Genomic DNA, 56478 nt, shown 5'->3' on the forward strand with positions numbered 1-56478 from the left:
ATATGCGCCCCGGCACCGACATGCAGGCACTGGCCTCGCTCAACCCTTCCTTCCAGATGCCCGGCGAGATGGGCGGCTTCGAGGCCGTCGGCATCCAGGCGCATCCGGAGATCGAGCGCATAAACTATGTCCACCACGCCGGCAATTCCTCCGGCATCGTCGATGGCGCCGCTGCCGTGCTCATCGGCTCCAAGGCCGGCGGCGAAGCCATGGGGCTCAAACCCCGCGCCCGCATCCGCGCCTTCGCCAATATCGGCTCCGACCCGGCCCTGATGCTGACCGGGCCGGTCGACGTCACCGAGAAGCTCCTGAAGCGGGCCGACATGAAGCTCTCCGACATCGACCTGTTCGAGCTCAATGAGGCCTTCGCGGCCGTCGTGCTGCGCTACTGCCAGGCTTTCGACATCCCGCACGATAAGATCAACGTCAATGGCGGCGCGATCGCCATGGGCCATCCGCTCGGCGCGACCGGGGCGATGATCCTCGGCACCGTGCTCGACGAGCTGGAGCGCCGCGACCTCAACACGGCGCTGGTGACGCTCTGCATCGGCGCCGGCATGGGCACCGCCACGATCATCGAACGCGTCTGATCCGATCCCGGGAGAGAGAATATGTCTTACACGAACTTCAAGATCGAAACCGACGCCGACGGCATTGCGCTGGTCACCTGGGACATGCCCGACAAGTCGATGAACGTCTTCACCGAAGAGGTGATGAAGGAACTCGACGCCATTATCGATCAGACGACCGCAGATCCTGCCGTCAAGGGCGTGGTCATCACCTCCGGCAAATCCTCCTTCTCCGGGGGTGCCGACCTTTCGATGATCAAGTCGATGTTCACCTTCCAGGCCGAGGAAAAGAAGAAGGACCCGGACAACGCGGCCCGGAAACTTTTCGACCTCGTGGGCCGGATGACGGGTCTCTTCCGCAAGCTCGAAACCTCGGGCAAGCCCTGGGTGTCGGCCATCAACGGCACCTGCATGGGCGGCGCCTTCGAGATGTCGCTCGCCTGCCACGGCCGTGTCGCCTCCAATGCGAAATCGGTGAAGATCGCGCTTCCCGAGGTCAAGGTCGGCATCTTCCCGGGCGCCGGCGGCACCCAGCGCGTTCCGCGGCTGACCAATACGCAGGACGCGCTGCAGATGATGACGACCGGCTCCTCGCTCACGCCGGCGCGGGCAAAGGCCATGGGGCTCGTCCACGAGGTGGTCGATCCGGACAAGCTGATCGAGGCTGCCAGGGCGATGATCAAGAACGGCCTGAAGCCGGTTCAGCCCTGGGACGAGAAGGGCTTCAAGCTGCCGGGCGGCGGCATCTGGACGCCCGCCTCCGCGCAGCTCTGGCCGGCCGCCTCCGGCATCCTGCGCCGCGAGACCTACGGCAATTACCCCGGCGCGATCGCGATCCTGAAATGCGTCTATGAGGGGCTGCAGGTTCCCTTCGATACGGCTTTGAAGATCGAGCAGCGCTATTTCACCGAAATCCTGCAGACGACCGAAGCCTTCTCGATGATCCGGTCGCTGTTCGTCTCGATGCAGGAACTCGGTAAGGGCGCGCGCCGGCCGGCCGGTGTACCGAAGACCGAGCTCAAGAAAGTCGGCGTCGTCGGCGCCGGTTTCATGGGCGCCTCGATCGCCTATGTAACCGCGGCAGGCGGCATCCCCGTCACCCTCATCGACCGCGACATGGAAGCTGCCGAAAAGGGCAAGACGCATTCGGAAGGCCTGGTCAAGGACGCGATCGGTAAGGGACGCTTGACCAAGGAGGATGGCGAAGCGCTGCTTTCGCGCATCACACCTTCGGCGGACTATGGCGATCTCAGGGATGCCGGCCTCGTCATCGAGGCGGTCTTCGAGGACCGGCAGGTCAAGAAGGACGTGATCGAGAAGGTCGAAGCGGTGATCGCCGAGGACGCGATCTTCGCCTCCAACACCTCGACGCTGCCGATCACCGGCCTCGCCAGGAATTCCAAACGCCCGGACCGGTTCATCGGCATTCATTTCTTCTCGCCGGTCGAGAAAATGATGCTGACCGAGGTGATCCTCGGCAAGGAGACCGGAGACCGTGCGCTCGCGGCCGCGCTCGACTATGTCGCGGCGATCAGGAAGACGCCGATCGTCGTCAACGACACGCGCGGCTTCTATGTCAATCGCTGCGTCTTCCGCTATATCCACGAAGCCTATGACATGCTGATCGAGGGCGTACCGCCGGCGATGATCGAGAACGCCGCCAAGATGGCCGGCATGCCGGTCGGACCGCTGTCGCTCAACGACGAGGTGGCGATCGACCTCAGCCAGAAGATCCTGAAGGCGGCCGTTGCCGATCTCGGCGACAAGGCCGTCGATCCCAGGCACATGGCGCTGATCGACAAGATGGTCGACGAACTCGACCGGCGCGGCCGCAAGAACGGCAAGGGTTTCTACGAGTATCCGGCAAAGCCGGCCAGGAAATATCTCTGGCCGGGCCTGAAGGAGCTCTACCCGCAGAAGGATGCCGGCGAGATCGAGGTCGGTGTGCTCAAGCAGCGCCTGCTCGTGACGATCGCACTCGAAGCCGCGCGTACGATCGAGGAGGGCATCGTCACCGACCCGCGCGAAGCCGATGTCGGCTCGATCCTCGGCTTCGGCTTTGCGCCCTACACCGGCGGCACGCTCTCCTACATCGACGGCATGGGTGCGAAAGCCTTCGTCGAGCTTTGCGAAAAGCTCGCCGCGGACCATGGCGACCACTTCCGGCCGACGCCGCTTTTGAAGGAGATGGCGGAAAAGGGCGAAACCTTCTACGGGCGCTTCGACCCGTATGGCGCGGGGCAGAAGGCGGCATAAGCCGCCAGGCCAGCCGCACGCCGCAAACATTGCCTCTTCCGGTCATTCTCGGCAGCCGCGAATGACCGGAAGAGGAACCTGTTCAAGGTTTCAGGCCGGTTCAGCCTTCTCACCGAGCTCGGCCGCCAGAAATCCGATCAGTTGCTCCCATCCCTCGCGGCGATATTCCACCTTGTCGAGCCCATCCAGGAACGCCCCCTGCTCCGTGAAGACGACGCGTGTGCCGGTGCCTTCCGGTATGAGGTCGACGGTCGCGATCGACGCGGAAAGCCGCTGCTCGTCCTTCGCCATGGTATAGGCCGAGACGATCCGCCGGTTCTCGACGATGTCGAGATAGACCGTTTCGTTGAAATAGAAAGTCTTCCCGTCCTGGCTGAACCGGCCGCTTTCCCGGCCGCCGATGCGGAAGTCGTGGCTATATTCGGCGACGGGCCAGTTGTCGGCCTTGACGAACCAGCGGTCGTGCGCGGCAGGGTCGGCAAAGGCCTCGAAGACCTGTTCCGGGGGTGAATTGAAAACGCGTTCAATGGTGAAGTCCGCATGTTCGACAGAAGCTTTGGTCATGATCTTCTCCTCCTTGTCAGTGCAACTGGTTGCTAAATGAAAGCAGTTGCAGATTAGCTCCACCGATGCAATAATGCAAGCAGTTTTAGAGCGGATGCTCCGCTCCCGTATTTCAGAGACCAGAATGACCGATGACCATCGCTCGGGTTGCCCGATCAATCTCTCGCTCGAAGTGTTCGGCGACAAATGGAGCCTCCTGATCATTCGCGACATGATTTTCGGCGGCAAACGCCACTTCCGCGAGCTCTTGCGCTCGCAGGAAGGGATTTCCACCAACATCCTCGCAGACCGGCTGAAAACACTTGTCGAGATCGGCATGCTGACGAAAGCGGACGATCCGAGCCACAAGCAGAAGGCGATCTACAGCCTGACGGAAATGGCGATCGCGCTGGTGCCGATCATGGCCCATCTCGGCGCCTGGGGCCGGCGCTACCTGCCGGTCACCGCGGAACTCAGCATTCGCGCGCAACTGATGGAGGAGGGCGGCCCCGAGCTCTGGGAGCGTTTCATGCGGGAATTGCGTGCCGAACACCTCGGCGATCCCCTGCCGGAAGGCCCGTCCGTGCGGCAAACGCTGCAAGCCGCCTATGACCGCGTGGTGGCGCGCAAGGCGATGGAAGAGCAGCCGGCCTGAGCATTAGAGCGGGAATGAGGAAAAGTGTGCGCGGTTTTCCGCCCGCATCCCGCGTCTCAACGTCTTGGAATCGATCACGGTCATGTTTTTAGGTCGACCAGACCTAAAAACATGACCGTGATCTAAAGTCCGAGGGCGGACAGCATGATGAAGGTCGCGAAGAGCACGAAATGCGTCATGCCTTCGATGGCATTGGTCTGGCCGTCATTGAGATTGATCGCGGCGGCGATGAGCGTCACCGCAACCATCACCGTCTGCACGGGCGACATGGCCATGATGAAGGGCTGGCCCGTATAAAGGGCAATCGCCTCCATGACGGGTACGGTCAGAATCACGGTCGAAAGCGAAGCGCCGAGCGCGATGTTCACCACTGCCTGCATGCGGTTGGCGAGCGCGGCGCGCATTGCCGTCATGACCTCGGGCGAAGCGGAGATCGCCGCGACGACGATCGCGGCCAGGGCCGGCGGCGCCGCCGTACCCTTGATCCCGGCCGACAGCAGCCCGGACATGATTTCGGCCAGAAAGCCGATCACCACCACGCCCAGGATGAGCACGACGACGGAAGGAAGCACCGGCTCGCCTTCCAGCCGGCTTGCCGCGGTTCCCGCTTTGGCGCGCGGATAGCTGTAACTGAAGAAGTAGCTGTGCACGCCAACCTGCATGCGCAGGAACAACGTATAGAGCACGATCATCGCGCCGATGGTGAAGGCGGAATAATAATGCCATTTCGACTGCGGCACGAATTCGGGAACGAGCATGGAAATGCCCATGGCCGTGAGGATCATGACGCTGTAAGTGCGGGCGGAATCGTCGTTATAGGGCTGCTCGCCATGTTTGAGGCCGCCGAGCAGCGCCGCAAGTCCCAGAATCCCGTTGATATCAAGCATCACTGCCGAATAGATCGTATCGCGCACCAGCGTCGGCGAAGTCTCGCCGGTCATCATGATGGCGAGGATGACGACCTCGACCAGCACCGCCGAAAGCGTCAGAATCATCGTGCCGTAGGGATCGCCCACCTTTGCGGCAAGCACCTCGGCATGATGGGCGACCCGCATGGAAGCAAGCACGATCGCCGCCACCATCAGGGCGGCACCGATAAGCGATGCGGCGCGACCGGCCTCGAGCAGATGATGCTCGACCGCGACGCCGGCAAGAGCAGCGAGAAAAGCGGCAACGAGATGCCGTTCCGATCTCAGTTTTGCAAGCAAGCACGCCTCTTGGCCCGGAGTGAAGCTGTTTTATTTAGCACAGCTGCGCAGGAGTTCACCCCTGAAGACCGCTGCGTCTGCCGTATGCCGTACTTTGACCGGATAGGAAGGACTATTTTCCTCGCTGTGCTTTACGGTCGCAAGGCGCTTGGCTAATGTATTCGCAGACGCGGAGCGGCTGGCTGTGCAGCCCGCATTCGCTTCTCCTTCCGAAGATGGGTCGACATGCTCTCACATGACAGCATCTGGCGCGCGATCGACGCATTGGCAGAGCGCCACCGGCTTTCGCCGTCGGGCCTTGCGCGGCGGGCCGGCCTGGACCCCACTTCCTTCAACAAGTCGAAGCGCCAGTCCACCGACGGGCGCGACCGGTGGCCCTCCACCGAGTCGATCGCGAAGATATTGCATGCGACGGGAGCGAGCGTCGATCAGTTCCTGGCGCTGATGGAGCCCAATGCCGCCGGCAGCGGAAGGGAAGATGCATCGGCAGCGCCGGGCATTCCGCTGATCGGTTTCGCGCAGGCCGGCGCCGGTGGTTTTTTCGACGACGGCGGCTTTCCGGTCGGCCAGGGCTGGGACACGATCGAATTCCCCACGCCCGAGCGGCGGCAGGGCGGTGCCTACGCTCTGGAGGTTCAGGGCGACAGCATGCTGCCGCTTTATCGCGACGGCGATGTCCTGATCGTCGACCCGAGCGCGCAGGTGCGCCGCAACGACCGCGTCGTGGTCAAGACGCGCGGGGGCGAGGTGATGGCGAAGGTGCTGGCCCGGCAGACGCCCCGCGGCATCGAGCTCGTTTCGCTCAACCCCGACCATCCCAACCGCAATTTCGAGATGAACGACGTGGAATGGATCGCCCGGATCATCTGGGCCAGCCAATAGGATCCTTCGATGCGGCCGAGGCTCTTCACCATCGCCGGCGGGCTTGCCGCCCTCGCCCTCTATGCCGGCATTCTGATGACCGGGGCCGCGGTCATCCGCAACCGCGACAGCGCCGCAGCGCCTGAGTTCGTGCTCGAAACGCCGGAAGCAGCGGTCGGCGAGCCGGTTTCGGAGGAGCCCCCCGCCGAGACCGAAGCCGCTCCCCCTGCCCCCGAACCGGATACCATCCCGGGCAAAGGCTCGCGCGTGGCGGTCAGGCCGGTCGAGCCGGGCCTCTTTGCCCAGCCGGAGGACGGAATCGCCAAACCGCTGGAACGGATCGCACCGAGGCCGCCGCTTTCGAAGACCGGGGAAAAGGAAAAACCCGCTTCCGCCGTCTTCCCGCGCCCGGTTGCGCTTGCCGCAGGGCTTGTCCGGTCCGGCGAGACGACCCTGCAGCTCAAGGATATCGAACCCGAAAAGGCGGAGAAGGTCTGCGAAGCGAACGGCAAGAGCTGGCCTTGCGGCATGGTCGCGCGTACGGCGTTCCGCAACTTCCTGCGGGGGCGCGCGCTCGTCTGCGATGGGGCGGATGGTTCCTCGCAAACCTTGAACGCGCGGTGCAGCGTCGGCGGCCAGGACGTGGCCGAATGGCTCGTCGGCAACGGCTGGGCGACGCCGCTGCCCGGCACGGCGCTCGAGCCGAAGGCCGAGGCCGCCCGGGGCGCCAGGCTCGGCTTCTTCGGGGACGACCCGCGCGATCTTGCCCGAGCGCCTCTCGCGCTCGACGATCCGGCTGCGAGCATCGCCCCGGAAGACGCCGCGCCGGACTTGTAAGGCTTGGAGCAAGTCCTTAACTGTCACCCACCATTGCAGGTCCGCCGAACCCGTTATGCACCCGTCGTGTATCGCGGCTCCAATGGGAACAACGAAAGGATCGAGAGGCAGGATGTCCGCAAGTCTCAGCCAGCACGAAGCCCTTGTCCACGTCATGGTCATGATGTCCGCCGTCGACCGGAACATGACCGACGACGAGATTGCACGCATCGGCGTGCTCGTGCGGTTCCTCCCGGCCTTCAACGGTTTCGACGAAGATCACCTGATCCATATCGGTCGCGAATGCGCCGCCCAGCTTGCGGCACCGGAGGGCCTCGACGTGGCGCTCGAAATGGTTCGCGAGGCGTTGCCGCAGCGGCTCTATGAGACGGCCTATGCCCTTGCGGTCGAGATCGCTGCCGCGGATCAGCGTATCCGCAACGAGGAAATCCGGTTGTTGCAGCTGCTGCGCGACCGTTTGGGCCTCGACAAGCTCGCCTGCGCAGCAATCGAGCGCGGAGCCATCGCGCGCTTCCGCAAGTAGGCTTCAGAAACAGGTCCTTGCCCGTTCCCGGCACGGAACAATATGCTGGGCCGGATTTGATGCAACGGGGATCGATGCATGCTCTATTTCGGTCTCGCCGAACCGGTCTGGCGGCTCGCGGCCTTTGCCGCCGCCTTCGCCGCACTGGCAGCGCTCGAACTTTTTCATCCGCGGCTGGAGAGGCCGGAGCTGATGCGGGCTCTGAAGGCACGCCGCTGGATCACCAACCTGTCTATTCTCGTCCTATCCTCCCTCCTGCTTCGCGTCGCCTTTCCCGCTGCCGCCACCGGCGTTGCTATCTGGGCTCAGGGACGCGGATACGGCGTGCTCCCGGCTCTCGGCGTCGCCCCGCCGCTTGCCGGCCTGATCGCCTTCATCGCGCTGGACTTCGCCATCTGGCTCGAACACGTCGTGTTTCACAAGATACCTGTCCTGTGGCGCATCCACCGCGTCCACCATGCCGATCCCGGGGTCGACGTCACCACAGCCCTTCGCTTTCATCCCCTCGAAATTCTGCTGTCGATGATCTGGAAGAGCGCGGTCATCATTCTGCTCGGCGCGCCCGCACTCGCCGTTCTCCTGTTCGAAATCGTGCTCAATGCCGGGGCGATGTTCAACCACGCCAATCTGCGTCTGCCGAAAGGCGCCGACGGGCTGTTGCGCCACGTCATCGTCACGCCCGACATGCACCGCATCCACCATTCCGTGGAAAAGCGGGAGACCGATTCAAACTACGGCTTCAATCTTTCGGTCTGGGATCGGTTGTTCTCGACCTACGTCGCCCATCCATCGCGCGGCGACGATGGGATCGAGACCGGGCTGAAAGCCTACGGGCGCATCGAGCCGATAAAGCTCCTGTGGTCGCTCGTGCTGCCGTTCCGGCGTGGGTAGAGCGAAATGACGGGATAGCCGCGAGTGGAGCCGCCTCAATAAATCCCGTCCGGGAAATAGCGAAGATAGATCTCCTCGAGCCTGCCGCTGCGTGAGAGCGCCAGCAAAGCGTGGTCGATCGCCTGGGTCAGGGCCGGCTCGGCCTTGCGGTTCATGATCGTCAGTCCCTCGCCAAGGAAGCGCTGGGAAAAATAGGAGCCCTCCAGCATGGCGCAGCATCCCCCGGCGAGGTTGCCGGAGACCCAGAAGGACAATTGCATGCCATCGGAGAACGCGGCCGCGACGGTGCCCCCGCGAAGCGCGGAGAGCAATGCATCCCGGTCCGGAAAGCCTTTGGCTTCGAGCTTCGGGAAAAATGCCTTCAGCATTGCCTCATGCGTGGTGCCGGAGACGACGCCGACGGGCTTTCCGGCAAGATCGGCAGGACCGGCGATCGCCCCGGCGGCCTTGGTGTTGACGACGAAGCGGGCGGGAAGTTGCATGAAGGCGCGGGAAAAGGCGAAACGCTGCCTCAGCTCCGAAGTCACGGCAATGCCGGCGGCAATCGCTTCCCCTTGCCCCTGTTCGAGGGCCGGCATGAGCTCCGGATAGGTCACTGCCTGGATCTGGCACTTGGCTTCGATCTCCAGCTCACGGCATATCTCGCGGGCGAGGTCGACATGGAATCCCGACAGCTTGCCCGACTGGTCGATGAAGTTGAAGGGCGGGAAGTCGACGGTGGTCAGGAAACGAAGCCTGGCAAGGCCGCTGAGGTCCGGCTTGGCAATCCGTTCGCGGGCATCGAACAGCCGGGGCAGTTCCTTCGGCTGCGCCAAAGCCAACCCCGGGGCGAGAACGGCCGACAGTACGAATATCCAGAGAATCCGCAGCGCTATGGCGCCTCTATGAAAGGAGGAATTGGAGCGGGTGATCGGGATCGAACCGACGACATCAAGCTTGGGAAGCTGGCGTTCTACCACTGAACTACACCCGCGACAGAACCGGAAATTTCCTCAACAGCCGCGATCTGTCAAGCACAATGCTCACTCGGCGCGAAAATGCTTGGAGAGCTTGAGCCCCTGCGCCTGATAATTGGAGCCGAGATCGAGGCCGTAAAGTCCCTCCGGACGTTCCAGCATGTGCTCGTAGACGAGACGGCCGACGATCTGCCCGTGCTCCAGAATGAACGGCACTTCGTGGCTGCGGACCTCGAGCACCGCCCGGCTGCCGCTGCCGCCGGCGGACGCATGGCCGAAGCCGGGGTCGAAGAAGCCGGCATAGTGGACGCGGAACTCGCCCACGAGCGGGTCGAAGGGCGTCATTTCGGCCGCATAGCGCGGCGGCACATGGACGGCTTCGCGGGACACGAGGATGTAGAACTCGTCCGGATCGAGCACGAGATCGTCGCGGCCGCGGCTGTAGAGCGGCTCCCAGAAGTCAAAAACGGCATGCTGGGCTTTCTTGTCCACATCGACCACCGATGTGTGATGCTTGCCGCGGTAGCCGATCAGGCCGTCCGGCCCGGTGCCCTTGAGGTCGATGGAAAGGGCGATGCCGCCGCCGGAAACGTTCGGCCGGTCGCTGGCGACGAGGACGTCGCTTTCGTGCAGAGCCAGCAGTTCCTGCTCGGAAAGAACCGAGTGGCCGATGCGGAAGCGTATCTGCGAAAGCCGCGAACCACGCCTGACTACGATCGGAAAGGTCCGCGGGCTGATTTCGAGATAGAGCGGTCCGCTGTAGCCCGCCGGAATCTTGTCGAACTCCTGCGCCCTGTCGGTAATCACGCGCGTGAAGATATCCAGTCGGCCGGTGGAGCTCTTCGGATTGGCGGAGGCCGACATGTCTGCCGGCAGCGAGAGGCTTTCCATCAGCGGCACGATGTAGACGCAGCCGGTCTCGAGCACGGCGCCTTCGCTCAGATCGACGACATGCAGCTTGAGCCGGTCGAGCTTGTCGGCGACCAAATGAGACGGGCCGGGCATGAAGCTCGCCCGGACGCGGAACGCCTTGGATCCAAGGCGAAGATCGAGGCTGGCCGGCTGGATCTGGTCATCATCCAGCACCTTTTCGCTCTTCAGCCGTCCCGAGGCATACAGCGCTGCAATTGCGCGGTCGGCCAAAATCCCTGTGTCGCGCCCCATTCCGATCCTCATTTACAGTTGCCAGACAAAACCAAACTCCGGGAATTGACGCAAGCGCGGCCAGGCAGTATTGGAGCTTTATCCCGTGGTGATTTGGCCGGTCGGCTTGCAGCCACGTTAAACAAGTAGCTAAAAAGGCCGGGTGTCAAACCGGTCGTTTCGCGGCCGGTTTTTTTGTTTTTGAAAGTGACGTTCTCATGAGCAAGAATTGGCGCCCGGCAACCCAGCTCGTCCACGGCGGAACGCTCCGCTCCCAGTATGGCGAGACCTCGGAAGCGATCTTCCTGACGCAGGGCTTCGTCTACGACAGCTCCGAAGCGGCGGAGGCCCGCTTCAAGGGCGAGACCGACGGTTTCATCTATGCGCGCTACGGCAGCCCGACCAACGACATGTTCGAGAAGCGCATGTGCATGCTCGAAGGGGCGGAAGACGCGCGCGCCACCGCCTCCGGCATGGCGGCGGTTTCTGCGGCAATCCTTTGTCAGGTGAAGGCGGGTGACCACATCGTCGCCGCCCGGGCGCTCTTCGGCTCCTGCCGCTGGGTCGTGGAAACGCTGGCGCCGAAATACGGCGTCGAGTGCACCCTGGTGGACGGTCGCGATCTCAAGAACTGGGAAGACGCGGTGCGCCCGAACACCAAGGTCTTCTTCCTCGAGAGCCCGACGAACCCGACGCTCGAAGTGATCGACATCGCCGGCGTTGCCAGGCTCGCCGATCAGATCGGCGCCAAGGTGGTGGTCGACAACGTCTTCGCCACGCCGCTGTTCCAGAAGCCGCTGGAGCTTGGCGCCCATGTCGTCGTCTATTCCGCGACGAAGCATATCGACGGCCAGGGCCGCTGCCTCGGCGGCGTGGTCCTCTCCGACAAGCAGTGGGTAGACGAGAACCTGCACGACTATTTCCGTCACACCGGCCCGGCCATGTCGCCCTTCAACGCCTGGACGCTGCTGAAGGGCATCGAGACCCTGCCGCTCCGCGTCAAGCAGCAGACCGAAAGCGCCCGCCGCGTAGCCGATTTCCTCGCGGAGCAGCCGCAGGTCGCCCGCGTCATCTATCCGGGCCGCAAGGATCACCCGCAGGCCGCCATCATTGCCAAGCAGATGAGCGGCGGCTCGACGCTGGTCGCCTTCGAGCTCAAGGGTGGCAAGGAAGCAGCCTTCGCCCTGCAGAACGCGCTTGAAATCATCCGGATCTCGAACAATCTCGGCGATTCCAAGAGTCTGATCACCCATCCGGCGACGACCACCCACAAGAACCTCACCGACGAAGCCCGCGCCGAACTCGGCATCTCGGCCGGAACGGTGCGCTTCTCGGCCGGTATCGAGGACAGCGAAGACCTCATCGAGGATTTCGCAAGGGCGCTGAAGGGCGTAAACGCCTGACCAACACCATGACGAAGCCCGCGTCAGCGGGCTCATCAGTCTTGCCTAAATGTCAGTCTTGCGAGAACGATCCGCGACAGCGCGGTATAGAGGCAGACGAGCGCGAAGGCCGTTGCGAATAACGGGAACCACGCAGGGAAAAGGCACGAGAGCAGAAAAAAGACGATCGTCTCCGTCGCCTCTGCGAGCCCCGTCGTGAAGTAGAGCGACTTCGCACCGCGCACCTCGGTCGTCAGGGCGCGCTTCTCGGCCATCACGGCATAGGCGAGGAAGCTCGCGCCGTTGACATAGAAGGCGAAGAGCAAAAACCCGCCGGCAAGACCGTTTGCGGCCGGATCTGCGATGATGAAACCAAGTGGAACGGCGCCGTAAAATGTGAAATCGAGAACGATGTCGAGAAAGCCGCCGAAATCCGTTTTCCGGCTCGCGCGGGCGACGGCTCCGTCAAGGCCGTCGCAGAGCCGGCTCACAAGGATCAGGGCGGCGGCAGGCAGATAAGCGCTGAGACCGATGAGCAGGGCTGCCGCAAGGCCAAGGCAAAGGCCGAGGATCGTGACGGCATCGGCACTGACCCCGCGGCCGGCCAGTGCGGCGCCGAGCCTGTCCAGAACCGGATCGAGCCGCCTGCGAAGCGCGCCGTCAAGCATAGCCGTTGCCTCCTAGATCACGATGTGATCGATTCCAAGAAGTTGGAGCGGGATGCGAGCGAAAACCGCGCACACTTTTCCTCATCCCGCTCCAGGGAATTTGATACCACTCGCACAATCTCGCCGTTATTCTTGACGAAACCATATTGCTGTAGAATACGCGTACGGATTTGAAACAGGGTGTTGCACATGTACCGCGCGCTGACACGCGACATCGAAGTGACGGTCGAGCCGTACTACCTGGAAGAACAGTCGGATCCCGACGACAGCCGCTATGTCTGGGGCTATCGCATCATCATAGCGAACCATTCCGGGCTCGCGGTCCGGCTGATGACCCGCTACTGGCACATTACCGACGAGAACGGTCAGGTGGACGAAGTGAGCGGCCCCGGCGTGATCGGCGAGCAGCCGCTGCTCAATCCCGGCGATACCTACGAGTACTCCTCCGGCTGCCCGCTGGATACACCCTCCGGCGTGATGTTCGGCCATTACAGCATGGAGGCGGAAGGCGGGGAGACTTTCGATGTCGCCATCCCCGCCTTCTCGCTCGATTCGCCGGGCCTCGTCCGCACGCTTAATTGATTCAGCGCGGCTGCCGCTATTGCGGACGGACCTCGCTCGCCTCGAAGCGGTAGGTCGTCGAGCAGAACTCGCAGGTGACTTTGATCAGGCCGTCCTCGACGCTGGCTTCGATATCCTCGTTGCCGAGCCCCACCAGGACGTCCCTGATCTTCTCGCGCGAGCAGCTGCATCGATCGTAGACCGCCTGCGGCTCATAGACGCGCACGCCGCGCTCATGGAACAGACGGTACAGCAATCGCTCGGTACCGACCGTCGGATCGGTGAGTTCATCGGTGTCGATCGTCTCGACCATCACCTTGGCTTCCGCCCAGAGGTCGTCCTCGTCGAAGAAATCCTCGTCGCCCTCGTCACCATCGCCGCCCGGCAGATCCGCCTGGCGCATCCGGTCCGGCGCGTCGGGGAGGAACTGCGCGACCATGCCGCCGGCGCGCCAGCGGTGCCGCGGCTTGCCGTTCTCGTCCTTGTCGAGAAGCTCGGCAACGGCGAGGCGCACCCTGGTCGGTATCTGCTCTGACTGGCGGAAATAGGCGCCGGCGATCTCCTCGAGCGTCGCCCCGTCAAGCGCGACGATGCCCTGATAGCGCTGCGTGTGCGCACCCTGGTCGATCGTGAAGGCGAGGACGCCGTTGCCCAACAATTCATGAGGCCGGACGCGCCCGCTCTTTTCGGCGTCGGCGAGCGCCTCCTTATCATAGCGGGCATAGGCGCGGACGCGGTCCGGCGTCGAGAAATCCGCGACCACGAGATCGACCGGCCCATCGCCCTGTGTCTGCACGATCAGCTTGCCTTCGAATTTCAGGGACGTGCCGAGCAGGACCGTCAGCACCACTGTTTCGGCGACGAGCCGCGCGACAGGGAGCGGGTAATTGTGCCGTTCAAGAATGGCATCGAGCATCGGGCCAAGCTGGACGGCGCGGCCGCGCACGTCGAGTCCCTCGACCTGAAAGGGCACAACCTGATCGTCACCGGCAAAATCGAACTCGCCAAGTCCCGGCGCTGTTTCTGTCATCGCTTGCTCCTTGCCTCGACCATGATCACGCGGATCGATTCAATCCGGGACGTGGCCATGACCCATTCCAAAAACTGCATGCGGGATGCGGGCGGAAACCGCTCGCTTCCTCTTCATGTCCGATACGGCTTGCATCGAGTGCACCGGTGCGCACCGGTACAACCGTCCGCCATTCCATTTGATCCCGTCATGGACGAATTTCTCCGCCGGCATTTGCTCTGCGTCGAAGCACCCCTTGGGCGCCAAGCACGTGATAGCCGGCGTGGGGCGACTGGCCGATTTGATGATCGGAGCCCCCGCTCACCGCCCTAGATCGTGTTGCACCGTGCAGATTTCAAGAGAACGCCTCGCGCCCGCCTCCAGCCGTCAGACCGCGCCCATGCACCAGGCGAGGATCGATTTCTGCGCGTGCAGCCGGTTCTCGGCTTCGTCGAACACCACCGACTGCGGGCCGTCGATGACCTCATCGGTCACTTCCTCGCCGCGGTGCGCCGGCAGGCAATGCATGAACAGCGCGTCCGGCGCTGCATGCTTCATTAGCGCGCCGTTGACCTGGTAGGGCTGGAAGACGTTGTGACCGCGGGCGCGATGTTCCTGGTTCATCGAGATCCAGGTGTCGGTGACGACGCAATGGGCACCGGCAACCGCCTGCTCCGCCTCGTGGCTGAGCAGGACCTCGGCCCCGTTGTTGCGCGCCCAGTTCAGGAACTTGTCATGCGGTTCGGAGCCGAGCGGCACGGCCATGTTCATGCGATAGCCGAAGCGCGCCGAGCCTTCGATCAGCGAGTGAAGCACGTTGTTGCCGTCGCCGGTCCAGGCGATCGTCTTGCCCTTGACCGGTCCCCGGTGCTCCTCGAAGGTCATGATATCGGCCATGATCTGGCACGGGTGCGTATCGTCGGTGAGCCCGTTGATGACGGGCACGGTCGCATGCTCCGCCATCTCCAGAAGCCGGCGGTGGTCGGTCGTGCGGATCATGATCGCGTCGACGTAGCGCGACAGGACCTTCGCCGTATCGCCGATCGTCTCCGCCCGGCCGAGCTGCATTTCGGTACCCGACAGAAACAGCGTCTCGCCGCCGAGCTGGCGCATGCCGACATCGAAGGAAACACGCGTGCGGGTGGACGGCTTCTCGAAGATCATCGCGAGCATCTTGCCGGCAAGCGGCTTCTCGGCAGTCCCTGCCTTGGTCGCCGACTTGCGGACGCGGGCATCGTCGATGATGGTCCTGAGGTCGGTGGCCGTCATGGCCGAGAGATCGAGGAAGTGTCTGGTCATACTGCCTTGTTTCCTGTCGTAGAATCCGTTTGTCGACCCCGCCCGGGCCGGTTCGATCCGAAACCTTCGGACGCTCAAGCCGCGGCGTTGCCGCTCTTGCCGCTCACCGCCTCCGCGGCGCGTTCGAGCCGTGCCAGTCCTTCGCGCGCCTCGGCCGGGGTGGTGATCAGCGGCGGCAACAGGCGCAGAACGTTTTCGCCGGCCGGGACGACGAGCAGTTTCTCGGCGCGGATCGCCTTCAAAAGGTCCGCGGAGGGCACCTTCGCCTTGATGCCGAGCATCAGCCCGTCGCCGCGGATTTCCTCGATCACGTCCGGAAAACGATCCTTTAACGAGGCGAGCCCCTGACGGAAGACGAGAGCCACCTCGCGCACCTGATCGAGGAAGCCTTCGGCGAGAACGACGTCGAGCACGGCATTTCCGACCGCCATTGCGAGCGGGTTGCCGCCATAGGTCGAGCCGTGCGTGCCCGCCACCATGCCGGCGGCCGCCGCTTCCGTCGCAAGGCAGGCGCCGAGCGGGAAGCCGCCGCCGATGCCTTTGGCGACGGCCATGATATCGGGTTTGATGCCCGCCCATTCATGGGCGAAGAGCTTGCCGGTCCGGCCTACACCGGACTGGACCTCGTCAAGGATCAGAAGCAGGCCGAACTCGTCGCAGAGTTCGCGCAGCCCTTGCATGAACTCCTTCGATGCCGTCCGAATGCCGCCCTCGCCCTGGATCGGCTCGACAAGGATCGCCGCGGTTTCTTCATTGATCGCGTTCTTGACCGCGCCGATATCGCCGAAGGGGACCTGATAGAAGCCCGGCGCCTTCGGCCCGAAGCCCTCGATGTATTTCTGCTGTCCGCCGGCGGCGATCGTCGCGAGCGTGCGGCCGTGGAAAGCACCTTCGAAGGTGATGACGTGGAACTTCTCGACGTGCCCCTTGGCGAAATGATAGCGCCGCGCCGTCTTGATCGCACATTCGAGCGCTTCCGCACCCGAATTGGTGAAGAACACCCGATCGGCGAAGGTCACCTGGGTCAGCCGCCGCGCAAGGCTTTCCTGCCCCGCAATCTCGTAGAGATTGGACAGATGCCAGACCTTGTCGGCCTGCGCCTTCAGCGCCTCGACGAGATGAGGATGGGCATGGCCGAGCGAGTTCACGGCGACACCGGCAGCGAAATCGAGATAGCGCGTGCCGTCTTCGGCGATCAGCCAAACGCCTTCACCTCGCTCGAAACGCAACGGCGCCCGCAGATAGGTGTCGTAAAGCGGCGTGGTTGCGGCCATGTCGAGCTCTCCTTCATTCCGGCGGCATCGGACTTCGGCCCGATAAAAATCAAAAATGCCGCCTTGCGGCGGCGACAGGCACTATTCCCATTTCGCACCGCGATGTCAACAAAACCAAGGTTTGCAGGCGCTTTGCGGATACCGATTCCGAAGCGCGAAAAAATCGCACTCTGGGACTTGCAAAAATGCAACGCTCCGACAGCAAGTTGGGGAAAACCGCGAAATCGATTCGGCGCGATTCCGGCGACTCTTGCCACGGAGTCACCCTGCCGGTAGGTTAACATTCAATTACTAGACGCATGCGGCGGACCTAGTCACCAAAAGTATTATCGCGTTGAATCTTCGGGGTTTTCCCGGAGAGCGGTGACGGATTCCGCCATCCCAACGCCGAGAACGGGGAGTGCAGAGATGAACTGGACTGACGAGCGGGTCGAGAAACTGAAGAAGCTGTGGTCGGAGGGCCTGAGCGCCAGCCAGATCGCGGCGCAGTTGGGCGGCGTCAGCCGCAACGCGGTCATCGGCAAGGTTCATCGGCTGAGCCTGCCCGGGCGCGCCAAGGCCGGCGGAAGCACGGCCGCTGCAGCCCGCCCCAAACGGGCGACGTCTGCCCCGCGCGCACCGAACTATGCTGCGCGTTCCGTAACCCGCACCGTAACCCGCACGGCCGGTGCGACCGCGCTCAAGGAAGAGCTCGCAGTCGACCTGGCGATCGACCAGGAGCTGCAGATCGACAGGAATATCGTCCTGCCGATGTCGCGGCGGCTGGAGCTCACGGAGCTTACCGAACGCACCTGCAAGTGGCCGATCGGCGACCCGCTCAAGGAAGAGTTTCACTTCTGCGGCAACGACTCCCCGGAAGCCTCTCCCTATTGCACCTTTCATGCCCGGCTGGCCTACCAGCCCTCTGCCGAGCGCCGGCGCATGCGCTGAGGCGCCTTGCTCATTCCGCTCTGGATGCACGACGAAAAATGGGGCCGGAAAGGCCCCTTTTTTCTTTGCCATGCCGTAAGCCGGCACCTTCGGTCTCAGCTCTCCAGCGAATAGCCCGCGCCGCGCACCGTCCGGATGACGTCGGGGATGTTGGAGAAGTTCAGTGCCTTGCGCAGACGTCCGACATGGACGTCCACGGTCCGTTCATCGACATAGATGTCGTGCCCCCAGACACCGTCCAGGAGCTGTGAACGGGAGAAGACGCGCCCCGGTGAGGACATGAGAAATTCCAGCAGCCGGAACTCCGTCGGGCCGAGGCGCACTTCGCGGCTGCGGCGGTGGACGCGGTGCGTCTCCCGGTCGAGCTCGATATCGCCGCAGCGCAGGAGCGTCGACAGAACCTCGGGCTTGGCGCGCCTGAGCATAGCCTTGACCCTCGCCATCAGTTCCGGCGTCGAGAAGGGCTTGACGACGTAATCGTCGGCCCCGGTGGCAAGGCCCCGCACGCGCTCGCTCTCCTCGCCGCGCGCCGTCAGCATGATGATCGGCAGGCGCTCCGTTTCCGGCCGCTGGCGCAGCCTGCGGCAGAGCTCGATGCCGGAAACCCCGGGCAGCATCCAATCGAGGATGAGAAGGTCGGGCAGGCGCTCCTGCAGGCGGATCTCCGCCTCGTCGCCGCGAAGGATCGTATCGACCTCGAAGCCTTCTGCCTCGAGATTGTAGCGCAGGAGAACGCTTAGGGCTTCCTCATCTTCGACTACGGCAATCTTCGGCAACATTCAGTAGGACTCCTTCCTACGCACGACAGCCGTCATGCCGCCGCGCACGGTGGTAGGCCGCGCCAAAGCGGCCGGAACAAATTCTGCATAGGCCCGGATGCCGAGCGATCTCAGTCCGTCACGGAACCCAATGTCGACGTCATGTCGTCCTTCGGCCGTTCGCCCTGCGGCTGGGCGCCTGTCGCCATGTAGTAGATCGTTTCGGCAATGTTGGTCGCGTGATCGCCGATACGCTCGATGTTCTTGGCGCAGAAAAGAAGATGCGTGCAGGGCGTGATGTTGCGCGGATCTTCCATCATGTAGGTCAGCAGTTCCCGGAACAGAGAAGTGTAGATCGCGTCGATCTCTTCATCGCGTTCGCGAATGCTGTTCGCCTTTTCCGGCGAACGGGAGGCGTAGACGTCCAGGACTTCCTTCAACTGAACGAGCGCGAGCTCGGCCAGGTGTTCGAGGCCGCGCGCAAGCTTGCGCGGTATGCCCGAACCGGCGACGGCAATCACGCGCTTGGCGGTGTTCTTGCCGAGGTCGCCGACGCGCTCCAGGTCCGCGGCGATACGGATCGAACCCATGATCTCCCGTAGATCCGAGGCCATGGGCTGGCGTTTGGCAATGGTGACGATCGCCTTTTCGCCGATCTGCCGTTCCGCGTCGTCCAGAATGGTGTCGTCGGAGATAACCTTCTGGGCGAGAGCAAGATCGGAATTGACGAGCGCACGGACGGAGTCCGCGACCATCTGCTCGGCAAGACCGCCCATCTCGGAGATGCGGCGCGTGAGATACTTCAACTCTTCGTCGAAGGCGGACATGATGTGTGCGTGAGACATATTCGTTTCCTCGGGAGACCCGCTGTTCTGAATGGCTCGGTCGATCTTAAACCGGGAGGGACGGAAAAGCGCCGCCCCTCTCGCCATCAGCCGAAGCGGCCCATGATGTAGTCCTGGGTGCGCTGATCGTCCGGGTTGGTGAACATTTTGTCGGTATCGTTCTCCTCGACGAGATTGCCGAGATGGAACATGGCCGTGCGCTGCGACACGCGCGCCGCCTGCTGCATCGAGTGGGTGACGATCACGATCGTGAAATTCGCCCGCAGTTCGTGGATGAGTTCCTCGACTTTCGCGGTCGCGATGGGATCGAGCGCCGAGCAGGGCTCGTCCATCAGGATGACTTCCGGGCTGACCGCGACGGCGCGGGCGATGCAGAGGCGCTGCTGCTGACCGCCGGAAAGTCCGGTGCCCGGCTCCTGCAGCCGATCCTTCACCTCGTTCCAGAGCCCGGCCTTCTGCAGGCTCGTTTCCACGACCTCGTCGAGTTCGGCCTTGGTGCGTGCCAGGCCATGGATGCGCGGCCCGTAGGAGACATTGTCGTAGATCGACTTCGGGAACGGATTGGGTTTTTGGAACACCATGCCGACCCGGGCGCGCAGCTCCACCACGTCGATCGACGGATCATAGATATCGTCCTCGTCGAGCGTGATCTTGCCGGTCACGCGGCAGTTCTCGATCGTGTCGTTCATGCGGTTCAAAGTGCGCAGAAACGTCGATTTGCCGCACCCTGAGGGACCGATCAGCGCCGTGACCGTGTTCTCGCGGATGTTGAGGTTGACGTCGAAGAGCGCGCGCTTTTCGCCGTAATAGACCGACACATCATTGCCGATCATCTTGTAAGGCACCGTATTCATTTTCTGGTCAAGAGCCTTTTCGACTGCAGCTTCCGACATGATGTTCATAGTCCTTACCCCACTACCAGCGACGCTCAAAGCGACGCCGCAAGAGAATTGCCCCGAGATTCATGAAGATGAGAAAGATCAGGAGAATGATGATCGCTCCGGACGTACGCTCGACGAAGGCACGCTCTGCCTCGTTCGCCCACATGTAGATCTGCACCGGCAGCGCCGTGGAAGGCTCCAGCGGCGACCCCGGAAAGTCGACCACGAAGGCGACCATGCCGATCAGAAGCAGCGGCGCCGTTTCGCCCAGCGCATGGGCGAGGCCGATGATCGTGCCGGTCAGGATGCCGGGCATGGCAAGCGGCAGCACGTGATGGAAGATGGTCTGCATCTTCGATGCGCCGAGGCCGAGTGCGGCGGAGCGGATCGACGGAGGCACTGCCTTCAGGGCCGCCCTGGTAGCGATGATGATCGTCGGAAGCGTCATCAGCGTCAGCACGAAGGCACCGACGAGTGCTGCCGAGCGCGGCATGCCAGCGAAGTTGACGAAGACGGCAAGCCCGAGGAGGCCGTAGACGATGGACGGTACGGCCGCCAGGTTGTTGATGTTCACCTCGATCAGGTCCGTCAGCCGGTTTTTCGGCGCGAACTCCTCGAGATAGATGGAGGCGGCGACGCCGATCGGCAGCGACAGAACGAGCACGATCAGCATCATGTAGAGCGAGCCGAGAAGGGCGACGCCGACACCCGCCGCTTCAGGCCGGCTCGACGCGCCGAAGGTGAAGATGCCGGTGTTGAAGCTCTTCTTGAGCACGCCGGCCTCGGCAAGTTGGTTCATCCATGCGACCTGCTCATCCTTCACCTTGCGTTTGGTTTCGTCGACCGACAGGTCGATCTGCCCCTTGAACGCGGAATCGATGTTCGCCTCGGCAAGCAGCGTGACGGGGATCGTCCTGCCGATGACCGACGGATCGGCGACGACGATGTCACGCAGCTGCGTCCGGGCGCTGGCGGAGACCATATCGGCCGCCTGCTTCACCAGCGGCCGCTTCGACGGATCGAGGCCGAGCTGCTTTACCAGAGCCTCGCGCACCAGCAGCGGGTAGTTGGCGGTATAGAGTTGCTTCGGATCGGTCGCCCGTTCGTTCTTGGGATCGATCACCTTCTCGGAAAACTCGATCGGCAACGTGATCGTCGTCTGCTGGAAGGCGGTATAGCCCTTCGAAACGACGCTCCAGAGGAGAACCGCGAGGAAGAACAGACCGATGGCAATGGCGCTCATTCCGAAGGCACGGAAGCGGCGCTCCGCCGCATAGCGGCGCTTGATGCCGATATCGCGTCGGCTTGCGGCAGGTCGGGTGGAGACCCTTACCGTCGGGGAGGCAAATTCGGTCATTCGTACTGTTCCCGATATTTGCGCACAATGTAGAGCGCGTAGATGTTGAGGCCGAGCGTGATGACGAAGAGCGTGATGCCGAGAGCAAAGGCGACCAGCGTCTGCGGCGAGGTGAACTCGAGATCGCCCGTCAGCTGATTCACGATCTTGACCGTCACCGTGGTCATCGGTTCGAGGGGGTTCAATTGCATGCGCGCCGCGACACCGGCAGCGAGCACGACGATCATCGTCTCGCCCACCGCGCGCGAGGCCGTCAAAAGCAGCGCGCCGACGATGCCGGGAAGTGCTGCAGGCAGGATCACCTTCTTCACCGTTTCCGAGCGCGTCGCACCGAGGCCGAGCGAGCCGTCACGCAGCGCCCGCGGCACCTGGGTGATGATGTCGTCGGACAATGAAGAAACGAATGGGATGAGCATGATGCCCATGACGATGCCGGCGGTGATGACGCTCTGGGCCTGGATGAAGTTCTGGTAGTTGCCGGTGACGAGACCGTTCAGTTGCGTGGAGATGTCGCGCAGGAAAGGCCCGACAGTGACCAGCGCGAAGAAGCCGTAGACGATCGTCGGGATGCCGGCGAGCACTTCCAGGAGAGGCTTGGCTGTGGAACGCAGCCGCGGGCTTGCATACTCGGCCATGTAGATGGCGGCGAAGAGCCCGATCGGCACCGCGAAAAGCATCGCCACGAAGGCGATATACAGGGTGCCGGCAAGCAGCGGCAGCAGGCCGAACTGGCCGGAGGCGCCACCGCTTCCGGCCGCAGCGAAGCGCGGGTCCCAGACCGTGCCGAAGAAGAACTCGAAGGGCGACACCATGGTGAAGAAGCGGCCCGCCTCCGAGAGCATCGAGGCGACGATGCCGACCGTCGTGAGAATGGCTATGGACGAGGCGACGATGAGCGAGCCGAGCATGACGCGCTCCACCCGATTGCGGGCACGGAAACGGACGTCGATATTGCGGATCGCATAGAGTCCGCCGGCAACGGAAACGAGCAGCACGACGGCGCTCATCAGCCAGCGGCTGTATTGCCGCATCGCATTGAACTGCTGGGCGGACTGGACCATGTAGGGCTCGCCCTCGCCGGCAAGCGCCACGCCCTTGGAGGCCAGGACTTCCCGCATGTTGGTCGAACCGTTCTCGATAGCAGCGAGTTCGTCCGCACTCAGGCGCTCGAAGCCCGCGGCCACGGACTTGACCTGACCGAGCGCGAGTTGAACGGTGGCTGCCCCCTGGTTCTGGACCGGCTCCGGAAGAGACGAACGAACGGTGTAATCGATATAGATCGGAGCGGCGATGAGCCATACCGCAAGCAGAAGAAGAGCCGGCAGCATCGCCCAGATGGCGACGTAGCTGCCGTGATATCCGGGCAGGGAATGCAGGCTGGCGAGCTTGCCTCCGGACCGGGCGAACGAGCGGGCGCGGCCGGCAAGAAACGCAATGAAACCGATCAAAGCGATGATCAGGAGAAGGAGCGAAGTACTCATCGGCACGTCTCCGCGACAGGCTCGTCGTAAGCCCCGGCAAATTCGGAAGAATGCGGCTCCGGCGCTGCGAAGCGCCGGAGCCTGTCATGATCAGAGCAGGTTGCCTGCCTCGAAAGACGTGCGGATTTCCTCGCGCTCGGCGTCCGGAGCGGCGACGAGGCCGTATTCGGCGAGCGGGCTGTCGGGGCCGATCATCTGATCGTCAACGAAGAATTCGACATATTCCTTGAGACCCGGAATTACGCCGATGTGAGCCTTCTTGACGTAGAAGAACAGCGGGCGGGAAACCGGATACTCGCCGGAAGCGATCGTCTCGGTCGAGGGGACGATGCCGTTGACGGTCGCGACCTTCAGCTTGTCGGCGTTGTTTTCGTAGAAAGAGAGGCCGAAGACGCCGATGCCGTTCTTGTTCGAAGCGATGCGCGCCAGCGTTTCGGTGTAGTCGCCGTCGATGTCGACGGCCATGCCGTCCTTGCGTACGGCCACGCACTTGCTGAACTGCTGCTTTTCATCGCTGACGGCGGCCTTGATGACGTCCTGAGCGCCGGAGTCCTTGCAGCCGGCAGCAAGGATCTTCTCTTCGAAGACTTCGCGCGTGCCGTGCTTCTCGCCCGGAATATAGGCGGCGATTTCGGCGTCCGGAAGCGAAGCGTCGACTTCCGACCACTTCTTGTAAGGATTGGCGACGAGCTTGCCGTCGACGACGATTTCGGCGGCGAGCGCCTTGTAGAGGTGCTCCGGCTTCAGGGTGAGGTCGGCATTGCCGGCGTCGGTGGCGAAGACGATGCCGTCGTAGCCGATCTTCACTTCCTGGATCTCGGTCACGCCGGCAGCCTTGCAGGCCTCGACTTCGCTGTCCTTGATCTTGCGGGAAGAGTTGGCGATATCGATCGTGTCTTCACCGACGCCCTTGCAGAATTCCTTCAGGCCGGCAGAGGAGCCGCCGGACTCGACAACCGGCGTCTTGAAGTCGGGGAACGTCTCGCCGAAGTTCTCGGCAACGATCTTGGCATAGGGAAGAACGGTCGAGGAGCCGGCGACCTGGATCTGGTCGCGAGCCGCTGCAACGCCCGCGAAGGCGGCGGATGCAACCAGCGCCGCTACAGTGAGTTTAAGAGATTTCATGAATGTTCTCCCGGAATGGGCTTGTGTTGGTGCGCCAGGGTTCAGCGCTCTCTTCGCCGTTTCATCGGCCGCCCCTAGTTAGCCGCCGATGGCTACAGCTTTTATGTCAGTTCGGTGAAACATTTATGACAGCCTAACATGCTGAAGATGCGGCGTGATTTTCTCGGCCCAACATTTCAGCGCGGCGTCGTGTGTCAGAAGCGGACCTTGAAGACCGTGCCCTTCCCCACCTCCGAATGGATGAGCAGGCGGGCGCGGTGACGCGTGAGGATATGCTTGACGATCGCAAGGCCCAGGCCGGTGCCTTTCTTCGACCGGCTCGCCTCGACATTGACCCGGTAGAAACGCTCGGTGATGCGCGGGACATGCTCGGCAGGTATTCCCGGGCCGTGGTCGGTGACCGTCACCTCCGCCTGGTGACCATTCCCGCCGGTCAGCCGCACATCCACCTGCTTGCCTTCCTGCCCGTATTTGCAGGCGTTTTCGATCAGGTTTTCGAAGACCTCCACCAATTCGTCCCGATCCCCCTGGACGAAAACCGGAGTCTCCGGAACCTCCAGCGCGATCGTCACGTCGAGTTCGCCCGCAAGCGGCGCCAGGCTGTCGCGCACGTGTCCGAGCAGCGGCCCGAGATCGACGGCATCGTCCGGCGCGATGTGCGACTTCAACTCGAGGCGCGACAGCGACAGGAGGTCGTCCACGAGCCGGCTCATGCGCGTGACCTGCTCGTGCATGATGCCGAAGAATTTCTCCTGGGCCTTCCGGTCGTCGCGGGCAGGGCCTTGCAGCGTCTCGATGAAGCCGCGCAGCGATGCGAGCGGCGTGCGCAGCTCATGGCTGGCATTGGCGACGAAGTCGGAGCGCATCCGGTCGATGCGGCGAGCCTGCGAGATATCGCGATAGGTCAGCAGGAAGATGCGCCGGCCGGAAACGTCGGAGCCGATGTCCACGGGCGCGACGCGAACCACGTAGACCGCCTCCGAAGGCAGCCTTTCCGCATGCTCGATCTGGTTGACCTTGCCTGTCGCGATCGTCTCGCGCACCATGTCGAGAATGCCGGGCGAACGGACGCGGGCGGAAAGGTAGCTGTCCTGGGGGATAGTTCCGAAGGCCTTCTCTGCGGCGGCGTTCTGGAAGACGACGGTCTCGTCGGCCGCCACGACGAGCACCGGCATGTCGAGCGCGTCGAGCAGGGGAGCAAGCGGGTCGGCCTTGGTTTCCACAGCAGCGCCGACGCTCGCCGGCGCTGTCTGGACGGGCGGCGCTCCCCGGTTGAGGATGGCCGCGACGAGCACGATCCAGAAAGGCAGGACGGCCAGCGGATGGATGCCCGCGAGTGCGGCGAGGAAGGCGAGCACGACGGACAGGCCGAGAAGCCCGCGCTCCGCCTTCAACCTCGGCAGCAGGGTGCGCCAGAACACCTTCGCGCCATCCAACACGATACCCTCGTTCCTCAATTCGCTGCCTCCTGCACCTCGACGACTGCTGCTGATCCAGCCAGCGGCTCGGATCTCGCAGAAGTGAGGACAACCGCCTCAAAGCCTACTTCCGAATCCGGCCATAAGGGCGCAGAGATAGCGTTGCTTCATGACATGATTTTCACGACATGCTTGAATCCGCAATGTAATTATGGCCTCCTCCGGAGAAATCGAGCGAGCGGGAGGAAGCAGATGGCACTCGACGAAGCACCGGCCGAAGCAAGGCCGGGCACCCGGGCGGTCGAACTGGAGATCGACGGCAGAAGCCGCATCTTCGACATCGACGATCCGGACCTGCCGAAATGGATCGACGAGGAGGCCTTCCGCTCCGACGATTATCCCTACAAGAAAAAGCTCGATCGGGAGGAATACGAAGAAACGCTGACGAAGCTGCAGATCGAACTGGTCAAGGTCCAGTTCTGGATGCAGGCGACCGGCAAGAGCGTGATGGCGGTCTTCGAGGGACGCGACGCTGCCGGCAAGGGTGGTGCCATCCACGCGACGACGGCCAATATGAACCCCCGCTCCGCGCGCGTCGTCGCACTGACGAAACCGACGGAGACCGAACGGGGCCAGTGGTACTTCCAGCGCTATGTCGCAACCTTCCCGACCGCCGGCGAGTTCGTCCTTTTCGACCGCTCCTGGTACAACCGCGCCGGTGTCGAACCGGTCATGGGCTTTTGCACCCCCGACCAGTACGAGCAATTCCTTAAAGAGGCGCCCCGCTTCGAGGAGATGATCGCGAACGAGGGCATCCATCTCTTCAAGTTCTGGATCAATATCGGCCGGGAAATGCAACTGAAGCGCTTCCATGACCGGCGCCACGATCCGTTGAAGATCTGGAAGCTTTCGCCGATGGACATCGCGGCGCTGAGCAAGTGGGACGACTACACCGGAAAACGCGACCGTATGCTGAAGGAAACGCACACGGAGCACGGGCCATGGGCGGTCATCCGCGGCAACGACAAGCGCCGCTCCCGGATCAACGTCATCCGCCACATGCTGACGAAGCTCGACTATGACGGCAAGGACGAGGCGGCGATCGGAGAGGTCGACGAAAAGATCCTCGGCTCCGGCCCCGGTTTTCTCAGGTGATTCCGACGCGCTGACGATCAGCCGCCCGGCTGCACCCGGATCGCAAAGAGATCGAGGCTGTTCCCGCCGCCGCTGAGGTCGCTGTTGATCACCAGTTTTCCAGGGCTGCTGGGTGCCGAGCCGCGCTCGAAATTGACCTTCAACAGCATGTCGACCCGCTCGTCGTGCACGGTGAAGCGGTGCCGGCCGCAGTCGCCGAGCGTTGAGAAATCGCATTCGACCGAGAATTCGGTCGCCTTGCCGGGGGCCGCCTGAACCGTCAGGGCGAGTGTCGACGACTTGCCCGACAGCTGGGCAAGGACATCCGTGGGAATTTCGATCGCGACATCGCCCTCCTTGGCGGCCGCTGCTGAAATCAACCGCAGGCGCTCGCCTGCATCACCGTCGAATGGTTCCGCGCTGGCGCGCGGCCCCGGCGTGACCGCCGCAGTTTCTCCGGGAGCAAAGACCTCTATCCAATCGCCGGAGAAACCTTCCTGGGCGCCGAGGGTCTGCAGGCCGGCCGCGCCGTCGAAATCCTCCGCATTCACCGTCGCGGGCGGATTGGCGACGCCGGTGTCCGTCGGCGGCCGGAGCAGGTCGTTCGTCTGAACCCACCAGACGGCGACCCCGGCCGCCGCGGCAAGCGTCGCGACGATCATCGCATAGGAGAAGAACCGGCTGCGCCTGCGCTTGCGCGGACGCTGGCCGGCGACGCCCACTTCGGGGGCAAACGGGGCAGGCTTGCGCACGGTTTCTATTCTACCCTCGTCCGCCGCCGCTCTGAAAGCCGCCGGCGGACCGTGGCGTTCGGGACGCAAAGCGCCGAGCCCGCCATCCGCCTGTGCAGGCGGGCTTCCCTCCGGCTTCGGCGCCGGCTCGCTCCGTGGCGCGGCGGGTGCTGGCGCTTCGGGAGCGCGCTCTACCCTATCGCCCCTTGCCTTCACCTCGCCAAGGCTCACCACCGGAGTCTGAGCGCGCTCCTTCAGGGCGGCGCGCTCTTCCATCTCGATCGCGCGGATGACCGCTTCGAGCCGCTGACGTTGCACGGAGATGACCTCCGGATCTTCGATCTGCTGCTTCTGCAGACCGTTTTCCAGCGCCTGACGCGCCGACTGATAGATGCGCGCCCGGATCTCCGCATTGCTTCGATCCGATCTTTCCAGCGCATTCCTGATCGCTGTCTCAAGTCCGCTCACGTCAAATCCTTCTGCGCGAAGTCTTCCGGTTGCCGCAATGCGTGGCCGGATGTGCCTTTCTCGCGACGAGCCCCGCCTCTTCCCGTCACACGCCGTTGGTTTTATTAAGGATTGGGTAACCGCTGCATTGCGAATCTGCAAGTGCAGCCGCGACTTCGGCCGGTCTTCCCCAGGGAAAACATAGGCGAGCGTGGCCGAATTGCCGGAGCACGCACCGCTTTGCGGTATCGCGGCGTCTTATCGGAGGCGCAAAGGTCGCCGTTGTCTTCGGGTTGCTGCGTGTCTTTCCGAACCGATGGACTTCAGGAAGCATGCAGTAGGCAAGCGCGTCCGTTGCTGCTATCAGTTTTGACGTTTACGAGAACGTCAAAGTTGGGATGGAGATTTTTTCGATGTCGTTGCCGCCAATCCTTTCCGAGAAAACGAGGCTGCCGGTCATAGGGGCGCCGCTTTTCATCGTCTCGCATCCCCGGCTGACGATCGCACAATGCAAGGCCGGCATCATCGGCGCCTTTCCGGCGCTCAACGCCCGCCCGCAATCGCAGCTCGACGAATGGCTGGCGGAAATCACCGAGACGCTGGCCGACCACGATGCCAGACACCCCGAGCGCCCGGCGGCACCCTTCGCGGTGAACCAGATCGTACACAAATCGAACGCCCGGCTCGAACAGGACCTGATGCTTTGCGTCAAGTACAAGGTTCCGATCGTCATCTCCTCGCTCGGGGCCGTGCCGGAGGTGAATGCCGCCATCCATTCCTATGGCGGTGTCGTTCTCCACGACGTCATCAACAACCGCCATGCGAATTCCGCGATCCGCAAGGGCGCAGACGGGCTGATCGCAGTCGCGGCAGGCGCAGGCGGCCATGCGGGAACCCTCTCGCCCTTCGCGCTCGTCCAGGAAATACGCGCCTGGTTCGACGGGCCGCTTCTGCTCTCGGGCGCGATCGCCACCGGCGACGCAATCCTCGCGGCGCAAGCGATGGGCGCCGACATGGCCTATATCGGTTCCCCCTTCATCGCCACGGAAGAGGCCCGCGCGAGCGCCGCCTACAAGCAGATGATCGTCGACAGCAACGCCGCCGATATCGTCTATTCCAATTACTTCACCGGCATTCACGGCAATTACCTTAGAGCGTCGATCCTTGCCGCCGGAATGGACCCGGCCAACCTGCCGGAAGCCGACCCCTCCAAGATGGACTTCGGCACGGCAACGGAAGGCGCCAAGGCATGGAAGGACATCTGGGGCTGCGGCCAGGGAATAGGCGCCGTGCGCGAAGTCGGCACCGTCGCCCGCCTTGTCGACCGGCTGGAACAGGAATACGACGCCGCACGCGCACGCCTCGGCTTCGCTTCCAGTGCCGAAGGGCGGCCGGCCCAGGAATTTTCAAGTTCTCGAAACTGATGGCTTGAAATCTCGCCGCTTTGCGTTTATCAGCGCCTCACATTCGTTCCGCGGCTTTTGCGGAACCGCCCCAAGGGCCGCTTTAGCTCAGTCGGTAGAGCACATCATTCGTAATGATGGGGTCACGTGTTCGAGTCACGTAAGCGGCACCATTTTCCTTTCAGAGATTGAGCGTGTTTTCTCGCGGCTCGCAGACCTGCTGGGAAGGGGCCAAGGCAACTCATAGAAAAGATGGAATGTGAGTCCGATAACAGGCTCCTTGTTTTGGAACTTTGTTTGCGCGCAGGGCTTTGCTTTGTGAGTGAATGGGTTATAACGTGAACAAAACGGGCTCGCCAAATCGGCGATGCTGGGACGAACCATGAGCTATGAACCGCGAAAAGCAGCGCAGTTGATTGCGTACTTGATCATGAGGGCTGGGGGGCACTCCCTCAACGTTCTCAAGGCGGTTAAGCTCGTTTATCTGGTTGACCGGGAGAGTATCCGGAAATTCGGTTTCCCGGTGCTCGACGAAAAACGCTGCTCCATGCCGCACGGCCCGGTTAATTCGCTGACGTATAGCTATATCGCGGGCGACTATGACCCGGATGAATGCGGCTGGTCTGACTATCTTCAAGACCGTGAGAACCATAACATCGCACTTGCCAGACAAGGCATCAGCCTCGACGACTTGGATGAACTAAGCGACGCCGATATTGCATGTGCCGACGCCGTATGGGAACGTTTCGGACATATGACTCCATGGCAATTGCGTGATTGGACACATGAGCCGCGCAATGTTCCCGAGTGGGAAGATCCCAGTGGCGGCTCTACGGTTATTCCCTTGCAAAGGATCTTGCACGCCGTCGGCGTGCAGAACGCAGACGACTTTGCAGAGACAGCTGAAAGCTTCAAGGCGATAGATCAGGCTTTTGCATCTGCCCGGGTGCATTAGTTGGTCGCTCGCGCCGGAACTTTGCTGATCCCTTCAGGCCCGGCCCATGACCCCGAACGACGGCATCTTCATGTCGTCTGCACCGATCCCTGCCAAAACGGCAAACAAGTCATCGTCTCAATTACCACGTGGACTAATTCTCTCTGCGACGCGACCTGCATCTTGCAGGCTCACGAGCACGAATGGCTCAGGCATCAATCATACGTGTTTTATCGAAAAGCACGCATCGAAGCCGCCACCACACTCGATAACGGAGTGCAGCAGGGAATTTTTGAACAGCAGGGCGACGTTTACGAACAAACCTTCTTGCGCATTCTGAATGGAATTTGCGCGAGCCCACAGACGCCCCGAAAGGTTAAGCAATACATAGGTTGCTAACCTAAGCCTCTTCTCCTGGGAGATGCGATGTTTTATAGGGCTGAAGTCCCGTGCGCGTGGCAACTGGAAGAGTAGCCACGCGCACGGTATTCTCGACCGCCCCGCGGACGCCGCTGATCTTGTGATCCGGCAGGGTTGTCTATGACCACGACGCGACGGGGGCGATCGTGCTGGCGCCCAAGAATTAAGGGTCAGCGTACCCAACCTTCACGGGACATGATCTTCTGCGCCTCATCGGAGATCAGATAATCCAGAAACGCCTTTGCCTCGGGATCGGCATCGGGGGCCAGGGCCACGCTGAGGTCGCGCCATATTGCGCGATCGCTTGACAGCGGCACCGCCTCCAGGGTGTCGGGGTTCGAAAGCGGCCAATTCGGCCAGGTGATCCAGGCGTCTGCATCCAATGCCTTGAACGCCCTGAAGCTTGCGCCGGAGCCCTGTTCGAAAGCGACGATGTTGCTGCGGAAGGCCGCGACATCCTCCAGCCGGCCAAGACGCCCCGCGATATCCTCCCACACACCCGTCCCCGACGTGTTGGCGACGCCGGCTCCTTCGGTTACGACGATTTTCGTCCCTTCCGCCAGAAGATCTTCAAATTTAGTGATCCCCTTGGGATTGCCCGCTTTCACCGCAATGACTGCCGGACGAAGGTATATCGGCTCGACCTGATCCGATGAGAAGCCCTTATAGGTTTCGAGAAAAGCGGTCATCGCCTGTTCGGAAGTGCCCCAGATGACATCCGCATCGCCCTGCGCCTTTTTCGACCATGTCTTCTCCGGTCCGGCGGTGATTTCGACCTTGCGGCCCGTCTCCTTCGTCCAGACATCCGCGACTTTCCGGATGGCGGTGTGCGGACCGCCCGCACCGTAAAGACGGATCACCCCGTCCTCTGCATCGCGGCTGATCGAAGGGTCATGGAGTGCGGTATCCTGCGCCGAAGCAGGCATGGCAAGGACAGTCGTCAGAACAATCAGAACTGCAATTCGCACGGGCTTCTCCTTGTTGTCCGTAGTTGACCGCCACATCATTCAATGGGCTGAAGCGGCAGGAGAAACGACTGTTCGAAGGGCGCAATTCTTCCCTCAAGGAGGAACACGAAACCGTGATCCGCCGTCACACCAGAGCGGCATTTCACCCGTCTCACGTATAAAAATACCGCGTCAGGTGGAAAAAAACCGGCGCCGCGAAGCTCAGCGAATCCATGCGGTCGAGCACGCCGCCATGGCCGCTAATCATCGAGCCCCAGTCCTTCACGCCCATCGAGCGCTTCACGGCCGAGAGCGCCAGGCCGCCGAGGAAGCCCATGGCGACGATGGCGAAGGCCATCGCGGCCGCCTCCAGCGGCGTGAACGGCGTTATCCACCACAAGGCCGCGCCGGCAGCCACGGCCGAAAGCCCGCCTCCGGCAAGTCCCTCGACCGTTTTCGAGGGGCTGACGACCGGTGCGACCTTCGTCCGGCCGAAAAGTTTGCCGAAGACATACTGCATGACATCGCTGAACTGCGCGATGGTGATGAGGAAGAAGAGCAGCAGGAAGCCTTCGCCCGGCCGGCCGGGGATGTCGAGCGTCAGCAGGGCCGGTGCGTGGCTGATGCAATAGACGGTCAGCATCAGGCCCCACTGGATTCGCGAGACGCGCAGCAGGAACTGCTCCGTGTCGCCCTTGAGCGCGGAAAGGCTCGGCAGGAGAAGGAAGCCGTAGACCGGTATCAGAATGGTGAAAAGCGCATACCAACCGATCGAGATCAGCCAGTATTGCAGCGGCAGCAGAACGTAAAAGGAAGCAACGAGCGGCAGGTGATCGGCGGCACGCGTCGGCGTCAGCGAGACGAATTCGCGCAGCGTGTAGAAGGAGGTGAGAGCAAAAAGCACGAGCGTGACGCCGCGACCGAGAGCGAAACTCACCGCGAAGATGGCGATCATCACCCACCATGCCCTGATACGGGCATTGAGATTGTCGATCGTCGCCCGCCCCGTTTCGGATGTCGCGCGGCGCGCCAGCACGAAACCGATCAGCGATGCCGCTCCGAGAAGAGCGACTATGCCGGCAAAGAGGATAAAGAGTTTGTCGTTCAAGGACATGGCGGCCTCATCCGATGGGCTCCGGCGCAAGTGCGGCGACCGCTGCGCGGGCGCGTTCCAGAAAAGCCTCCTTCTCTTCGCCGGCGTGGTGCGCGACCGGCGGTCCGAAACGCACCGTGCAGCTGATCGGGACGGGCAGAAAGGTTCCCTTGGGAAAGGCGCGCGAGGGATTGTCGAGATAAGTCGGGATCAGTTCCACGTCGGGAAATTCCTGCGATAGCCAGTAGAGTCCGCTCTTGAACGGCCCCGGCAATCGTTCGCTGCCGCGCGTGCCCTCCGGGAAAAGAATGAGCGACTCGCCCTCGCAGAGCACGTTGCGCAAGGGTGCCAGAGCCGCTCCGGGCGGCCCCTGCGTCGAGCGCTCGACGAGCACGCCATTCAGCACCTTTAGCCCGATATGACGCCTCACGGCGCCCCTGCCCCAATAGTCCGCCGCGGCGATCGGATGCGTCGATGCGCGCAACGCACGCGGCAGCGCCGACCAGATCAGCAGCGTGTCGAGATGGCTCGAGTGATTGGCGAAATAGATGCGCTGGCGCATTTCCGGCTGCGAGCCCATCCAGTGCGCCTGTCCGCCGACGATGAACCGCGTGAGGCCGATCAGTGCCAGGTCGATCACGGATTCGCGCCTTCCCGAATGCGCGAGACGATGGCCTTGGTGCGGGTCGCGCATGTGAGAAGCGCGCCGGCAAGGATGATCCACGCCGTTGCGTAAAGCACGAGGCGCTCTGTCATCAGAAATGCTTCCCCGAATGCCAGCACGCAGGCGAGACTCATCAACGCCATGCGGTGCTGCTTCGCCATGGGACCGCGGAAGTCCTGAGCCTGGCGGAGCGATCCGCCGAAGACGCGCACATAGGCCGTCAAGGCGGCCGCAAGCGCCCCCGCCCAGCCGAGCCATCCCGCGCCGGCGGCATAGCCGAGTGCAACGATGAGCAGGGTGTCGGCGACCCGGTCGGGAAACTCGTTGAAGAGCGCTCCGACCGGCGAACCGCGCCCGCCCTCGACCGCCACCATGCCGTCGAGAAGATTGCACAGGAGGCGCAGCTGGATGGCGGCGAGCGCCACGGGATAAAGGAACGGCCAGCGGGCTGCAGAAAGGAGGGCCGCCGCCCCCAATGCGGCAAACACGACGCTTGCGAGCGAGATCTGGTTCGGCGTGACCGAAGTCTTCAGAAGCAACGCCGTCAGGCGCCGCGCGAAGCCGCTGTCGCGCGCTGCGATGGGGCGCCGATCCGCGACCGGCCCGTCTGCGTCTTCGCCGTCAGGTGCGACACTCATGTTCGAGAGGTACGGCCTACAAATTAAGGATTGCAGTCTGTCTTAAAACAACTTCCATGCAAATGCCATCCGGCCGCGTTGCCCCGGTTCCGTCTCACTTGGCGGAAATATCCACCCTGGATATCCCGTTGACGGGCGGCTCCGGCTGGCTCGTCACCTCGCGCAGCCATTCTCGCCAGATGGCGACGAGCAGCGCCATCAGTACCGGACCGACGAAGAGACCGAGAAATCCCATCGTCTTGACGCCGCCGATCAGGCCGAAAAACGTCGGCAGGAAGGGCAGCTTGATCGGGCCGCCGACGAGCCTCGGCCGCAATGTCTTGTCTACGATGAAGAGCTCCGTCGTACCCCAGGTGAAGAGCGCGATGCCATGGACGGGCGAGCCGCTCGCGACGAGATAGACGGAGACCAGGGTGAAACAGAGTGGGGCGCCGCCCGGAATGAGCGCCATGATGCCGGTGAGGATGCCGAGCGTGACCGGCGACGGCACGCCGGCGAGCCAATAGGCGACACCGAGCACGATGCCTTCGCCGATCGCGATGATGCCCATGCCGGTGACGGTCGAGCTGATCGTAAGGGGCACCACGCGCGACAGCCTCTCCCAGCGCATCGGGAAGATCCGTTCGCCGAGATGGTCGAGCTGCTTCGAAAAGGACTGGCCGTCGCGATAGACGAAGAAGAGCGTGATCAGCATGAAAAGGAGCGTCAGGAAGGACTGGAAGGCGGAGGCGCCGACCACGAGCACGCCGCGATAGATATTGCCGATATTGGAGCCGCTGACGAGCTGCACCAATTCCCCGAGAGCGCCGGGGTGACCGACATATTTGACCCATTGTTCGCCGAGCCAGGCGCCCACCGCCGGGATCGTCGCCAGCCAGGCAGGCGCCGGCGCGCCGTTCGCATTGGTCGCAACCGCCCATACGAGCCAATCGCGCACCTCTTCCACGGCATAGATCGCGGCGAGCGAGATCGGCACGACGATAAAGGCGACGACCGAAATGATGGCGATCGTCGCGGCAAGAGTGCGGTTTCCGTTCAGGCCCTGAAGCAGCCGCCAATAGATGGGCCAGCTCGCAAAGCCGATGACCACCGCCGCAAGCACCGGCACGAGGAAACCATGAAAGAAATAGACGCCGCAAAGCAGAATGAGAACGAGCAGCCACCGGGCCGCCGAGATAGGCACGACGAGGGCGGAGCGTGAATGGGCCGGCTGCCCGAAGAGCCGCGGCTCCACGGGAAGGTTCTCTCGATCGCGATTGCCCAATTGCACCAATTCTCCTCCGTCTCTTCGAACCTTACAACAAACCCGCAACCTTGCCAGCCCGTTCCGCTCCGCTGGACGCGGTTTCCGGCGCAATGATGGCGGCCAGCCCCGAATCGGCGCTTTACGCGAGAACGCGCGCATTTTCACCTAGCAAGCGCACGTGACAGGAGATTGGAGCGGATGAGGAAAATCGCGAGCCGTCAGGCTACGCGCCCCGTCCGCCGGCGATCCACGAGCACCGAAGCGAGGAAGATGGCGAAACCGCCTATGCCGAGCACGGCGCCGACGAGCCCCGGCGAAGTCCAGCCGTAACCGGCGGCGATGGCAATGCCGCCGAGCCAGGCGCCAAGAGCATTGGCGAGATTGAAGGCGGAGTGACTGAGGGCTGCCGCGAGCGTCTGCGCCTTTCCGGCGACGTCCATCAGGCGGGTCTGGACGCCCGGAACGACGGCGAAGCCGCCGCCGATGAAAAGCACGTTGACGATCGCCATCCAGGGGCTCGTCATGGTGAAATAGAAGAGGATGTAGGCGAAGACGTTGAAGACGAGCGCGATGCCGATGGCGCGCGTGAGCGACCAGTCGGCGAGCCGCGAACCCACGATATTGCCGAGGATCATGCCGGCGCCGAAGACCGACAGCATGACGGGCACATTGGCGACGGAAACGCCCGCGACCTGGGTCAGCGCCGGTGCGATATAGGTGAAGACGGCGAACATTCCGCCGCAACCGATCGCACAGATACCGAGCAGCAACCAGACCTGGAGGCTCCCCAGCGCGCTCAGTTCCCGCAGCGGCGTCGCCTGCGGATCGCCCCTGTCCCGCGGCACGTGGAGCCAGATCAGGACCGTCGTCATGAGGCTGATGCCGCCGACGATCGCGAAGGCGCTGCGCCATCCGAGCGCCTGGCCGAACCAGGCGACGAGCGGCGTGCCGAAAAGAGTGGCGATCGTCAGGCCCATCATGACCCGACCGACTGCGCGCGCCCGCTGGTTCGGTGCCGCAAGTCCTGCCGCGACTAGTGCCGCCACGCCGAAATAGGCGCCGTGCGGCAGGCCCGCGAAGAAGCGCGCGGCGACGAGCGGGTGGAAACTCGGCGCAACGGCGGACGCGAAATTGCCCAATGCAAAGACGGCCATCAATACCAGCAGCACATGAAAGCGGGCGAACCGCGCCGCAAGTACCGCGATCAACGGCGCGCCGACGACCACGCCGAGCGCGTAGGCGCTGATGACGGCGCCCGCCGCCGGCACCGAGACGGCGACGTCGTCTGCGACCTGAGGCAACAGGCCCATGATGGCGAATTCGCCGGTACCGATACCGAAACCACCGACTGCCAGCGCGATTTCCGTCGCGGAAACCCTGTTACGGGATTTGCCCACGTTCGCGGGGCCAATATTCGTGGGGCCGATATCGGCGGAAAGGACATCTTCGGACATGCGTGGCCTTGGCTCGCGGCCCGTCGGCCGCCGCTTGGGAGGAATTTGGTGAATATCTTTGGGGACCTCGGCGCAGCCGATGTCGTGGCAGGTTTATACTGCAGTGCAGTATAGGCGAGCCGGCTGCACCTGCAAGAACTGTGCTGCAGCGCACATCAAAATTTCACAAGCCGGTGCATAGCTGCCGATTGTTGACGTTTACGTCAAAGTTATATAATTCGGATTACGGCTTGAAGAGGCGAGATAAAAGCAGCATCTTCGACGGAGAGGAAGATCGGGAGGGATTTTTCTTCGCCGTGATGACGGCCGTTCATTGGCGACCAGAGGGAGGAAGGTCATGGCGGAAGCAAGCACGCAACAGGCGGGCTCCAGCACGGCGAAGATTTGGCTTGGATCCTACCCGCCGGGCGTGCCGGCCGAAATCGGCCCGCTCACCTATCGATCCATCGGCGAATTCTTCGATCACGCGGTTGCGCAATATTCCTGGCGCCCCGCATTCACCTGCATGGGCAAGGCACTGACCTTCTCCGATCTCAATACGCATTCGGCGAAAATCGGCGCCTGGCTGCAGTCGCTGGGGCTCGCGAAGGGCGATCGGGTTGCGGTGATGATGCCCAACATCCTTCAAAATCCGGTCATCGTCTATGGGATCCTGCGAGCCGGCTTCACCGTCGTCAACGTCAATCCGCTCTATACGCCGCGCGAACTGGAGCACCAGTTGGTGGATGCCGGCGCCAAGGCGATCTTCGTGCTTGAGAATTTCGCTCATACGGTCGAGCAGGTGCTGGCCCGCACGGAGGTCAAGCATGTCGTGGTCGCCAGCATGGGCGACATGCTTGGTGCGAAGGGGGCAATCGTCAATCTGGTGGTGCGCCGCGTCAAGAAGCTCGTCCCCGCCTGGTCGATTCCAGGTCACCTTTCGTTCAAGACGGTTCTTGCCAAGGGCGCGACGCTCGGCTTCAAGCGCCCGAACGTAGCGCCGGGAGATGTCGCCTTCCTGCAATATACCGGCGGCACCACCGGTGTTTCCAAGGGCGCAACGCTGACGCACGCCAATCTCCTATCCAACATGGCCCAGATGGAGCTGTGGCTGAACACGGCCTTCCTGCGCAAGCCGCGCCCGGAGAGCCTCACCTTCATGTGCGCGCTTCCGCTCTACCATATCTTCGCGCTCACGGTGAATTCGCTGATGGGGCTGGCAACCGGCGGCAACAACATCCTGATACCGAACCCGCGCGACATCCCCGCCTTCGTCAAGGAGCTCGGCAGGTACAGGACGAACATCTTTCCGGGGCTGAACACGCTCTTCAACGCGTTGATGAACAATTCCGAATTCCGCAAACTCGACTTCTCTTCCCTGATCCTGACCTTCGGCGGCGGCATGGCGGTGCAGCGGCCGGTCGCCGAGCGCTGGCTGGAGCTGACCGGCTGCCCGATCCATGAGGGCTACGGCCTTTCCGAAACGTCGCCGGTCGCGACCGCCAACCGCCTCGACACCGACGACTTCACCGGCACGATCGGCATACCGCTGCCCTCGACGGAGGTCGAGATCCGCGACGAGGACGGGCGCACGCTTCCCGCCGGCGAAATCGGTGAGATCTGCATTCGCGGGCCGCAGGTGATGGCGGGCTACTGGCAGCGCCCCGAGGAAACGGCCAGGGCCATTTCGCCGGACGGCTTCTTCCGCACCGGGGATGTCGGCTTCATGAACGCCGAGGGACTGACGAAGATCGTCGATCGGAAGAAGGACATGATCCTCGTCTCGGGATTCAACGTGTTCCCCAACGAGATCGAGGAGGTGGCGGCGACCCATCCGGGCATCCTCGAATGCGCCGCAATCGGCATTGCCGACCCGCATTCCGGCGAGGCGGTCAAGCTCTTCGTCGTGCGCAAGGACCCGAACCTGACCGAAGAAGAGGTCAAGCGCCACTGCGCCGCCAGCCTCACCAACTACAAGCGGCCGCGATACGTGGAATTCCGCACCGAACTGCCCAAGTCGAACGTCGGCAAGATCCTGCGCAAGGACCTGCGCGGATAGCGGTTTGGGCGCGGAAATGCCCCTCATCCGGCCTGCCGGCCACCTTCTCCCCGTTTGGACGGGGAGAAGGGGACAAGCGGCACCGGCTCTTTCCATTTTGCCGCAGAGTGCGCGTCCGAGTCCCCTCTCCCCGCCTGCGGGGAGAGGGCTAGGGTGAGGGGCAGTCTTCGCCGCCCTACCCATGGAGCAATGCGCCCGCCTTTTTTCGCTGCAGCGCACACCTGCCCTTGATTTGCCGCGGTTAAACCGACTAGCTATCGCAGCCAAATTCCGATGCCCCCATTCCCATGCCCTAGTTGCGATGCAAGGAGCCCTGCGATGAAAGCGCTTGTCGAAAACCTGAAAGCCACTGCACGCGAGACCGATGCGACCGATATCCGCGCCGCCTTCGCGGCCGATCCGAACCGTTTCTCGCGCTTCAGCACGGCGTTCGACGACCTCCTCTTCGACTATTCCAAATGCGCGGTGAACGACAGGATCATCGACGGTCTCGAAGCGCTCGCCAAGTCGGCGAAGGTCGAGGAAAAGCGCGATTCCATGTTCCGCGGCGATATCATCAACATCACCGAGGAGCGCGCGGTTCTGCATACGGCGCTGCGGAACAGGTCGAACCGGCCGGTCCTCGTGGACGGGAAGGACGTCATGCCGGACGTCAATGCCGTGCTCGAGGCTATGGGCAAGTTCGCTGACGATGTCCGCTCCGGTGCCTTGAAAGGAGCCACGGGCAAGAAGATCACCGATGTCGTCAATATCGGCATCGGCGGCTCGGATCTCGGCCCGGTCATGGCGACGCTGGCGCTTGCCCCCTTCCACGACGGCCCGCGGCTGCACTTCGTTTCCAACGTCGACGGCGCCCACATCGCCGACACGCTGAAGCTGCTCGATCCCGAGACCTCTCTCTTCATCGTCGCCTCGAAGACCTTCACCACGATCGAGACGATGACCAATGCGGCGACCGCCCGCGCCTTCATCGCCGGCGAGCTCGGCGAGGCGGCGGTAGGCCATCACTTCGCAGCCGTCTCCACCGCCCTCGACAAGGTCGACGCCTTCGGCATCGATGCCGCCCGCGTCTTCGGCTTCTGGGACTGGGTCGGCGGACGCTATTCCATCTGGTCGGCGATCGGACTGCCGTTGATGATCGCGATCGGCAAGGAGAATTTCGGCCGCTTCCTAGACGGCGGCCATGCGATCGACGAGCATTTCCGCAGCGCGCCGCTTCGTCAGAACATCCCCATGCTGCTTGGGCTCATCGGCTTCTACAATCGCAACGTTCTCGGCTATCCGTCGCGGGCGATCCTGCCCTACGACCAGCGGCTGACGCGCTTTCCGGCCTATCTGCAGCAGCTCGACATGGAATCGAACGGCAAGGGCGTGACGCTCGACAGCCAGCCGGTCGAATTCTCGACCGGTCCCGTCGTCTGGGGCGAGCCCGGCACCAACGGCCAGCATGCCTTCTATCAGCTCATTCACCAGGGAACCGATGTCATTCCCGCCGAGTTCATGATCGCGGCGAATGGCCATGAAAAAGACCTGCGCCACCAGCACCAGCTCCTGATGGCGAACTGCCTGGCGCAGTCGGAAGCGCTGATGAAGGGGCGTACGCTGGCGGAAGCCAAGGCGCAGCTGACCTCCAAGGGCATGGACGATGCTAAGGCCGACAAGATCGCACCGCACCGCGTCTTCACCGGAAACCGGCCGTCGCTGACCATCGTCTACGACCAGCTCGACCCCTTCGCGCTCGGCCGTCTGATCGCGCTTTACGAACATCGCGTCTTTGTCGAAGGCGCGCTCTTCAACATCAATTCCTTCGACCAGTGGGGCGTCGAGCTCGGCAAGGAACTGGCGACCGGCCTGCTGCCCGTCATCGAAGGCAAGGAAAGCGCCGAGAGCCATGATTCTTCGACCGCCGGACTCGTTGCCGCGCTGCTGAAGGCGGCACGCTGATCGACAGCCGATCGGAGTGATCGGTCAGCCGCGCGGATTCTCCCCCCTTGTGGGGGAGATGGCGGCAGCCGGAGGGGCATCACGGCCGCGCGTGCTGCGTGGACCCGCCGATACGGCGTAGTCGCACCAACGTCAGAGCCCGAGTTCGTGTCGCCAGGGCGGATTGGCGCCTGCGCGCGAAACAGTGACGGCCGCAGCCTTCGCTCCGAGCGTCAGGGCCTGGCGGATCGCCTCGTCGGTCAGGCTTGCCACCCTCTCCTTGGTCAGGAGGTTGTTGAACTTCAGCGAGGCCAGCACCCCGGCGTCGAAAGTGTCGCCCGCGCCGACCGTATCGACGACCTCGACCCGTTCGCTCGCGACCTCGACCTTGTGGCCGTTCGTATAACCGACGGCGCCGTCCGCGCCGCGGGTGATCAGCACCAGTTTCGGGCCGCGCTTCAGCCATTCGGCTGCGAGCGCGTCGTGGCTGCCCTCCATGCCGAACCAGGCGAGGTCCTCGTCGGAGAACTTGACGATATCCGACATGGCCGCCATTCGGTTCATGCGTCCGACATGCGCCTCCCGGTCTTTGATGAAGCCGGGGCGGATATTCGGATCGAAGGAGATCACCCGTTTTTCGTGCTCCCGCGCCATCAGCGCCTCATAGGTGGAGCCGCAGGGCTCGGGAATGAGGCTGATCGCGCCGAAATGCAGCGCCTCGCAGAAATCTCCGAGCGCCGGAAGGTGCTCCGCAGTGATCATCCGCCCGGCCGTGTTCTCGTCGAAGAAGGCGTAACTCGCATGCCCGTCGACGAGCTTCACGAAGGCGAGCGTCGTGTGCAGCGGCAGCGTGGCGCAGGGAGCGAAATCGACATTCGCGGCCTTGAGCGTCGCGCGCAGGATGTCTCCGAACATATCGTCCGAAAGGCCGGTGAAAAAGCCTGTGGGGACGCCGAGCCGGCCGAGCGCGACGGCCGTGTTGAAGATCGCGCCGCCCGCATAGGGCGCAAAGGCGCTCTCGCCCGCCGTCGTCTCCCGCGGCAGCATGTCGATCAGGGCCTCTCCGCAGCAAACGATCATGTCCATTCCTCCCCAAACATATTCAATCGATCCGCCAAATCGCACCAGGCCCTTCGTTACTGGACCGCGAGCGCGCTGACGCCCCCGTTTCGGCCCGACCAGTCGAGCGGAGCATTGAGGAAGGCTTCGACCTCGTTCAGTGTCTTCTCGTCGAACAGCGCCAGTTCGCGCGCGACGGCAAGCACGTTGCGCCAGGTGGCGATGTAGTGCAGGTCGACGCCCTTCGACTTCATGTTGCCGCGCGCCTCCGGGAAGATGTCGTAGTAGAAGAGGGCGATGCCGTGCTCGACCACGCCGCCGGCCGCGCGGATCGCATCGATGAACTTGAACATCGAGCCGCCGGCGGTCGTCAGATCCTCGATGACAAGGACACGCGCACCCTCAGGCATATGGCCCTCTATCTGGGCGTTGCGGCCGTGCCCCTTCGGCGCCTTGCGCACATAGATCATCGGCAGGCCAAGACGCTCGGCAAGCATTGCCGCGAAGGGAATACCGGCGGTCTCGCCGCCGGCCACCACGTCGAACTGCTCGAAACCGGCTTCGCGGAGGATCGTGGCGGCAGCGAAATCCATGACCGCCGAGCGGATGCGCGGATAGGAGATCAGCTTGCGGCAGTCGATATAGACCGGGCTCGCCATGCCGGAGGCGAGCCTGTAGGGCTCGTCGGCGCGAAAATGCACGGCCTTGATTTCCCAGAGCATCTTCGCGACCAGCTCGGCCATCAGGGCCTTGTCGGTGAATGCGTTCGAAAACATGAACTCTCCTTCGGCTATCAGGCCTGTGTCACGGCCCAGTGGAGCGGGAACATCGGGTCGAAAACCGTGACCGGACCGGCTTCGGTCTCGATCCTGGCAGGGTAGCTGACCGGCTCCTCCTGCTTGCGCAGCGTGATCGTCTCCTCGTTTGCCGGCAGGCCGTACCAGGCGGGGCCGTTCAGCGAGGTGAAGGCTTCCAGCCGGTCGAGCGCACCCTCTTCCTCGAAGACGTGAGCGAGGCAGCTCAAGGTGTTGATCGATGTGTAGATGCCGGCACAGCCGCAGGCGCACTCCTTGAGCGGGTCGACATGCGGGGCAGAGTCCGTGCCCAGGAAGAAGCGGACGTCGCCCGAGATCGCCGCCTGGCGAAGCGCCAGCCGATGCGCCTCGCGCTTCGCCACCGGCAGACAGTAGTAATGCGGCTTGATGCCGCCGACGAGGATGGCGTTGCGGTTGATGATCAGGTGATGGGTGGTGATGGAGCCGGCAAGATTGGCCGCATGCTCGCGGATGTAGTCGACGCCGTCCTTCGTCGTCACATGCTCCATGGTGATCCTGAGATCGGGCAGGCGCCGGCGGAGCGGGTCGAGAACGGTTTCGATGAAGACCGCCTCGCGGTCGAAAATGTCGACCTCGGCCGTCGTCACCTCGCCATGGACGCAGAGCGGCAGGCCGATCTCGGCCATGCGCTCGAGCACCGGCATGGCCTTGTCGATATCGCGGACGCCGCTCGACGAATTGGTTGTGGCGCCGGCCGGATAGAGCTTGACGGCCTTGACGAGACCGCTCCTGAACCCGGCTTCCACATCTCCCGGATCGGTGCCCTCGGTAAGATACAGCGTCATCAGCGGCTCGAACCGGTCCCCTGCGGGAATGGCGGCGAGGATGCGCTCGCGATAGGCGGCCGCATCGGCGGAGGTCACCACGGGCGGCACCAGATTGGGCATGATGATGGCGCGCGCGAAATGGCGGCTCGTATCGGCAATCACGCCGCGCAGCATGCCGCCGTCGCGCAGGTGAAGATGCCAATCATCAGGGCGGCGTATAACGAGGTCTTGCATATCAGCGTTCTCCCGATGCTCGCGCCCGATCCGCGCGGCCGGCATCAGGGCGTACCGGTGCGCTCGAAGGGCGGCAACTCATGTGGTGAAACCGCGCCTCGATAACACCATTGCGCCGCCGAAGACAATGGCCATTCGAAAGCTCACCGCAGTCCGCGGCCGGAAACTGCGGGACGAATGCCGAGCACTCTAAAAGTCCCTGATCACGACATCCGCCGGCCTGCGGCTGTCGACGACCCGGCGGGCATTGGGTATGTCGTTGCCATAGGCCTTGCTGCGCGCCGCGTCTTCGTCATAGCCGTGGTCGTACCAGCGCTGCAGGAGCCGCCGCTCGAGCACCTCCAGACCCGGATCGATGAAGATCGAATAATCGAAAGCGCCGTCGAGGCCGTTCCAGGGCGCTTCGTCGAGCAGCAGGTAGTTGCCCTCGGCAAGCACGATACGCGTCTCGGGCGCGATGATCCTCGCCGAGGCAATCGCCAGTTCCCGGGAGCGGTCGAAGACCGGGACGAGAACCTCGCCGTCATCGGCGCGGACGGCGGAAAGCGTTGCGAGAAAGGATCGGACGTCGAAGGTCTCGGGTGCCCCCTTGCGGGCAAGCAGCCCTTTTTCCTCGAGAACGGCATTGTCCATGTGAAACCCGTCCATGGGCAACACCGCCGCCTTTTCGCCCGCCTGCGTGATCGCCTCCGCAAGCGTTTCGGAAAGCGTAGACTTACCGGCGCCGGGCGGACCGGCGATGGCGACGATGAAGCGGCCGGAATTGACCGCCCGCTTCAGGATTTCATCCGCAAGGGATTTGACGCTCATGCCGCGATCGCCTCGCGCGGCGGCTCCTTCGCACCGGTCATGAAGGCCACCGCATCGGACATGGTGTAATCCTTGGGATTGATGACGCAGAGGCGGCGGCCGAGACGATGGATGTGGATCCGGTCCGCGACTTCGAAGACATGCGGCATGTTGTGCGAGATCAGCACGATCGGCAAGCCGCGGCGACGCACGTCGAGGATCAGCTCCAGCACGCGCCGGCTTTCCTTCACCCCGAGCGCCGCCGTCGGCTCGTCCATGATGACGACCTTGGAACCGAAGGCGGCGGCGCGCGCCACCGCAACGCCCTGGCGTTGTCCGCCGGAGAGCGTCTCGACCGCCTGGTTGATGTTCTGGATGGTCATCAGACCGAGCTCGGAGAGCTTCGCCCGCGCCTGCTTTTCCATGGCGGCGCGGTCGAGCGAGCGGAACCACTTGCCCATGATGCCCGGCTTGCGGATCTCCCGGCCGAGGAACATGTTGTCGGCGATCGAGAGTGCCGGCGACAGGGCGAGGTTCTGATAGACCGTTTCGATGCCGGCTTGCCTCGCCTCCATCGGCGAGCGGAACTGGATGGGCTTGCCTTCCAGCCGGATCTCGCCTTCGTCCGGCGTGACGGCGCCCGATATCGCCTTGATCATCGAGGACTTGCCGGCGCCGTTGTCGCCGATCACGGCCAGGATTTCGCCGGGATAGAGGTCGAAATCGGCGCGGTCGAGGGCGGTCACGCGGCCATAGCGCTTGACGAGGCCGCGAGCGGTGAGAATGGGTTCCTGTGCCATCAGGCTGCTACCTTTCTGATCCACTGGTCGATTGCAACGGCGATGATGATCAGCAAGCCGATCAGGAGATAGGTCCATTGCGGGTCGGTGCCCATGAGGCGCAGGCCGAGCGAGAAGACGCCGACGATCAGCGCGCCGAAGAGCATGCCCATGATGGAGCCGCGGCCGCCGAAGAGCGAGATGCCGCCGATCACCACGGCAGTGATCGATTCGATATTCGCAAACTGGCCCGCTGTCGGGGAGACGGAGCCGATGCGGCCGATGAGGGCCCAGCCGGCAAGGGCGCAGATGAGGCCGGAGAGCGTATAGATGGAGATGAGCATGCGCGTGACGTTGACGCCGGCGAGCTTGGCAGCCTCGGGGTCGTCGCCGACGGCATAGACATAGCGCCCCCAGGCGGTGCGGTTCAGGACATACCAAAGAAGGCAGACGAGGAGCACCATCACCACGACGCCGTAGGTGAAGACGGCATTGCCGATGCGGAAGTTCTGGCCGAAGAACTGCAGGATCGAGGCATTCGCGGAGATGTCCTGAGCCCGGATCGTCTCATTGGCGGAATAGAGGAAGTTGGAGGCGAGCACGATCTGCCACATGCCGAGCGTGACGATAAAGGGCGGCAGCTTCATGCGCGCGACGAGCGTTCCGTTGATGTAGCCGCAAAGCGCCCCCACCCCAAGGCCGCAGATGACGGAGAGCGCCGGCGGGAAGCCGTAGCGGAAGGTGAACTGCCCCATGATGACGGACGAGAGCACCATGATGGCGCCGACCGAAAGATCGATACCGGCGGTCAGGATCACGAGCGTCTGAGCGGCACCGACGATGCCGACGATTGCCACCTGCTGCAGGATCAGCGTCATGGTGAAGGCGGAAAAGAACTTGCCGCCGAGAATGACCCCGAAGGCGATCAGCGAAAGGACCAGCACGATCAGCGGCACCGCGGCCGGGCTCGAATGCAGGAAGTGCTGCAGCTTCTGAAGCAGCGTCTTATCATGCGCGTCGAATGACGCTACGTCCGTCGAACTGTCGGCCAGGACCTTTTCGAATTCCTGGGATGGCTGTGCGGCTGTGTTTGTTTCGCCCATGGGGACTCCTCCCGTGAACCCCGCTCAAGAAGGGGGTGCATTGCTGCAGGATGCGCGGCCCACCGGTCGAAGCGGCGAGCCTCAGAACGCTCCACGAAATCCGGCCTGCGCCGCGATCGGTTCTGAGAAGCCAGAGCGGAACGCGGGCAAGAAGCACCTCGCGCCTTCCTCGCCCCGCCCTGAAAATTGCGCAGGTTTTCGATGCCTTGTCAAAGACCTCGGCACTTGCGGGAAGGGCGGCCGGGGCCGCCCTTCCCTTCAACGCCTGTGTGCGCGGCCGATCAGCCCCAGCACTTCTCCATGCCGGTCTTGGTATCGATCGACTCGACGCCGGATACCGGCTTGTCGGTGACGAGCGAAACGCCGGTGTCGACGAAGTCCTTGCCTTCGGTCGGCGTAGGCTTCTCGCCCGTATCGGCGAACTTCTTGATCGCCTCGATGCCGAGCGCCGCCATCATCAGCGGATACTGCTGCGACGTCGCGCCGATCACGCCCTCGGCGACATTCTTGACGCCCGGGCAGCCGCCGTCGACGGACACGATCAGCACGTCCTTCTCGCGGCCGACGGACTTCAGCGCCTCATAGGCGCCGGCGGCGGCCGGCTCGTTGATCGTGTGGACGACGTTGATGGTCGGGTCCTTCTGGAGGAGGTTCTCCATCGCGGTCCGGCCGCCCTCTTCGTTGCCGTTGGTGATGTCATGGCCGACGATGCGAGGATCATCCTCGTCGCCGATCTTGTTCGGGTCCTTGGGGTCGATGCCGAAACCGATCATGAAGCCCTGGTCGCGCAGCACGTCGACGGAGGGCTGCGACGGCGTCAGGTCGAGGAAGGCCACCTTGGCTTCCTTGGCGGCATCGCCTAGCGTTGCGGCCGCCCACTGGCCGATGAGTTTGCCGGCAAGCAGATTGTCCGTCGCAAAAGTGGCGTCGGCGGCATCGAGGGGTTCGAGCGGCGTGTCGAGCGCGATGACCAGAAGACCCGCATCCCGCGCCTTCTGGACCTGCGGCACGATACCCTGGGTATCGGAGGCGGCAATCAGGATACCCTTGGCGCTATCGGCGATGCAGGTCTCGATCGCAGCGACCTGGCTCTCGGAATCCCCGTCGATCTTGCCGGCATAGGACTTCAGGGTGACGCCCAGTTCCTTGGCCTTGGCGGCCGCGCCTTCCTTCATTTTCACGAAGAAGGGATTGGTGTCGGTTTTGGTGATGAGGCATGCCGACACCTCGGCTGCCTGCGAGGGCGATGCGAAAGCCACGCCCATGGCGAGCGCGCCGAATGCGGCAGAAAGAACTGTCTTCTTCATTAAATCCTCCCAAGGATGAAAAATGCCGGCGCGCCGGCTTCAGGACCCGCTGCAGCATTCTCCTCAGCTGCAGACGGCGCTTCCGATGGTCAATCAAGCATCAAAAATCGACCATGTCAATAAATAAATCAAATTGAATTATTATTTCGTTGTGGCATTCTGCACGTGGTATCGCTTCGGTCCGAGCGGGAGGATTTGGGCATCGACGATCGTGGGCCGGATGCGGACAGCCCCACGCGAAGCGAGCGGGTGCCGTGATCGGAGTGCGATCGCGGTAAAGCTTTAAGGTACTGCATGGCCGTACCCGGATCGGGGAGGAACCGTACGGTACCAATGGGAGGAAACGGTGGCATGTCACTGACAGATGGCCCCTATGCGGGGCCGCCCCAGCCGGATGTGGTCGACCCGAGCGGCGGGGCCAATCAAACGCGCGTGCGCGCCTATAACGAACGGCTGGTCATGTCGCTGGTGCGCCGTCACGGCAGCTTGTCCAAGGCCGAGATCGCGCGCCGATCCGGTCTATCGGCGCAGACCGCCTCCGTCATCATGCGGTCGCTCGAAGCCGACGGGCTGCTCGTCCGCGGCGCGCCGGTGCGCGGCCGGGTTGGACAGCCCTCCATCCCCATGCGGCTCAATCCGGATGCGGTCTATTCCTTCGGCGTGAAGATCGGCCGGCGCAGCGCCGATCTGGTGCTGATGGATTTTCTCGGCACCATCCGGCTGCACCTGCATCAGATCCATACCTATCCGCTGCCCGAGGAGATCGTCAGCTTCATCGTCGGGGGCATCGGCAAGCTCGAGGGACAGCTTGGCCCCGGCGAGCGCGGCCGCATTGCCGGCGTCGGCATCGCCACGCCGTTCGAGTTGTGGAACTGGTCGGAGGAAGTCGGCGCGCCGCGCGAAGAGATGGACAGGTGGCGCAATTTCGACCTGCAGGCGGCGGTCGCCTCGCGCATCCGGCATCCGGTCTTCCTTCAGAACGACGGAACCAGCGCCTGCGGTGCCGAACTCGCCTTTGGTGTGGGCGCCAGTTATCCCGATTTCGTCTATTTCTATATCGGCTCCTTTATCGGCGGCGGCGTCGTGATCAACTCCGCCCTCTTTTCCGGACGAACCGGCACCGCCGGCGCCGTCGGCCCGCTGCCTGTCGCCGGCAAGGACGGCAAGTCGACGCAGTTGCTGAAAATCGCGTCGGTCTTCGTCCTGGAAAAGCTCCTGCGCGAACGCGGCATCGACCCGGAGCCGCTCTGGTACTCCGCCGACGACTGGATCGATTTCGGCGAGCCGCTCGAAATATGGATCCAGGATGCGGCGGCAGCGCTTGCGCAAGCCGTCGTCTCCGCGGTTTCCGTCGTCGATTTTTCGGCGGCCGTGATCGACGGCGGCTTTCCGCCCTGGGTGCGTGCGCGCCTTCTTGCCGCGACGCGAAAGGCCCTCCAGACGCTCGACCTGCAGGGCGTCACGGTTCCTGACCTCGTCGAAGGCACCGTCGGCAGCCACGCCCGCGCGATCGGCGGCGCAAGCCTGCCGCTCTTCTCCCGCTATCTGCTGGACACCAATGTCCTCTTCAAGGAGCTTTAAGCCGTTGCTGAAAGGAATAAGCCCCATTCTGAGCCCGGAGCTTCTCTCCACATTGAGAGCGATGGGGCACGGCGACGAGATTGCGCTCGTCGACGGAAACTATCCCGGGCTGGAGCACGCGCGCCGGCTCATCCGGTTGGACGGACACCCGCTTGTCCCCGTGCTCGACGCCGTATTGAGCATCCTGCCGATCGACGATTTCGTGCCGGAGGCGATCTTCCGGGCAACCGTGAAACAGGACCGCGATGCGCTCGACCCGGTGCATCGGGACATCATTGCCTGCTGTCGGAAACACGAGCCGGCACAGCCGGTCGTTCCTTTGCTCGGAGCCGATTTCTATCAGCGGGTGAAGGCGGCCCATGCGGTGGTGCAGACCAGCGAACCGCGGCTATACGGCAACGTCATCCTGCGCAAGGGCGTCATCTACCCTTGAGATCGTGACGCAACAAAGAACCCGCCGGCAAGCCGGCGGGTTCTGCTTCGATCGGCAATGCTTGGGTCAGGCAGCAACGGCCCTTCCGGTGCGGGCATCGAGCGAAAGCGCGCCCGGGCCGAAGCCTGCCAGCACCAGGAAGGCGCCGGCGATCGTGACGTTCTTCATCATCATGATCTGGTTGAAGACCGTCAGCAGACCGTTTGCAGCCGGCGGGAAGTCCGGGACGTTGATTGCGCCGCTATGGAAGACGAAAGCGGTGACCACGCAGAAGGCGGCGAGCAGATAGGATGCGATACGGGTCTGAAACCCGACGAGGATCGCAAGACCGGCAACGAGTTCGAAGAGACCGGCGAGATAGGCGAGCGCCGTTGCGGCAGGCCAACCGGCACCGGTGATCATACCGGCCGTCGCCGACGGGTCGGTGAGCTTGCCGAAGCCGGAGGTTATGAAGATGATCGAGAGAAGAATGCGCCCGATGAGCACGATGACATTCTGGGACATGCGCGAGGCTCCTGTTGGGAAACGTGTTGGCAGCAGAGATAACAAGCTTTTCGAAATCCTCTAGCCGCCCGCCCGGCGACAGATCGTTCACAATCTAGAGACGGAATCGATTCGTCGTCAACTGATGCCTTGCCGCTTTGGCCTCGGTCGGCCAAACAAGCGCTTTTCTGTTGCAAGATGAGGCGACAGAGTCAAAACTCCCCGACGCGTAAAGGGGAACGCAGGGGTAATCGCAATGGCTGAAGTCATCCGGAGTTCCGCCTTCTGGCGGTCCTTCCCTATATTCGAAGAGTTCGACAGCGAAACCTTGTGCGAGCTATCGGGCATCGCCAGCTACCGGAAATGGTCCGCGGGCACGGTCATCTTCCAACGCGGCGACCAGGGCGACTACATGATCGTGGTGGTTTCCGGACGCATCAAGCTTTCGCTGTTCACGCCGCAAGGCCGCGAACTCATGTTGCGGCAGCACGAGGCAGGGGCGCTGTTCGGCGAGATGGCGCTGCTCGACGGACAGCCGCGATCGGCGGATGCGACCGCCGTCACCGCCGCCGAGGGCTATGTGATCGGCAAGAAGGATTTCCTCGCCCTCATCACGCAGAGGCCGAAGACCGCCGAGGCGGTGATCCGCTTCCTCTGCGCGCAATTGCGCGACACGACGGACCGGTTGGAAACCATCGCGCTCTATGATCTCAACGCCCGCGTCGCCCGCTTCTTCCTGGCGACGCTCCGCCAGATCCACGGTAGCGAGATGCCACAAAGCGCCAATCTCCGGCTGACGCTCAGCCAGACGGACATCGCCTCGATCCTCGGAGCGAGCCGGCCGAAGGTGAACCGCGCGATCCTGTCGCTGGAGGAGAGCGGTGCGATCAAGCGCGCCGACGGCATCATCTGCTGCAATGTGGGTCGCCTGCTGAGCATCGCCGATCCGGAGGAGGATTGATGCCGCTTGCCCAAAAGCGGGCGGTTTCAAAGACTTGGAGCGGTTGAGCGTAAGGCCGAGGATGCATCACCGCATAACCCCGCTTTCCGGAGGGATCATCGCCAGCCTCGCCGCGGCGCTGCTGCTCTATCTCTATGCCGGAACCATCCTCGACACCCAGCGTGAACTCTTTTTCGACAGTCTCACCCAATGGGTCCCCTCGCCGAGGTCGCCGGACATCATCGTCGTCGACGTCGATCGTAAGGCCTATGAAGCGCATGGCGGCAGCTGGGACAGGGCCGCAACCGCCGATCTGATCTCACACCTGGCCGCGGCCGGGCCGAAGACGATCGCCGTCGATTTCGTTTTCAGTTCCGCCTGCGACCCGGCTTCGCCCGCAAACGCCGCGCTCGCTGCGGCGATCGGCAGAGCCCCGGTGGCCCTCGGCTTCTTGGCGGCCGACCGCGTTCTCGAACGGCCGCGCCCCGTGCCGCCTCTGGCCCTCAGGCGCCAGCTGGCCGTCCCCGCGCAGTGGTTTATTGAAGGTGCGGAGACCTCCTGCCCGGCATTCATGGACCGGGCGAAGGCCGCGACGGCCGCTTTTCTCGTCGGCGACGAGGATGCGCGGGTCCGGCGTGTTCAGGCTTACGCCATACTCGGCAACGATGCCTACCCGGCGCTCGGCATCGAAGCGGGGCGGCTTGCCGCCGACAGCAGCACGCCCGTTCTCGGCGGAGAACCCGCCTGGCTGAGGCTCGATCACGCGATCATCCCTCTCGACGAGAGCGGCAACCTGCGTTTCCCCGCAAGTTCCGAGGAGGCGATCGCCGCCCGCACGATCTCTGCCGCCGACATCCTCGCCGGTCGCCTGGAGAAAAGCCGTCTGGCGGGAAGGCTCGTCTTGATCGGCAGCAGCATGCCGAGCCTTGGCGGCCTTCGGCCCACCGCCTCCATGCCGCTCCAGCCATCGGTTCAGATCCACGCGGATATCGCCAATGCGATCATGACGGGGTTCGTGCCTTACCGTGGCAGCAATCTGCCATTGATCGAGGCGGTCTTCGCCTTCGCAGCGGGAGTCGCTGCAGCCTATGCAGCAACCAGGCTTCGCCCGATGGCATCCCTTATGTTGGGCGCTGCGGCGGTGCTCGCAACAATCGCCTTTGCCGGTGCGATCTATGCCTCCACCGGTTGGCTCTTCGACGCGGTCGGCACATCCTTGGCACTGGCTGCGGTCCTCGTCGTCACCAGCGCATTGCAGCTCGCGCGCACGCGGCGCGCAGAGGCGATCGCCCGGCGGAAATTCTCGCAATATCTGCCGCAGTCCGTGGTGGCGCGCTACATAGACGAGCCCGATCGCGGGCGCATGGCCGGTGAGGAACGCCCGGTGACGGCGCTTTTCACCGATATCGAGGGTTTCTCGACAGTTTCGCAAAAGCTTGGTCCCCGCGAACTCGTGGCCCTGCTCGACGTCTATTTCGCCGAGGTGAACGCGCTCGTCTCCGGGCATGGCGGCATGGTCGACAAGGTCGTCGGCGATGCCGTCCATGCTCTCTTCAACGCGCCCGAGGACCTGCCCGGCCACGTAGACAAGGCGATCGGCTGCGCCGCGGCGATCCATGCTCTGACCGAGGAGATGCGCAGACGTCCGCAATTTGCCGAACACGGTTTCGGCAGGACCCGCATCGGCATTGAAACCGGGCCGGCGGTACTGGGAGAGGTGGGCGCCGGCGGGAAGCTCGACTACACCGCCCATGGCGATGCGGTGAACCTCGCCGCTCGCCTTCAGGAGGCGAACAAGTTCCTCGGCACCGCCATCTGCATCGGCCCGGCGGCGGCTGCGCAGTCGAAGGCGGCGCTCAGATCCCTTGGCCGGCATGACATCAGGGGCTTCGGATCGATGGAGCTATTTACGGTAGCGGGCGATGGGCTGAACAAGCACCTTGGAGCGGAATGAGGGAACGCCGCCCCTCATCCCGCTGCCGCGACCTTCTCCCCGCAAGCGGGGCGAAGGAGACCCCGCGGCACCCGCTCAAATCCCCTCTCCTCTTGTGGACCGCAGCGTGAGAGGGAGCGAGCGTGCGCTGCTTGCCCCTTCGCCCCGCCTGCGGGGAGAAGGTGCCGGCAGGCGGATGAGGGGCACACATCGACAGCAACCGCATCGCGGGATGCCGGCTATCGTCCCTACCTCAACCCGACGCTCGCATAGGCCTGACGAATTCGCGCCTGACCCCAGCGCGTCGGTTCGCTGGGCGCAGCGCCCGGGCGGCTGATATCCACGCCCTGGCCGGCCGCAACTGTTCGTGTAACGCCGCCGCCCTGAACGGATACCACGCCATGTTCCACGAACACCGCGAAAGCCGCTCGGCTCGGGCCGCAGAAGAATTTCGTTCCCCGAACGCCGATCATGCCGAAGGCGGTGCGCACCGCGACGTCCGTCTTGGGCAAGCCTTCGGGCCGGTCGAAGACCATCCGGCCGAGGCCCAGCTCCAGGGTTCCGCCCTGGCCGGCGATGTAGCTGTCGATCAGGAGTTCCGTTTGCGGCCCCAGCAGGATACGCGTTTCGCTGAGCGCGAGATCGGCGAAGCTGTTGCTGCTCGTCAGGACATAGTCCTTGTCGAGAACCGCGCCGCCGATCGCCAGCCGTTCCTCGTCCCCGCCCTGCCGGCGGCGGACATTGCCGCGGATTTTCGCAGCCTTGCCCACGACCGGAGCTGCTGCCGTCGAACGGCCGCCCGATACGGTGGCAAGCAGCAGGCCGCCAAGAAAGATCCGTCTCCTCATCTCGAACTGCCGCATCGGCTTCTCCGCTGCGTTTCGCAGCGCTCCCTGTTCGGCCTCCGGCTCCTTACGAGGATAGACCGAGGCGTGCCCGATGCAAGACGCATCTTGGGGGCTGCTTCAACTCACCGTTTCATCGCCTTCACCGCTGTTTCCCGCGGAACAGATGCCGGGTCGGGGCGGCCCTAGGATGGTGTCGGTAAGAGGGAGAGCACCATGAAGAAACACGTTGGATCGAGCCTGTATCACCTGCTCGCGGCCGCCGTGGTCTTGCCTCTGGTCGCGACCGCGCCTTCCGCGGCGCGTGCAGGCGATCTCACCGCCGCCGAGCAATGCGACCGCGAGGCCGGTAGCGAATTCGATCTCGAACGCAACAGGGCTTTCCCCGCCGTTGCGACGGAGGACATCCGCATCGGGGTGGCACTTTCCGCCTGTCGGGAAGCCTATAATCAGAACGGCGGCGCCCGGACGCAGTTCCAGCTCGCGCGCGTTCTCGACAGGGCTGGACAGAAGCTGCAGTCGGCACGAATTCTCGCCGAAGCCGCTGGGAATGGCCATGCTCTGGCAATGGCCAGCTATGCCGATCTCCTTGCCGAGCGCGGCATGGCCGGTACGTCCTCCGGCGATTTGCTGACGGCCCGGCGCTTCGCGCAGGCGACCACGGACGGATTGCAGTGATGAGGGCGGCGGACCGGTCTTCCGCATAGGTCCGACCCGCCCGAAAATGCCGCTTGACGCCTGCGAGCAGGCGCAGGAGCGTGACCCGCGAGACATCAACGCGGGACGCACATGACGAAGCTCATCATTTTCTCCGACCTCCACATGGTGCCCGAAGGCGAGACGATCATCGGGCTGGACCCGTACCGGCGGCTCGCAAACGGCATCGCCCACGTCAACCGCTACCATGCGGATGCCGACCGGGTGATCTTCGCCGGCGATCTGACGCATCGGGCGGACCGCGCTTCCTACGAGCGGCTGAAGGCGCTTCTCGGCGAACTCACCCCACCGGCGGCGCTCATGATCGGCAATCACGACCGGCGCGATGTGTTTCTCGACGTCTTCGCGGAAGCGGCGACCGACGCAAACGGCTTCGTCCAGCAGGTGCTCGATTTCGCCGATTGCCGCGCGATCCTGCTCGATACGCTGTTTGCACCGCCCTACGACTATCCGGTGAGTCACGCCGGCCACCTATGCGACAGGCGCCTTGCCTGGCTCGACCGGCAACTCGAAGAGGCCGGCGGCCGGCCGGCGCTGATCTTCATGCACCACCCGCCGCATATCAGCGGCTTTGCCGGCATCGATATGATCCGCCTCGTCAACGAAGACGACTTCTACGCCCTGGTGAAGCGGCACGGAAATGTTCGTCATATCTTCGCCGGCCATGTCCACCGCACCATCAGCGGCTCCAGTCGCGGCATTCCCTTCTCGATCTTCAAAAGTCCGGTGCACCAGCAGCCTATGCCCTTCGACACCGCGGACGCGTCCCTTTCGGTGGACGAGCCGGCGGCCTATGGCATAGCGCTGGTGACCGGCGACGGCGTGCTCGTGCATACGGAAGACTACGAGATAGCAAGGCGCGACGCGGTGGGAGCGTGACCTTCCGGCGCAAGAGGCAGGCATTCCGGCGCCACCCGCTTCGTGATAGGCTGGCGCCATGAGCCAATCCGTTCCCGCCCATCAGAATTTCGACTGCCAGAGCTGCGGCGCCTGCTGCGCCTATTCGGCCGACTGGCCGCGCTTTTCGCTGGAGACGGAGGAGGAGCTCGAGCGCATTCCGGCAGACTATGTGGCTGCGGATCTCGGCGGCATGCGCTGCGAGAGCGGCCGCTGCACGGCGCTTGAAGGCAAGCTCGGCCGTTCCGTCGCCTGCAAGGTCTACGACATACGCCCCATCGTCTGTCGCACCTGCATGCCGGGGGACGACGAGTGCCTGATGGCGCGGGAGCAACTTTTCGGGGCGGCATGCTGACCTATGATCATCCGGAACATTCGCTTGCGCTCCGTATAGTTCTCCTTTTGTCCGGCCTGTCGCGGAGAAACATTCGGCCATAAGGCTAATTTGCCGGATGGATGTTCGGCGATGGCACGCGTATTTTCTGCCACGACATCAGGGCGTCGAAAGCGCCCGCTACCGTTCCGTGGAGGACAGCGTTCAATGAGCCCGAACCCGCTTCAGAAATCTGCGATCGACGCCGCACCTGCGCCCTTCGCCGACTTCGCACCGCCAGTCCGGCCGCAAAGCACGCTGCGCCGGGCGATCACGGCCGCTTACCGCCGCCCGGAAACGGAATGCCTGCCGCCTCTCGTCGAGGCGGCCACGCAATCGAAGGAAATACGGGACGCCGCCGCAAGCACCGCCCGCAAGCTGATCGAGGCGCTGCGCGGCAAGCATAGTGGCTCCGGCGTCGAGGGACTGGTGCAGGAATATTCGCTTTCGAGCCAGGAAGGCGTGGCACTCATGTGCCTTGCGGAAGCGCTGCTGCGCATTCCCGATACGGCGACGCGCGACGCGCTGATCCGCGACAAGATTGCCGACGGCAACTGGAAATCGCATCTCGGCGGCAGCCGTTCGCTCTTCGTCAATGCCGCGACCTGGGGACTTGTGGTCACCGGCAAGCTGACCTCGACGGTCAACGACCGCAGCCTCGCGGCGGCGCTCACGCGTCTCATCTCGCGTTGCGGCGAGCCGGTGATCCGGCGCGGCGTCGACATGGCCATGCGGATGATGGGCGAACAGTTCGTCACCGGCGAGACGATCCGCGAAGCGCTGAAACGTTCTAAGGAGCTCGAGGAGAAAGGCTTCAGCTACTCCTACGACATGCTCGGCGAAGCGGCGACCACGGCCGCCGACGCCGAACGCTATTACAAGGACTATGAGAGCGCCATT

At 63.4% G+C, this 56478-nt stretch carries 54 protein-coding genes, 2 tRNA genes and 1 riboswitch (2 of these 57 cut by a window edge); of the genes, 24 read left to right on the forward strand and 32 right to left on the reverse strand.

Features of this window, described 5'->3' with window-relative positions; translation table 11 throughout:
* A protein-coding gene (locus M1D43_RS10905) for an acetyl-CoA C-acetyltransferase (RefSeq protein ID WP_003530141.1) crosses the window boundary here: on the forward strand, positions 1 to 590 show its 3' end. Its footprint begins 619 nt before the window's first position; only the last 590 of its 1209 coding nucleotides appear in the window; its start codon lies off the left edge, out of view; it ends in the stop codon at positions 588 to 590.
* A gap of 21 nt (positions 591 to 611) precedes the next feature.
* Complete coding sequence (locus M1D43_RS10910) at positions 612 to 2825, forward strand: 3-hydroxyacyl-CoA dehydrogenase NAD-binding domain-containing protein (protein WP_153313167.1); 2214 nt, start codon at positions 612 to 614, stop codon at positions 2823 to 2825.
* Positions 2826 to 2915: 90 nt separating this feature from the next.
* Here the strand turns inward: M1D43_RS10910 and M1D43_RS10915 are convergent, their stop codons facing one another.
* Positions 2916 to 3389 (reverse strand): SRPBCC family protein, encoded by a 474-nt coding sequence (locus M1D43_RS10915; RefSeq protein ID WP_013843925.1) that lies wholly within the window; start codon positions 3387 to 3389, stop codon positions 2916 to 2918.
* 124 nt (positions 3390 to 3513) lie between these two features.
* On the opposite strand from M1D43_RS10915, the gene M1D43_RS10920 reads away from it, so the two are divergent.
* Positions 3514 to 4023 carry a winged helix-turn-helix transcriptional regulator gene (locus M1D43_RS10920; RefSeq protein ID WP_153313168.1) on the forward strand — a complete coding sequence of 170 codons (510 nt, stop codon included), beginning with the start codon at positions 3514 to 3516 and terminating at the stop codon, positions 4021 to 4023.
* A gap of 122 nt (positions 4024 to 4145) precedes the next feature.
* Here M1D43_RS10920 and M1D43_RS10925 read toward each other — a convergent pair whose 3' ends face one another.
* Positions 4146 to 5231, reverse strand: a complete 1086-nt coding sequence (locus M1D43_RS10925) for a calcium:cation antiporter (RefSeq protein WP_003530148.1) — start codon at positions 5229 to 5231, stop codon at positions 4146 to 4148.
* A 225-nt stretch (positions 5232 to 5456) separates the two neighbouring features.
* Between M1D43_RS10925 and M1D43_RS10930 the strand changes: the two genes are divergently transcribed.
* The 4 genes from M1D43_RS10930 (at position 5457) to M1D43_RS10945 (ending at position 8343) form a co-directional block, all read left to right on the forward strand.
* Positions 5457 to 6113 (forward strand): S24 family peptidase, encoded by a 657-nt coding sequence (locus tag M1D43_RS10930; RefSeq protein WP_107608008.1) that lies wholly within the window; start codon positions 5457 to 5459, stop codon positions 6111 to 6113.
* Between the two features lie 9 nt (positions 6114 to 6122).
* The gene (locus M1D43_RS10935) at positions 6123 to 6929 is read left to right on the forward strand and encodes a thermonuclease family protein (RefSeq protein WP_107608007.1); all 807 of its coding nucleotides are present in this window, start codon (positions 6123 to 6125) and stop codon (positions 6927 to 6929) included.
* A 112-nt stretch (positions 6930 to 7041) separates the two neighbouring features.
* The gene (locus M1D43_RS10940) at positions 7042 to 7452 is read left to right on the forward strand and encodes a tellurite resistance TerB family protein (protein WP_003530154.1); all 411 of its coding nucleotides are present in this window, start codon (positions 7042 to 7044) and stop codon (positions 7450 to 7452) included.
* A gap of 78 nt (positions 7453 to 7530) precedes the next feature.
* The gene (locus M1D43_RS10945; RefSeq protein WP_127539931.1) at positions 7531 to 8343 is read left to right on the forward strand and encodes a sterol desaturase family protein; all 813 of its coding nucleotides are present in this window, start codon (positions 7531 to 7533) and stop codon (positions 8341 to 8343) included.
* 35 nt (positions 8344 to 8378) lie between these two features.
* Here M1D43_RS10945 and M1D43_RS10950 read toward each other — a convergent pair whose 3' ends face one another.
* The 3 genes from M1D43_RS10950 to M1D43_RS10960 form a co-directional block, all read right to left on the reverse strand.
* The gene (locus M1D43_RS10950; protein ID WP_014528923.1) at positions 8379 to 9212 is read right to left on the reverse strand and encodes a transporter substrate-binding domain-containing protein; all 834 of its coding nucleotides are present in this window, start codon (positions 9210 to 9212) and stop codon (positions 8379 to 8381) included.
* A 29-nt stretch (positions 9213 to 9241) separates the two neighbouring features.
* Positions 9242 to 9316 (reverse strand) — tRNA-Gly (locus tag M1D43_RS10955).
* Positions 9317 to 9365: 49 nt separating this feature from the next.
* Entirely contained in the window at positions 9366 to 10463 is a 1098-nt protein-coding gene (locus M1D43_RS10960; protein WP_003530160.1) for a 2'-deoxycytidine 5'-triphosphate deaminase, read from the reverse strand.
* Between the two features lie 75 nt (positions 10464 to 10538).
* Positions 10539 to 10617: riboswitch (SAM riboswitch) on the forward strand.
* 43 nt (positions 10618 to 10660) lie between these two features.
* Between M1D43_RS10960 and M1D43_RS10965 the strand changes: the two genes are divergently transcribed.
* Positions 10661 to 11845, forward strand: a complete 1185-nt coding sequence (locus M1D43_RS10965) for an O-succinylhomoserine sulfhydrylase (RefSeq protein ID WP_127539933.1) — start codon at positions 10661 to 10663, stop codon at positions 11843 to 11845.
* 35 nt (positions 11846 to 11880) lie between these two features.
* On the opposite strand, the gene M1D43_RS10970 is transcribed toward M1D43_RS10965, so the two are convergent.
* The gene (locus tag M1D43_RS10970) at positions 11881 to 12492 is read right to left on the reverse strand and encodes a CDP-alcohol phosphatidyltransferase family protein (protein ID WP_153313169.1); all 612 of its coding nucleotides are present in this window, start codon (positions 12490 to 12492) and stop codon (positions 11881 to 11883) included.
* 189 nt (positions 12493 to 12681) lie between these two features.
* On the opposite strand from M1D43_RS10970, the gene apaG reads away from it, so the two are divergent.
* Complete coding sequence (gene apaG / locus M1D43_RS10975) at positions 12682 to 13074, forward strand: Co2+/Mg2+ efflux facilitator ApaG/CorD (RefSeq protein ID WP_003530166.1); 393 nt, start codon at positions 12682 to 12684, stop codon at positions 13072 to 13074.
* A 16-nt stretch (positions 13075 to 13090) separates the two neighbouring features.
* Here apaG and M1D43_RS10980 read toward each other — a convergent pair whose 3' ends face one another.
* From M1D43_RS10980 to M1D43_RS10990, 3 genes are all read right to left on the reverse strand, one after another.
* Complete coding sequence (locus M1D43_RS10980) at positions 13091 to 14083, reverse strand: Hsp33 family molecular chaperone (RefSeq protein ID WP_153313170.1); 993 nt, start codon at positions 14081 to 14083, stop codon at positions 13091 to 13093.
* Positions 14084 to 14449: 366 nt separating this feature from the next.
* The gene (gene argF, locus M1D43_RS10985) at positions 14450 to 15361 is read right to left on the reverse strand and encodes an ornithine carbamoyltransferase (protein WP_003530170.1); all 912 of its coding nucleotides are present in this window, start codon (positions 15359 to 15361) and stop codon (positions 14450 to 14452) included.
* 74 nt (positions 15362 to 15435) lie between these two features.
* Entirely contained in the window at positions 15436 to 16635 is a 1200-nt protein-coding gene (locus M1D43_RS10990) for an aspartate aminotransferase family protein (RefSeq protein WP_010968636.1), read from the reverse strand.
* Positions 16636 to 17043: 408 nt separating this feature from the next.
* Here M1D43_RS10990 and M1D43_RS10995 point away from each other — a divergent pair, with 408 nt between their 5' ends.
* Positions 17044 to 17565, forward strand: coding sequence for a GcrA family cell cycle regulator (locus M1D43_RS10995; RefSeq protein WP_107608004.1), 522 nt, complete (start codon positions 17044 to 17046; stop codon positions 17563 to 17565).
* 95 nt (positions 17566 to 17660) lie between these two features.
* On the opposite strand, the gene phoB is transcribed toward M1D43_RS10995, so the two are convergent.
* From phoB to phoR, 7 genes are all read right to left on the reverse strand, one after another.
* Positions 17661 to 18344, reverse strand: coding sequence for a phosphate regulon transcriptional regulator PhoB (phoB, locus tag M1D43_RS11000; protein ID WP_153313171.1), 684 nt, complete (start codon positions 18342 to 18344; stop codon positions 17661 to 17663).
* 110 nt (positions 18345 to 18454) lie between these two features.
* Positions 18455 to 19168 carry a phosphate signaling complex protein PhoU gene (gene phoU / locus M1D43_RS11005; protein ID WP_003530180.1) on the reverse strand — a complete coding sequence of 238 codons (714 nt, stop codon included), beginning with the start codon at positions 19166 to 19168 and terminating at the stop codon, positions 18455 to 18457.
* An 86-nt stretch (positions 19169 to 19254) separates the two neighbouring features.
* A complete protein-coding gene (gene pstB, locus M1D43_RS11010) occupies positions 19255 to 20070 on the reverse strand; it encodes a phosphate ABC transporter ATP-binding protein PstB (protein ID WP_003530182.1) in 816 nt (271 codons plus the stop codon).
* Positions 20071 to 20083: 13 nt separating this feature from the next.
* Positions 20084 to 21406, reverse strand: a complete 1323-nt coding sequence (pstA, locus tag M1D43_RS11015; RefSeq protein WP_003530184.1) for a phosphate ABC transporter permease PstA — start codon at positions 21404 to 21406, stop codon at positions 20084 to 20086.
* Positions 21403 to 22887, reverse strand: a complete 1485-nt coding sequence (gene pstC, locus M1D43_RS11020) for a phosphate ABC transporter permease subunit PstC (RefSeq protein WP_014526588.1) — start codon at positions 22885 to 22887, stop codon at positions 21403 to 21405. The genes pstA and pstC overlap by 4 nt, the downstream gene beginning before the upstream one ends.
* 90 nt (positions 22888 to 22977) lie before the next feature.
* The gene (locus M1D43_RS11025) at positions 22978 to 24012 is read right to left on the reverse strand and encodes a substrate-binding domain-containing protein (RefSeq protein WP_003530188.1); all 1035 of its coding nucleotides are present in this window, start codon (positions 24010 to 24012) and stop codon (positions 22978 to 22980) included.
* 194 nt (positions 24013 to 24206) lie between these two features.
* Positions 24207 to 25469 carry a phosphate regulon sensor histidine kinase PhoR gene (gene phoR, locus M1D43_RS11030; RefSeq protein ID WP_153313172.1) on the reverse strand — a complete coding sequence of 421 codons (1263 nt, stop codon included), beginning with the start codon at positions 25467 to 25469 and terminating at the stop codon, positions 24207 to 24209.
* A gap of 213 nt (positions 25470 to 25682) precedes the next feature.
* On the opposite strand from phoR, the gene ppk2 reads away from it, so the two are divergent.
* Entirely contained in the window at positions 25683 to 26585 is a 903-nt protein-coding gene (ppk2, locus tag M1D43_RS11035) for a polyphosphate kinase 2 (protein ID WP_153313173.1), read from the forward strand.
* Positions 26586 to 26602: 17 nt separating this feature from the next.
* Here the strand turns inward: ppk2 and M1D43_RS11040 are convergent, their stop codons facing one another.
* On the reverse strand, positions 26603 to 27763 hold the full coding sequence (locus M1D43_RS11040; protein WP_498813959.1) for a biotin transporter BioY: 1161 nt from the start codon (positions 27761 to 27763) through the stop codon (positions 26603 to 26605).
* A 392-nt stretch (positions 27764 to 28155) separates the two neighbouring features.
* On the opposite strand from M1D43_RS11040, the gene M1D43_RS11045 reads away from it, so the two are divergent.
* The 3 genes from M1D43_RS11045 (at position 28156) to M1D43_RS11055 (ending at position 30100) form a co-directional block, all read left to right on the forward strand.
* A complete protein-coding gene (locus tag M1D43_RS11045) occupies positions 28156 to 29166 on the forward strand; it encodes an NAD(P)H-dependent flavin oxidoreductase (RefSeq protein ID WP_153313174.1) in 1011 nt (336 codons plus the stop codon).
* 76 nt (positions 29167 to 29242) lie between these two features.
* A tRNA-Thr gene (locus M1D43_RS11050) sits at positions 29243 to 29318 on the forward strand.
* Positions 29319 to 29527: 209 nt separating this feature from the next.
* Entirely contained in the window at positions 29528 to 30100 is a 573-nt protein-coding gene (locus tag M1D43_RS11055) for a Panacea domain-containing protein (protein WP_028009721.1), read from the forward strand.
* A gap of 569 nt (positions 30101 to 30669) precedes the next feature.
* Here the strand turns inward: M1D43_RS11055 and M1D43_RS11060 are convergent.
* From M1D43_RS11060 to M1D43_RS11085, 6 genes are all read right to left on the reverse strand, one after another.
* Entirely contained in the window at positions 30670 to 31467 is a 798-nt protein-coding gene (locus tag M1D43_RS11060) for an extracellular solute-binding protein (RefSeq protein ID WP_318853546.1), read from the reverse strand.
* Positions 31468 to 31618: 151 nt separating this feature from the next.
* The gene (locus M1D43_RS11065; RefSeq protein ID WP_153313175.1) at positions 31619 to 32560 is read right to left on the reverse strand and encodes a phosphatidate cytidylyltransferase; all 942 of its coding nucleotides are present in this window, start codon (positions 32558 to 32560) and stop codon (positions 31619 to 31621) included.
* A gap of 7 nt (positions 32561 to 32567) precedes the next feature.
* Positions 32568 to 33179 (reverse strand): lysophospholipid acyltransferase family protein, encoded by a 612-nt coding sequence (locus M1D43_RS11070; protein WP_027989639.1) that lies wholly within the window; start codon positions 33177 to 33179, stop codon positions 32568 to 32570.
* Positions 33176 to 33841: a CDP-alcohol phosphatidyltransferase family protein gene (locus M1D43_RS11075; protein ID WP_153313177.1), complete on the reverse strand. Its 666-nt coding sequence runs from the start codon at positions 33839 to 33841 to the stop codon at positions 33176 to 33178. The genes M1D43_RS11070 and M1D43_RS11075 overlap by 4 nt, the downstream gene beginning before the upstream one ends.
* 94 nt (positions 33842 to 33935) lie before the next feature.
* Positions 33936 to 35111: an AI-2E family transporter gene (locus M1D43_RS11080; protein WP_013843893.1), complete on the reverse strand. Its 1176-nt coding sequence runs from the start codon at positions 35109 to 35111 to the stop codon at positions 33936 to 33938.
* Between the two features lie 194 nt (positions 35112 to 35305).
* The gene (locus M1D43_RS11085; RefSeq protein ID WP_153313179.1) at positions 35306 to 36541 is read right to left on the reverse strand and encodes an MFS transporter; all 1236 of its coding nucleotides are present in this window, start codon (positions 36539 to 36541) and stop codon (positions 35306 to 35308) included.
* Positions 36542 to 36878: 337 nt separating this feature from the next.
* Between M1D43_RS11085 and M1D43_RS11090 the strand changes: the two genes are divergently transcribed.
* Together M1D43_RS11090 and pgi are read left to right on the forward strand one after the other, a co-directional pair.
* A complete protein-coding gene (locus M1D43_RS11090; RefSeq protein ID WP_153313180.1) occupies positions 36879 to 38579 on the forward strand; it encodes a long-chain fatty acid--CoA ligase in 1701 nt (566 codons plus the stop codon).
* 318 nt (positions 38580 to 38897) lie between these two features.
* Complete coding sequence (pgi, locus tag M1D43_RS11095) at positions 38898 to 40523, forward strand: glucose-6-phosphate isomerase (protein WP_153313181.1); 1626 nt, start codon at positions 38898 to 38900, stop codon at positions 40521 to 40523.
* 132 nt (positions 40524 to 40655) lie between these two features.
* Here the strand turns inward: pgi and M1D43_RS11100 are convergent, their stop codons facing one another.
* From M1D43_RS11100 to M1D43_RS11130, 7 genes are all read right to left on the reverse strand, one after another.
* Complete coding sequence (locus M1D43_RS11100) at positions 40656 to 41582, reverse strand: carbohydrate kinase family protein (protein WP_153313182.1); 927 nt, start codon at positions 41580 to 41582, stop codon at positions 40656 to 40658.
* Positions 41583 to 41638: 56 nt separating this feature from the next.
* Entirely contained in the window at positions 41639 to 42337 is a 699-nt protein-coding gene (locus M1D43_RS11105; protein WP_003531496.1) for an orotate phosphoribosyltransferase, read from the reverse strand.
* A 17-nt stretch (positions 42338 to 42354) separates the two neighbouring features.
* Complete coding sequence (pyrC, locus tag M1D43_RS11110) at positions 42355 to 43398, reverse strand: dihydroorotase (RefSeq protein WP_003531498.1); 1044 nt, start codon at positions 43396 to 43398, stop codon at positions 42355 to 42357.
* A 189-nt stretch (positions 43399 to 43587) separates the two neighbouring features.
* A complete protein-coding gene (locus M1D43_RS11115; RefSeq protein ID WP_498813960.1) occupies positions 43588 to 44208 on the reverse strand; it encodes a nucleoside triphosphate hydrolase in 621 nt (206 codons plus the stop codon).
* A complete protein-coding gene (locus M1D43_RS11120; protein WP_003531508.1) occupies positions 44205 to 44987 on the reverse strand; it encodes an ATP-binding cassette domain-containing protein in 783 nt (260 codons plus the stop codon). The genes M1D43_RS11115 and M1D43_RS11120 overlap by 4 nt, the downstream gene beginning before the upstream one ends.
* Positions 44987 to 46069, reverse strand: coding sequence for an ABC transporter permease (locus M1D43_RS11125; RefSeq protein WP_003531509.1), 1083 nt, complete (start codon positions 46067 to 46069; stop codon positions 44987 to 44989). Before M1D43_RS11125 ends, M1D43_RS11120 begins: the two co-directional genes overlap by 1 nt.
* Before the next feature lie 281 nt (positions 46070 to 46350).
* Positions 46351 to 47376, reverse strand: a complete 1026-nt coding sequence (locus tag M1D43_RS11130; RefSeq protein WP_153313184.1) for a sugar ABC transporter substrate-binding protein — start codon at positions 47374 to 47376, stop codon at positions 46351 to 46353.
* A 351-nt stretch (positions 47377 to 47727) separates the two neighbouring features.
* Here M1D43_RS11130 and M1D43_RS11135 point away from each other — a divergent pair, with 351 nt between their 5' ends.
* Both M1D43_RS11135 and M1D43_RS11140 read left to right on the forward strand, forming a co-directional pair.
* The gene (locus tag M1D43_RS11135; protein ID WP_153313185.1) at positions 47728 to 48957 is read left to right on the forward strand and encodes an ROK family transcriptional regulator; all 1230 of its coding nucleotides are present in this window, start codon (positions 47728 to 47730) and stop codon (positions 48955 to 48957) included.
* A gap of 4 nt (positions 48958 to 48961) precedes the next feature.
* The gene (locus M1D43_RS11140) at positions 48962 to 49390 is read left to right on the forward strand and encodes an RbsD/FucU family protein (RefSeq protein WP_010968602.1); all 429 of its coding nucleotides are present in this window, start codon (positions 48962 to 48964) and stop codon (positions 49388 to 49390) included.
* 66 nt (positions 49391 to 49456) lie between these two features.
* Here the strand turns inward: M1D43_RS11140 and M1D43_RS11145 are convergent, their stop codons facing one another.
* Positions 49457 to 49894, reverse strand: a complete 438-nt coding sequence (locus M1D43_RS11145) for a DoxX family protein (RefSeq protein ID WP_003531515.1) — start codon at positions 49892 to 49894, stop codon at positions 49457 to 49459.
* Between the two features lie 235 nt (positions 49895 to 50129).
* Between M1D43_RS11145 and M1D43_RS11150 the strand changes: the two genes are divergently transcribed.
* Both M1D43_RS11150 and cyaD1 read left to right on the forward strand, forming a co-directional pair.
* Entirely contained in the window at positions 50130 to 50834 is a 705-nt protein-coding gene (locus M1D43_RS11150; protein ID WP_003531516.1) for a Crp/Fnr family transcriptional regulator, read from the forward strand.
* Between the two features lie 61 nt (positions 50835 to 50895).
* Entirely contained in the window at positions 50896 to 52767 is a 1872-nt protein-coding gene (gene cyaD1, locus M1D43_RS11155; RefSeq protein WP_153313186.1) for an adenylate cyclase CyaD1, read from the forward strand.
* A 227-nt stretch (positions 52768 to 52994) separates the two neighbouring features.
* On the opposite strand, the gene M1D43_RS11160 is transcribed toward cyaD1, so the two are convergent.
* Positions 52995 to 53609, reverse strand: coding sequence for a FecR domain-containing protein (locus tag M1D43_RS11160; protein WP_013843886.1), 615 nt, complete (start codon positions 53607 to 53609; stop codon positions 52995 to 52997).
* 198 nt (positions 53610 to 53807) lie between these two features.
* On the opposite strand from M1D43_RS11160, the gene M1D43_RS11165 reads away from it, so the two are divergent.
* The 4 genes from M1D43_RS11165 to putA all read left to right on the forward strand — a co-directional run.
* Positions 53808 to 54269: a sel1 repeat family protein gene (locus tag M1D43_RS11165; protein WP_127638423.1), complete on the forward strand. Its 462-nt coding sequence runs from the start codon at positions 53808 to 53810 to the stop codon at positions 54267 to 54269.
* Positions 54270 to 54380: 111 nt separating this feature from the next.
* Complete coding sequence (spdA, locus tag M1D43_RS11170) at positions 54381 to 55187, forward strand: 2', 3'cyclic nucleotide phosphodiesterase SpdA (protein ID WP_013843885.1); 807 nt, start codon at positions 54381 to 54383, stop codon at positions 55185 to 55187.
* A 58-nt stretch (positions 55188 to 55245) separates the two neighbouring features.
* Positions 55246 to 55560, forward strand: a complete 315-nt coding sequence (locus tag M1D43_RS11175; protein WP_003531524.1) for a YkgJ family cysteine cluster protein — start codon at positions 55246 to 55248, stop codon at positions 55558 to 55560.
* 186 nt (positions 55561 to 55746) lie between these two features.
* Positions 55747 to 56478, forward strand: partial view of a trifunctional transcriptional regulator/proline dehydrogenase/L-glutamate gamma-semialdehyde dehydrogenase gene (gene putA / locus M1D43_RS11180; protein ID WP_153313187.1) — the 5' end (the start) only. 2970 nt of this gene lie beyond the right edge of the window; 732 of the gene's 3702 nt are visible here — the first part of the coding sequence; its start codon is at positions 55747 to 55749; the stop codon falls past the right edge of the window.

The organism is Ensifer sp. R1-3, assembly GCF_056739175.1.

Bases quoted from the DNA above. Each gene is read 5' to 3' on its own strand.
- M1D43_RS10910 (WP_153313167.1), top strand. From the start codon at position 612: ATGTCTTACACGAACTTCAAGATCGAAACCGACGCCGACGGCATTGCG.
- M1D43_RS10915 (WP_013843925.1), bottom strand. From the start codon at position 3,389: ATGACCAAAGCTTCTGTCGAACATGCGGACTTCACCATTGAACGCGTT.
- M1D43_RS10920 (WP_153313168.1), top strand. From the start codon at position 3,514: ATGACCGATGACCATCGCTCGGGTTGCCCGATCAATCTCTCGCTCGAA.
- M1D43_RS10930 (WP_107608008.1), top strand. From the start codon at position 5,457: ATGCTCTCACATGACAGCATCTGGCGCGCGATCGACGCATTGGCAGAG.
- M1D43_RS10935 (WP_107608007.1), top strand. From the start codon at position 6,123: ATGCGGCCGAGGCTCTTCACCATCGCCGGCGGGCTTGCCGCCCTCGCC.
- M1D43_RS10940 (WP_003530154.1), top strand. From the start codon at position 7,042: ATGTCCGCAAGTCTCAGCCAGCACGAAGCCCTTGTCCACGTCATGGTC.
- M1D43_RS10945 (WP_127539931.1), top strand. From the start codon at position 7,531: ATGCTCTATTTCGGTCTCGCCGAACCGGTCTGGCGGCTCGCGGCCTTT.
- M1D43_RS10960 (WP_003530160.1), bottom strand. From the start codon at position 10,463: ATGGGGCGCGACACAGGGATTTTGGCCGACCGCGCAATTGCAGCGCTG.
- M1D43_RS10965 (WP_127539933.1), top strand. From the start codon at position 10,661: ATGAGCAAGAATTGGCGCCCGGCAACCCAGCTCGTCCACGGCGGAACG.
- M1D43_RS10970 (WP_153313169.1), bottom strand. From the start codon at position 12,492: ATGCTTGACGGCGCGCTTCGCAGGCGGCTCGATCCGGTTCTGGACAGG.
- apaG (WP_003530166.1), top strand. From the start codon at position 12,682: ATGTACCGCGCGCTGACACGCGACATCGAAGTGACGGTCGAGCCGTAC.
- M1D43_RS10980 (WP_153313170.1), bottom strand. From the start codon at position 14,083: ATGACAGAAACAGCGCCGGGACTTGGCGAGTTCGATTTTGCCGGTGAC.
- argF (WP_003530170.1), bottom strand. From the start codon at position 15,361: ATGACCAGACACTTCCTCGATCTCTCGGCCATGACGGCCACCGACCTC.
- M1D43_RS10990 (WP_010968636.1), bottom strand. From the start codon at position 16,635: ATGGCCGCAACCACGCCGCTTTACGACACCTATCTGCGGGCGCCGTTG.
- M1D43_RS10995 (WP_107608004.1), top strand. From the start codon at position 17,044: ATGAACTGGACTGACGAGCGGGTCGAGAAACTGAAGAAGCTGTGGTCG.
- phoB (WP_153313171.1), bottom strand. From the start codon at position 18,344: ATGTTGCCGAAGATTGCCGTAGTCGAAGATGAGGAAGCCCTAAGCGTT.
- phoU (WP_003530180.1), bottom strand. From the start codon at position 19,168: ATGTCTCACGCACACATCATGTCCGCCTTCGACGAAGAGTTGAAGTAT.
- pstB (WP_003530182.1), bottom strand. From the start codon at position 20,070: ATGAACATCATGTCGGAAGCTGCAGTCGAAAAGGCTCTTGACCAGAAA.
- pstA (WP_003530184.1), bottom strand. From the start codon at position 21,406: ATGACCGAATTTGCCTCCCCGACGGTAAGGGTCTCCACCCGACCTGCC.
- pstC (WP_014526588.1), bottom strand. From the start codon at position 22,887: ATGAGTACTTCGCTCCTTCTCCTGATCATCGCTTTGATCGGTTTCATT.
- M1D43_RS11025 (WP_003530188.1), bottom strand. From the start codon at position 24,012: ATGAAATCTCTTAAACTCACTGTAGCGGCGCTGGTTGCATCCGCCGCC.
- ppk2 (WP_153313173.1), top strand. From the start codon at position 25,683: ATGGCACTCGACGAAGCACCGGCCGAAGCAAGGCCGGGCACCCGGGCG.
- M1D43_RS11045 (WP_153313174.1), top strand. From the start codon at position 28,156: ATGTCGTTGCCGCCAATCCTTTCCGAGAAAACGAGGCTGCCGGTCATA.
- M1D43_RS11055 (WP_028009721.1), top strand. From the start codon at position 29,528: ATGAGCTATGAACCGCGAAAAGCAGCGCAGTTGATTGCGTACTTGATC.
- M1D43_RS11065 (WP_153313175.1), bottom strand. From the start codon at position 32,560: ATGTCCTTGAACGACAAACTCTTTATCCTCTTTGCCGGCATAGTCGCT.
- M1D43_RS11075 (WP_153313177.1), bottom strand. From the start codon at position 33,841: ATGAGTGTCGCACCTGACGGCGAAGACGCAGACGGGCCGGTCGCGGAT.
- M1D43_RS11085 (WP_153313179.1), bottom strand. From the start codon at position 36,541: ATGTCCGAAGATGTCCTTTCCGCCGATATCGGCCCCACGAATATTGGC.
- M1D43_RS11090 (WP_153313180.1), top strand. From the start codon at position 36,879: ATGGCGGAAGCAAGCACGCAACAGGCGGGCTCCAGCACGGCGAAGATT.
- pgi (WP_153313181.1), top strand. From the start codon at position 38,898: ATGAAAGCGCTTGTCGAAAACCTGAAAGCCACTGCACGCGAGACCGAT.
- M1D43_RS11100 (WP_153313182.1), bottom strand. From the start codon at position 41,582: ATGATCGTTTGCTGCGGAGAGGCCCTGATCGACATGCTGCCGCGGGAG.
- M1D43_RS11105 (WP_003531496.1), bottom strand. From the start codon at position 42,337: ATGTTTTCGAACGCATTCACCGACAAGGCCCTGATGGCCGAGCTGGTC.
- pyrC (WP_003531498.1), bottom strand. From the start codon at position 43,398: ATGCAAGACCTCGTTATACGCCGCCCTGATGATTGGCATCTTCACCTG.
- M1D43_RS11115 (WP_498813960.1), bottom strand. From the start codon at position 44,208: ATGAGCGTCAAATCCCTTGCGGATGAAATCCTGAAGCGGGCGGTCAAT.
- M1D43_RS11120 (WP_003531508.1), bottom strand. From the start codon at position 44,987: ATGGCACAGGAACCCATTCTCACCGCTCGCGGCCTCGTCAAGCGCTAT.
- M1D43_RS11125 (WP_003531509.1), bottom strand. From the start codon at position 46,069: ATGGGCGAAACAAACACAGCCGCACAGCCATCCCAGGAATTCGAAAAG.
- M1D43_RS11130 (WP_153313184.1), bottom strand. From the start codon at position 47,376: ATGAAGAAGACAGTTCTTTCTGCCGCATTCGGCGCGCTCGCCATGGGC.
- M1D43_RS11135 (WP_153313185.1), top strand. From the start codon at position 47,728: ATGTCACTGACAGATGGCCCCTATGCGGGGCCGCCCCAGCCGGATGTG.
- M1D43_RS11145 (WP_003531515.1), bottom strand. From the start codon at position 49,894: ATGTCCCAGAATGTCATCGTGCTCATCGGGCGCATTCTTCTCTCGATC.
- M1D43_RS11150 (WP_003531516.1), top strand. From the start codon at position 50,130: ATGGCTGAAGTCATCCGGAGTTCCGCCTTCTGGCGGTCCTTCCCTATA.
- cyaD1 (WP_153313186.1), top strand. From the start codon at position 50,896: ATGCATCACCGCATAACCCCGCTTTCCGGAGGGATCATCGCCAGCCTC.
- M1D43_RS11160 (WP_013843886.1), bottom strand. From the start codon at position 53,609: ATGCGGCAGTTCGAGATGAGGAGACGGATCTTTCTTGGCGGCCTGCTG.
- M1D43_RS11165 (WP_127638423.1), top strand. From the start codon at position 53,808: ATGAAGAAACACGTTGGATCGAGCCTGTATCACCTGCTCGCGGCCGCC.
- spdA (WP_013843885.1), top strand. From the start codon at position 54,381: ATGACGAAGCTCATCATTTTCTCCGACCTCCACATGGTGCCCGAAGGC.
- M1D43_RS11175 (WP_003531524.1), top strand. From the start codon at position 55,246: ATGAGCCAATCCGTTCCCGCCCATCAGAATTTCGACTGCCAGAGCTGC.